Source organism: Sneathiella limimaris (assembly GCF_012932565.1).
GTDB classification, from domain to species: domain Bacteria; phylum Pseudomonadota; class Alphaproteobacteria; order Sneathiellales; family Sneathiellaceae; genus Sneathiella; species Sneathiella limimaris.
The window spans coordinates 2,760,839-2,818,509 of record NZ_JABBYJ010000001.1 but is presented as its reverse complement, the minus strand read 5'-3'; the positions used below and the strand labels follow the sequence as shown (position 1 = coordinate 2,818,509).

Here is a 57,671-nt window from a genome sequence, read left to right as displayed (position 1 = left end):
TATTGGAATTGTTCTAAATCAACGCTCGTATTCATATTTGCGGATATAATTGGGGACATAAGCTCTTCAATTATATGGGGATGAACAATGTTGAAAATCATCAAAGCAAAAATATCTCTCAAAAAAGTTCTGATGGCTTCTGTTACCGCGGGAAGTCTTCTCTTAGCATCTGTTTCGTTTACGCCTGCTTTCGCAGATGAGCATGGCAGCGGCAGTAAAGGTAGTGGCCACACCACAGATCACAGCGACTCTGATCATGGTTCGAAAGGTCAGCAAAAAGGCAAGAAAACTGAGGTCACAGGCCAAGGTAGTAAGGGTTTGGGTAAACTGTTCCGCGATATTTCCGGTGCAGAATCTGAAGACGAAGACTCAGACCGGCCTGACTGGGCAGGTGAAAAAGGCGGCAAGGCAGGTGCAGGTTCTAAACCTGGGACTGCAGGATCCAAGAAAGGGGACTTGTTCGGAGATCTCTGGATTATTCTTCGTGATGACAATGGCGTCCCAATTCTCACACCAGAAGGATTTGTTCAGCCTTTGGATGAAAATGGAAATCTGATCCCCTTGGATGAGGAAGGTCATCCAATCGATGAGTCCTTAACCGTTGAGGTGGAACTGGGCCGGCTTAATGTTGGCCGGGCACCGAGCAAGGTTCTGGACCGGCGTGCAGAGGAAGTTGTGACTTTGCTCAACTCTGCGACTGCGATTACAGTAGACTCCGCGGGACGGCTTGTCTTGACAGTGGATGGGGAAGATAAAACCATCGACTCACCGCTGGAAAACCTAGCAATTTATGTCGCCCTGATGACAGAGGGAAGCATTCCAGGAGTGTCTGATTTACCAGGTACAGAGTATGATTTTCTGGTAGATGGCGACTTCACAAAAGAAGATGTGGCTGCTGCAACATCTTTCCTTGCTGCTGCAACAGATAAGACCGGTGAATTTACCTCAGACGAAATCGCTTATATTAACGCTTTTCTGAGTATCAATCTGGAGACATCAGGCAGCCAGACATACTCCGTCGTAGATTATAGTGACTTTCAGTATGATCGTTCGTCCACCTACGCCACTGTGACAACAACTGTTCTGGTTGAACAAGCGGATGGGACTTGGGTTCCGACTGAAGTGAATATTTATGACGCAGTCTTTGGCGGTGAAAATGTAACGGTTGAAGGGACATTGGATGCCTTTACCCAAGCTGCTGATGATGCGCGGATGATCATAAATTATATCCATGAGTTTGAAGTGCCTGATGCGAGTGTCGCAAATAACTAGGATTAGCGATACATAAGTGACAATAAGGCCGCCTGTCTTGGGCGGCCTTTTTTTGGTTTGCAGGATGATGTTGAAGATCAACTCAGAGATTGGTTTTTCCTCTAACAGTGTCCGTGTTTTCAGATCAGCAGATCCGATATTTTTGTAAAACAGGGGTTTCTGAAACTTGTTAAGGGGTTGATTAGGGTCAATGAATGTGAGGAGAATGCAATATAGAGTGCCTTTAAAGATGAGGTTGGGAATAGGGAATAATTCTATGTTTAAGAAATTCGACAAGCATTCGAAATTGTTTAATCAGATGTCGGCCGCTGTTGATGTCGAATTGGATAGGCGTGTTACCCACAATCCGGCTGATGCATCTAAAATCAGGTCAGCTGTGTTGAAGTGTATGAAATGCACCCATGCAGATGAATGTGAAGACTGGATTAGTAATCACAGTGAAGGTGCGAAAGCTGCACCAAGTTATTGCCTCAACCGTAACTTTCTGGGTGCGCGCGAAAGTCAGTAGGCGGTCTGACTCAGGCGGGATTAGGTTTCAAAAAGCCAGTAAAGCTAGGCCGTCCATAGGGGTGGCCTTTTGTATTTCTGGCAATACCGTTCCCCGCGTCCAGAAAAAGGTGATATGGATAGATTCCGATAAGTAATTGGCGTCAATGCCTTCAAGCTCACATAGGAAAAGCCATCGCGAGTGGAGAGGCAGAGGGGTTTGTAAAAACGGTGCTCGATGCAAAAACAGGCGAGCTCTTGGGTGCACATATGATCGGGCCTGAAGTAACAGAAATGGTTCAAGGGTTTGGAATTGCGATGACCCTTGAAGCGACAGAAGCTGAATTTCTGGAAACTGTTTTCCCCCATCCCACTTTGTCTGAAGCAATGTCTGAGAGTGTCTTGGACGCAGTCGGACGGGTGCTCCACACATAAGAAAATGGTTTTCAATAGAAGAAAAATTAGAAAGGGGCACAAACTTTTTGTATTGGCTGGATAAAGTGCACTCCCTTTCTTTGTTTAGCCATAACTGTATCTGTGTGAGATAAGAGGGAAAAGGTTTTATTTGTTCAAGAACGCCCAAACACTGATTTCAGGATGTCAGTTGTTCTGGCCACCGGATTGTTTCTAATTGCGGCTTCTTCGACGGCAAGATAATGAAAGAGGCCTTCTAACGCGAGATGCGTTGCATGTTCCGTTAAATCGGATTGAACATCAGGAACAAGTGGGATTTTCTTATATTCTTTTATAAGAGAGTTGTAAGCTGCGATGGCGCCGACTTCTTCAAGGGATTGGTCAATGACGGGACGGACTGTCTCCATCAAATCGGCTGTTGAAACTTTTCGGAAATACTGGGTCGCAGCATCATCGGGTCCGTTGTAAATTTTTTGTGCGTCATCCAGGGTCATTTCACTGATGGCGTTTATAATCAACTCTTTGGCTTTTGGAGCCGCGGCCTCTGCTCCTTTATTCAACTTGGTTTCCACTTCATCGGCCATTGAGGATAAACCAAATTTGCGAAGATAGGTTTGTGCTTTTTGCATTTTTTCAGGCAGTGGAATGTGAATAGCAGGGTCATTTTCATAACCACCAGAAGCTCCTATCTGGTTAACAACGCGCCCTGTTCCAACCTTGAGCGCTTCTTTTAACCCCTTGGTTATCTCTGATATGCTCAACCCATTAGCTTGACTACTCGGCGTGTTTGTAGTCGGTGACGTCGCCTTATTTACGGTATCTTTTAAGCTTTTCAGAAAATCTGCTTTTGCTGGTGCGGTAGTTGCTGCAAAAGCAAAAGTGATGGCAATAATTCTGAAGAGATTAGATTTCATAACAACTTCCTTATGAGAGAGGGAACCAGTTGGCGGGTAATAACGCCTTGCCTTTCTCACATGGGCATAAATCCCATTTGAGTAGACATAAAAGTTGAGCTTAGGAACTATACCAAAAATGAAATTAGAAAACTCGACAAATAAAAAAAAGAATGACAGGGTTTGACGCCGTCTATTTTAAACCCTGTATCTTTAGGTAAAGGGTTTAAGCCAGGCAAAGATTTGAGCGCTAGATTGAGGATTTTTGCCATTGGGAAGCCTTGGCCTTGTAGTTTAATTCTAATCTCAGTCGAGAGAGCAAAATGCATCTTTTTCTTCCACCTGCCAATTTTTAGGAAAGGATGATTTCTGAGGAAATTAGCCGCCAGAGAAATCAGTATTGAAGGCCCTATTTATCTGCAATTTTACTAAAATAAAAACTGTTGCATATAAAACTATTTCTAATGTAAAAGGTGGTTCGTTTTTTGAGGGGGTGCTTTAGCTGTCGTCTTGTTTGACTCGATTTGTGAGCGGTCAAATTGAAGACTAGGTTTTGAATTTAACAGTGAAAGGCCACAAAACTAAATTGTGAAGTTTTGCGGTTAAGGTGCCGAATATGAAAGAAACTGCTGTCTATATCAAATCAGAATCCAGTGTTTTTGCATTTGATGACCTATGTATCGTGAAAGAACGCTGGAACAACGTGATTAATGCGGCTGAAAAGCAAAAGGTTCAGACAATCGTGGTTGATGGTCAAACAATGATAGAGTCAGCACGCATGTTGACCTATGGCCTGATCGGACTAATTGCCGAGGATTTAAGAGCGCACTCTTTATCTCTTCATTTAACAAATATTGAACAAGGATTGGCTCGGCTTATTCGATTTATTGTGGGTCACTATTTTGATGATCTATCCGTCACGATTAATGCCCGGGATAAATCTGATTTTCACCTAATTGAATATAAAACGCCTTTGGCCGCATGAGCCATAGGCGTCTATCTCACGGATAGATGCTTTGGGTTCAATAAATCATATTTAATACAAAATAATTTCCTAATATTTGATTCAATATTAGATTAATTGTATGCTTCAGACCTACAATTTCTGGATATTGAAAATGGGTCTGAATCGTCTGCTCATGCGAGCATTGCACAAGAAGCATTATCATTGGCTCATGATAATGATCCTTTCCGGCGGCATAATTTCTGGCCCAAATACAGCTTTCCCAGGCGAAAAAACTGATCAGGATAGACAGTTACAGGCGAATGAAAACAGAGTTCAGTCTCTACAGCGAGCCCAAAGCCAACTGAGACCAAATTTCGTGTTCCAAGAATCGCGGGATCGTTATGTGGATTACAGGGCTTTATCCGCGCAGGTTCGAGATCTCTCCGAAATGATCAAGCGAATGGAGCAGTCACAGTCAAATACGACCCTCTCAGTTCCCCCAGATGTTCCAATCTCCAATGGTATTTCAGGTCGAGTTGGAGGCAACCAAACCTTTCTCAAAGAGACGTATGGGCCTGATGGCCCTTCTGTGAAATCTGTCCGCCTTCTTGCTGAATATCAACTTCTGAAAAATGGAAACCAGCGCCTGAAAGTGGGCGAGATTTCGGATCAGGGTAAGTTTATTTCGCTGGATATTGTTACAGTCGACAACTCATTGGTTGAACGTTTCGCAATCGATAAACAAACCGGAAACTGGCAGATCGTTAGTAACCCTTAAACGGATTGATCTGACTTTATTCGCATTACAGAGGCAAGGATATGAAAATCAAGCGCAGCCATATTTTAAGTGTATTCTCAGTGTTCATGCTTTCTGCCTTTGCCGTGTTTTTCACACCGGACAGGTATCTGGCTTACGCGGAAGAGGATGTACCAATACTTACTGATAATGTCCCTGATGTTCTCGGACCTAAAAGAGTGGTCTCCGTTGGGAAGTTTGACGCTATCGGGGCGTTCCAACAACAGTATGGTGACTGGGATATCGGCGGTGGGATTTCTGCAATGATGACAACAGCACTGGTTGAGTCGAAACGCTTTATTGTCGTGGAACGTGCTAATATCAATCAGGTTTTGTCAGAACAACAGATGAAAGGACAAGGAGTTACCAATGCCAGTACCGGGCCAGATCTGGGCCAGGTCACGGGTGCAAACTTCCTGATTTACGGATCTGTTACAGAATTTGGAGCCGCTGATAGCGGTGGGGGAATGAGTTTCGGGCTATCAGGGGGGAGCTCGCTGACAAATGCGTTGGGGCTCGGCGTTTCTCGTCAAAGCACCAGTGGTAAGGTCGCGATGGACATACGACTTGTGAATGCTACGACCTCACAAGTTGAGGAAGTTTATACAGTATCCGAGCAGATCGACAATTCTGCGTGGGACTTTAGCGTCGGGTATAAAGACATTAATATTGGGACAAATAGCTTCCTTAAAACGCCTTTAGGTGAGGCGACACGCCGGTGCATAACGAAGGCGGTCCAACAAATCGCTGCGAAAGCTAATCAAGTTGCCTGGACTGGCCAAATCGTTGATTTCGATGCTGGTGAAGCCTTCATAAACGCTGGTGGAAATTCAGGTTTGAAGCAGAATGATAAGTTCACGATTGAGCGGATTACGAAAAAACTAACCGACCCGCAAACGGGTGAGGTTCTTATGCTGCGCAAAAAACAACTTGGTGTTGTGGTCCTGACAGAAGTTTTACCCAAAATATCCATCGGCACTTTCTCACCACTTGATGTTGACACTCCTCAACGGGGTGATCTGGTGGTTTCCATTCAGGAATAACGTTCCGTAAAGGGGACTTCTGTCTTTAAAGGGAAGATGGTTATGGTCCAGCGATTGAAAACTGGCAATCCTTCAAGCGGTTTTCGCATGATGATTGCCAGTGGAGTGTTTGGTCTTTCATTCTTAGCTTTTGGGATGCAAACAGGGCACGCCCAAAACAAGATATTGCTACCCACCACTAAATCCACTCAGAGCTCCACCGTTTACAGGGAGCCGACGCCACAATCGATGGGGGGAGAAAGTCAAAACACGTCAAGGCAAACTATCGTAGAAAATAAAATTGTGACAGAGGAAGGAACCTATTATCCGGAAGCTAATCTGTTTATCCCAGCTCCCAAGATCCGAATTATTGGAGGAACAAGGGACGATAAGCCAAAAGCGAAAACGGAAACTAGTACATCGAAATCAGAGACCTCAACCTCTAAAAAATCTACTGTTTCTAAGCCATCAACAACATCCACCAAAACCGAAGTCAAAACAGAAACTTCTTCGGTGAAATCAACACCCAAAGCGTCTAAAACTTCCACTGCTGAAACCGAAGAAACGGCTTCGAAGAAGTCCGAAGAAGACTATTCAGATCAGAATAAACAATATGAGTATTATGATGAGAAGCAATCGACCTCTCATCATTCTAAAGATTATCAGGATCAGATGGATGCCAAAAGGCAGGAGGAAGCAAGTCACAATCGTATTTCCTCTCAGAATAGAGCGAAAGCACTTTTAGATTCTGATCACCAGATGTCTTCCCACAACATGAACCAGAATGAAGAGGCTGCGGGCTCAATGATGAGTGATCAGCCTCGCCCTCAAATTGATTTTGCGAAAACAGATGCGTTGTCTGCGTCCATTGGTTCTTTCTTGAAGCAGGACACAAGCTCTGCTCCAGGGGGACAAAAACCCGAGGAAGATGAGCCGGTCTGTGCCGCACCAGAGATTGCAGATGAACTTCAGAAACAGCTCGATAAAGAGAAAAAAGAGCTTGAAGACGCCATTGAAGAAGCAGAGGAAAAACTTAAAGAGCGCCGGAAAAAACTGAAGTGGGAGACAGATGCAGATGAGAAAAATCCAAAAAGAAAGAAAATTAAAGAAGCCCAGGATCAAATAGACGAAAAAGAGAAAGATCTTCGTGAGCGAGGAGAGAAAATCCGCGAGCAGGTTGAACAGCAGGAAACGGAAAAGGCTGAAGTCGAGGATAAAATTGATAAAGCCCGTAGAGGTGAGCAGGAGGCGCGACGAGGTCCTCCTGCTGATCCCAACTGCAGAAGTGCTAAATGTCAAGGTTTCAGGGAGGATCAGGCTGATGCGCGTAAAGAAAAGCTGAACCTAGAAAAGAAACATGCCAAAGCTCAGCGTCAGCTGGAAAAAGATATCAGTGACTTCCAGAAGGACATGAACCAGCACAACAAAAATAAGGCGCAATTAGAAGCTGCTCTGGATCGTGGATATGGACTGACGAAAGAACAATGGGAAGGAAGGGTACTAGAGAAAAAAACCGCTGCTTTGGAGGAGATGAGAGACACCACCAGAGAGAGAAAAGAAAAATTATATCGCAAATATGCCGATAAAGAGGGCAATTTCAAGAACCCAGGAGTTCGCAGGGAATATGAACGGTTGGACAAAGAGTATGACGCCATTGTCGACGAGTACAAAAAATTCAACCAGCAATCAAAAGACTTTAACTATAACCTTGAAAAGCAGGGAATTCCGACTGCCGCTGAAAGTCTGGACTATATGCGGAATTCTGAAGCGGCCAAGAAAGAGTTGGCAGCTATTGATAGTTCTTTGGAAAATCTGGAAGCCGCCAAAAACAGAATACAGAACTTCCAAGGTCAACCGGATATGGAGGCTGCTCAAGAGCAGCTCGATGCTCAGAAAACGGCTGATGCGAAATTAGAAGCGATTGAGAAAGAAGCGTCAGAATATTTTAAAAACTATCCAAAGGAACCACCAAATCCCAAAAAGGAGCTTCAAAAAGCAGAATCCAGATTAAGGGGGTTACAGCGTGACAAGGATGCGACCTACCAAGACAAACAAACGGCCCAGCGGGAGGTTGAGCGACTAGAAAGAGAGCAGGCCAAGTATGAAAGCTGGCTTGATGATAAGTGGCGCGACTATAACGAAAAGTACAAAGACAAACTGAAGTCTGCCAGGGATGAAGCTCGTATCGCAGGAATAGGTGCTATTGGTGCCCATGCCCAGGATATGGTTAGCCAATATAATAGAGGTATTCCAGATGTCCTTGGACCAGATGGTAAAGTTGATCCAGTCAAGGTTACGCGGTATGCCGCAAAAATTGATCAACAGCTTCTGGATGTCGCGAAAGTAAATGCAGAAGTAGACGCCCTAAACCAGGTAAAGGGAAATCTTCTGCCTGGCGCGGATGGTCAGAAATCTCTGGCTGAGCAGGCAGGCATGAGTCCAAAGGCCATTAAAACACGTTTGGGCCAAATTGATGAGCGCTTAAAAACAGCAAGAGGGTATCAGGAGCAGTTACAGTCAGGTCTTGAAGGGTTTGGTTTTAAAAGTGAGATAAATCCTGAAGGCCAATGCAGTATTTCATCTGTGAATTCTGCCTTTGGGGCCGCATATGTCAAAGGCGCTCGGCAGGCGATTGAAAGGAAAAAGAATGCAGAGCTGAAAACAGCTTCCGCGTTTGGTACAGCAAGCCCTGCCGCAGGAGCAATCGCGAAAAATGCCAAGAATGTAGAGCAGGCGAAACAGGCCGAACAATATAAGATGTCTGGATCAGGTGGCGGTGGAAGCTGTGTTGGTAAAGGTGCACCTGTTGCGAGTTGTGCTGAAAGTGCGCATGAAGGGCGAAGGGCGGCACCTGCGAAAGAATTTATGCGTGTGGCTGCGGCAAGCTTCGGTGGGATAGGCGGGGCTGTTCTAGCAGAACTTGCTGACGAACGCCCTGAATTAGGTGGCTTATCCTATTTGGATGCATATGTCAGTGGAATAAATATCGATGAGCTGACAACACTTGTCAGTCAAAAGTCAAAGCTTGACCAGCGGATAGAGTCTCGAAACCAACTACTTGAAACTGCTGAGAGAGGAGGAGCTGAAGAAGAGCTCCTGATTAAGCAGCGTCTGGAATATATAGCAAAGAGAGATGCACTCGAGCTCAAGATTAAATCTCTAACCGATAGGGTTGCTGCAACAACTCGTCCTTCCGAAAATCAGCCAGCAGAAGCTTTGAAAGACGAGGATATCAAAGTTTCAACTGACGAGGTGATCAAGCGCTACAAAACAGCTATAGAAGATTTGAATGCTGGGATTTCTTCTGTTGAAGAGATGATGAGCGCAACGGCGGGTTCTAACATAATGGGTCTACTTCCTTCGTTAGAGGTGCAGCGAGAAGCGTTGTTCGCAGCTCGCTATGCACTTGAGGAAAAGCTGGCCGAATTGGAGCCTAAAAAGACAACTGAGACAGGACTGGGAGAAACCGCAGAACGTGCGCCAGAGGCTGGAAGTAACCGCGCAGAACTTATTGCCATCAGAAATGCCTTGGAAGAAAAAATCCTAGGACTTTCACAGACCAGTGAAGAGCTAGAGAAATCTGGAAGTATTCAACTTGCTAATGTTTTGAAAACGCAAGTAATAGCCTTGCAAGGCAGTCGTGACGCGGTAGAGGAACAACTTCGCAAACCTGAAAACAGCTTAAACCCACCCGTAGTGAGCTCAGAAAAGGCGTCTCTGACTTCCGCAGTTTACAAGCCTGAACTGGATACAGTTGTTGCAGAAGACAAGTTGATTGAAATCGTACAGGTGCTAACGAAGAATATTGAGGTGATCAGAACGACGGAAGAAGCGTTCAAAGAAGCTGGCCAGCCAGTTGTCGCAAGTGTTTTCACGAACCAACGCAAAGCCATGGAGGCTGCACGCAACCAAGTCCTCAGAGATATTAAAACTCCACCAGAAGGTCCTGCGAGAACGGAAACTGGTCGCCTGTTCCGTGCTTCAATAAAGCCTGGTGAAACAGTCCAAACGGAAAACGCACCAGATCTTATAGAGTTGCAGCGGACTGCGGCGTTGGTCGATTGGATTAACAAAGGATTGTTGCCCGCATTTGAGAAAAATGACGCAGCTAAGCGGATGCTACCCTCTGTGCTGAATGGGTTGATCAAACGGTTTGGGGCAACAAAAGCTGATGAGATCCTTGATGGAATTGCCGATCAAATGGAGGATGAAGGCATCCGACCGAGCGCGGCGCTGTTTCTAGATGAATTGCTTAGGCAAATCAATGACGAGACGCGTGCTCAAAATTCCTCTGAACAAAACCTTTTAGCTGATCGCGCACGGGCGCAGTATTTGCGGGAGATGCTGGCAAACAAGGATAAATCCTTATCCAAAGAAGAAATCGAAATCCTTCAATCCAGTCTGGATAAGTTGAAGCCAAAACTTGCTAGTCAGATGGAGAAAAGACTGGCGGGACTGGATAACAAACCGCTGGAAATTACAAAAGCGCTTGCAGAGCTGACAGAGATCCTGGCACTACCCTCCACTGAAGACGTCGATCTTCGCCCGACATTGGCGCAAATAAGCCGCCAACTGGAACGTCTCGAGAAAACAGGCCAGATTGTTTCCAAAGGAGAGGGGAAACAAGTAGCAGAGGCATTAAAAGCATCTTTAACTGCGCTTCAAAAATCCTTACCGGAAACACCACGAGCAAGAGCACATCTAACAGAGATTTCGAAATTATTGGTTCGGGTGAATGATGAATTGGCCAAGGCATATGCCAAGGAAGCCGCAGGACTTGGAAATGAAAAAGAAGCTGTTCGTCGTTACGCACTCAGCCGATTGGATCAATCTCGTCATCTCTTAAAGACTGGAGATTTTAAGGCTGCGCTGGACTTAATAAACGGTGTTGTTGGTCCCACTGCTGAAAGTGGGAAACAGGATGTCAGCATCGAACTAGCAAAAGCGATGGCGCTTGTTGATACCTTGAATACATTGGAAAATGTCTATGGCTTGCTTCCAGAGAAACAACGCCAAGAATTGGGTGACCTTAAGAAGCTGCTAGAGAAACGGGATAATGCAATCGCAATTATTCTAGAGAACTCAACGAACCCGAGACTTGTATCGGCGCTACTGCTTGGAAATGCAGAACGTCTGCGACAACAAGGTAAGTTCTCTGAAGCGTTGAGTGTTGTCGAAACCGCATTAGAGAAAAACCCAAGTGATGAAGTTCTCATCGCAACGAAACTTAAACTCAAAATCCTCTCCCTGGGCTCATCAGCAACAAAGGAGCAGGTTGCTGAAGAACTTGCCAGATTGCCTGAGGAGCAACGCTTAACAAGCAGTCTCGTCGCCCTCAACAACCTCACGGTAGATGGAGACGAAAATGCTGCTAAGGCATTGATAGAGGCTCTTAGAGAACTAAAAGGGGTCCCGAAAGAGTTGCAGCAGCGAGTAGAAATCCAGATTGATTATGCTGAGATTTCGATCCTTGCCTCCAAACTTGGAATGGGGGGTGACGACAAACTGCTGGAGCGTCGGCTAGGGGTACTGAAGGCCAAACTCAAAGAGTCAAAAACTCTTGATGAAACTTATAAACAGGCATTGCTCTCAAGCAGCGAAAAATTACTCCAGCAAATTCTTCAGGCTCGAAAATGGGAAGCTGCGTCTAAAAGCAATACTATTCCGTTACCTGATCTTTTAACTGCAGCTAGGGAGGCGATGTCTGCGGGTCGATATGATATTGCCGGCCCAGCAATGTCGCATCTGATGGATCGGCTCCTGAAAGAAGCTGGAAATGATAAAGTTTTGGCGGGCTTTGTCCAAACAGCCCGAATGCTGGATCATGTCCGCATGCGTCTCGCTGCTGGCGGGTTGACTTCCGAACAGTCTAAGGTCTTTGAAAAACTCTTGGAGACCCACGGCGGTGATATTGAGAAGAAACTCAAAACATATATGGCCGAACGGGTCCGCTCTGCGGGAAATTATGCCAAAACCGATGCGGAGAATGGAAAAGCTTTCACAAGGGCAAACGCTTTCCGACTGGAAATGCGGCAACTAGCACAATTACAAACACGATTGGAGCTTCTAACTACGCCGCCTTCTGAACGCCTGAATAAGCTCAATGAATTAAGGAGAGCAGCAGCAAAGCGTGTTTCTGATTATGAGCAATCCATACGCGATGATTTTGAAGGTCGCGGGACCCTATTGAGGGATAAAGCCTATGATAAGGCCATCTTACAAAGAGCTATTGCTGAATTGAACCAGCTTCGTGCTGCCCGGGATGGGGTCGAAGATTACTACTATGAAAATGCTGGTGTGTTCACGATGTCTGATGATCGTGGAGAGCTGCGATATGGAACTTTCCGGCCTAAAAATCATCGGGAGTATGCTCTCACTAACATGCACCGGCAGATTGCTGGGGTATATGCCTATGGAACTTCCGCTACAGAGATCTGGCGTCAACGTAAAGATTATTCGCGGACGGCCGGTCGCGGCTTGCGAGAGAAGTATATAGCCCACAATAAGAACGAGCCTCGGGAAAGGGAGTATGAGGCTGATAGAACCAAATATAAGGATTTTTGGCTGATCGATGCTTTGAACAAAGCTGAGCTCGATTACATGGATCAACGCCGGATGGAGCTCATCAATGAGGATCCCAATCGGTCAATTCCTGAAAAAGCAAAACTCTACGATTATTTCCTGACCGCTGAAGCTAAATATTTGGAAGCGCTGGTCGGGTCATCAAATCCGTTGCTGGAGATGTTCGAGCAGATCGCCCAAACAGGCCGGTTAATGCGGGGCGCGGCTTCAGAACTCAAGGGCCGGGTCATTATCAATGACAAAAACCAGTTGCTGAATGAATATCAATCAGCGTTTCTGGATAAAGACGCTCAACGTCTTTTCAGAGCGCTCGTTCCGCTAAGGGACGCATCTCTTGCGGGTGAATTTAAGGCCTTTGTCGATTATCTGCACAAAGACTGGTACGAGGTTGGTCCCGCCTGGTTTTATAATCGCTCGGTTGGTGAGGATGCCACTCAAACAGCGCTGGAGCAGATAACGGCGGAAACCCAGAAAGTTCAGATCGCGCTTATTCGGGCTGGTAATAATCTACCAGGGCAACTGAGTGAGACGGACCAACGGATCCTTGAACGCCACGGCTTTTTGAAAGATGGCAAATATACGATCCCGGAACAAATAAAGCTGGATCCTACTAAGGTGGCGAGTGAATTTGTAGCGCTGACGGAGACTGGCCGGCTGGCTACATTGGATCGGTTCCTGAATGTGAAGATGGGAGCGGAGTTATTTGCAACCGTAGCGCTTCCCGGTGGACTGGCGGCCAAATTTGGGCGGTCAGTGACGATGGAAATGCTAGCCTTGGGCGGTATTAGATCGCTGACTGGCAAGGCACTTGCTTATGGAACTGGGCTGGCCGCTGAAGCTGGCGCGTTTACTATTTTAAGCCGCGGGGCGAGGACCGCACTGGATCCGTCTATAGCCCTGCAGGAGCAGTTCTGGTCGCGGGATGCATTGGTAAAAGAATATGCCCATAACCTGCTCATTATCGGGGCGCTTAAAGGATTTGGAAAAGTCTCCCAAGAGGTCGCGCGTAGAGCTAAATCTTTTGGGAATACAGCAGCCAAAGTTAATAGCCTTGGGCGGGCGGCTTCCTATACAACATTGATGGCAGAAGCCGGCTTGCTAACGGGTTTGAACGGTCTTTTGGAAAGCAACAAGATTACACAAGACGATTATCTTGGGAATTTGCTGACCATTGTTCTTCTCAAGGGCACAAACAAGGTTCTTGAAGGTGGTGAAAAATCAGGAAGCACACGTTTGCAGGAAGCACGGATTAATAAGATCCTTTCCTACATGGGTAAACCACCAGTTCCAGGAACAACGCCAATCACTCGGGTTAGTCAGATCCGAGAGTCTATTATCCGCGAAGTGGAATACAGGGATTGGTTGCTGAATGTCGATAAACCGACCCGGTTGTTGCTGGAGCAGTTTAATGGCGATTGGGCTGCTGCCCGGAGCGCCTTTCAAAAGGGAGAAATCTCTGAAAGTCAGATGCGGAAACTGGTCCAATTGCGCAGACATATTGTAGATACGCTGGCCGCAGAGATAGTTTCAGAGGTGGGAGGTAAATTTGAGGCTTTTGGGTCAGAAAACCTGACCAGTGATTATGACATCAGTTTTGTAGGTCCCAACCGGGCGCTCGCCGTGTATCTGTTCAACGCCCGTTTCGCGAACCGCTGGGGTGTTGCATCGCGACTGGGAGGGCGAGAGACAGGTGTCGTTTTGGATACCAATGCTTACACCGAGACCATTCAAAGTCTGATTGAGGCTGGCATTGGGGACACAGTTTTTCAAGATGCATTTGCCCATCTGGCAAGACGGAAATATGGATCTGATGCGGAATGGAGTCAGCATCGGAAATGGGTTCTGGAAAATACGCCTCAGAAATCCCGTGAGGATGTCGCGCGTATGTTGGATTTCGTTGAGGCCGCAAATCTGGAATATAAAACCGCTATAGAACTTAAAATGGCGGAGCTGTCGCAAAACAAGGAAAATCCTGTTCGTGAGGCTGACCTTCGAATTACAGCAGAAAACCGACTTTATGAAGATGCTCTCTTGGAAATCAAGAGATTGCAGGACGCGTTTGAAAAAGCGAGTGGAGATAAAAAAGAAGCGCTCCGCCTTGATTTGAGAAATGCCCAATCCAAAGCCCTCTATTTTGCACAGGAAGCCTATCATACTCAGGCGGCGATTGAGCATGTTGTCATGTCCATCCAGGCCGCCAAACGAAAAATCACCGTCGAAAGTCTGACTGCTGATACTCCCCCAAAATTGGAGGTCAACCTAACCAAAGAGCAGGGGCGTCAGTCTTATCTTGAACAGATTGCGAACATGATGAAGGAGCTGTCTCACGGGGGGGACATCGTAAAGTTGGCGACCAAGGGGGCGAAGTATTTCATTCGGGCGCTGGATGCGGCTCAAATCGCGGGAGTTAAACTCGCTGAATATAAGGACCTGATTGAGCAAGTTGTTGCACTCGATGCCAACCGGGCTGATTTGGCCAAGGTTCGGGAGTTATTGGTCGAAAGTAAAATCAAAGCGATTGAGGAAGCCCGCGGATTTGAGCTTACAAAGGCAGAGCGGAAACAGCTGGCCGAAGAAGTTGCTCGGCAATTCCTGGAGGACATTCAAAACCTGTCTAATAAGCTAACGGCTGAACTTTATCAGGGTCAGGCGCTGGAAGTTGTTGATTTGATGGGTATTCGGCAAATCAATGTAAAAACCGAGCAGATGAATACCCGCGATATCATTCAGAATATCGACCGGCCAACGGAAGTTCTAATGGAGCGGTATGAAGGAAACTGGGATGCTGCCCGTAAGGACTATCAAAAGGGTATCTTGCCAGCAACTGAAATGCGCCTGCTGGTCAATTTGCGCCGGCGGATTGTAGACAGTTTGGCCGCCGAAATCATTCGGGAACTGGGCGGAGAAGTTCAGGCTTTTGGATCTGAAAATTTGACCAGTGATTATGATATCAGCTTTGTCGGGCCAAAAGCGCAGCTGGCGGTTATTTTATTTAATGCTCGTTTTGCTGCGGGTTGGGGAATGGCTTCCAAAATAGGCGGGCGGGAAACCGGCGTTGTTTTGGATACAAATGCCTATACAGAAACTGTCCAGAGCCTAGTTAAAGCAGGAAGCGGTGATATCGCCTTTCAGGATGCTTTTGCCCATTTGGCAGGCCGAAAATATATGGCTGACCAAGCCTGGAGCCAGCATAAAAAAATGATCTTGGAAAGTACGCCTGAGGCAAATCGTGCAGATGTCGAAAAAGTTTTGAATTGGGCGGAAAAAGCCAATGATAGCTATAAGTCAGCAATTGAGGCCAAGAAAGCTGAGCTTCGGGCAGATGAAAGTCTTAAGTTGCGGGAAAGTGATCTTCAGATAACAGCTGAAAATAGGCTTTATGAACAGGCGCTGCAGGAAATCTTTGAGCTTCGGGAGCAGTTTGAGAGCGCATCCGGTGAAGCCAAGGAGGGGCTACGTCTTAAACTTCGAAATGCTCAGTCAAAGGCGCTTTACTTTGCACAGGAAGCTTATCATACCCAAGGCGCAATCGAACATGTCGTCATGTCAATTCAGGCCGCAAAACGGAAAATTACTGCGGAAACATTGTTATCTGAAACTCCCCCCAAACTGAAAGTTGAACTGACCAAAGAGCAAGGCCGTCAATCCTATTTTGAGCAAGTCGCCAACATGATGAAGGAGATTTCTCATAGTGGGGATGCTGCCAAACTGGCCTCCAAAGGTGCAAAATATTTTGTCCGTGCACTCGACGCTGCTCAGATCGCAGGTTTGAAGCTGGGCGCCTTAAAAGAGGTGGTCGAACTGACTGTTGCCTTGAACGATAACCGTGCAGATTTGAATAAAGTCGGGGAGCTACTGGCGAAAGAAGCCTTGGAGGCAGCTGCCAGGGAAAAAGGCGGGGAGCTGAGCAAACAGGAAAGATCCGACATTATTGAAAAAGCAGGAAGGGACTATCTGGACGCAATTCAGGAAGCAGCTAACCAGCTGACGGGCGAACTTTATAAAGGGCAAAGCTTAGAGGTTGTCGATGTAGAAGGTGTTCGTAAGTTTGAGATAAACCTACCAGAACCCGCCAATGATAATGTCGCTGAAAAAGTTGTGAGTGAGGGGGCTTCGTCTCCTAAATCAGGGGAAGTTTCTTCTGAGGCTATCCCTAAACCTCGAGTTTTAGCTAATTCAGTGAGAGGTCAGCGAGAAATTGCATTTAGAGATGGGAAAGGGGGAAATCGGCTGATTGAGCTGGGTGAGTATGTGGCTTCTGGTGCCACGAGCCTTGTCTATCGATTAATGGGAAATGAGAATCTAGCGGTGCGGATTACAAAATCCGGTGACTGGGATGCAAGGCGATTGGATGAATATGGTCGAGAAGTTCTTGAAAGTCATGTGGACAATCGGTTTATCAGAATTGTTCGACGTGTCGCGACATACGATATTACGAGTACTTCTAATTCTTTCTTTGAATCCCGTAAGGTTCAAAGTCTTGAGGTCACCGAGTTTATGAAACAAGGAACGGCTGAAGCGATCATTGAAAGGCAGGGAGGTACACTGACTGAAGGGCAGCGCTATGCCTTGGATCAAGCCATTCGGGAGTTGAACCGTAAGGGTTTTGCCTGGCTTGATAACAAATATGACAACTACACCTTTGAAAGAGCGGTTGAAGGAAAAGATCTTTGGCGAGTAGTTGTTTTAGATCCAGGTGGGATTGTCCCAGTCGTTGGTGTAACCGGATACCAAAGATATGTGATTGCCCGTGCCCTACAATCAAAGGTCAATATTTTAACAGCAGATATGCGGGAAGTTTTGGAAAGCTATCCAGATGCAGGCAGAAAATTTGTTGCGGCTGAAATTCGGGGTTTGATTAAGAATGAGCACGCCAACGATGTGCGTGAAGATATCCTGGGTATTCCATTTAAGGAAGTTGCCTATAGTCCGGTTGGTGTCTTTACGATGCCACGGGTACAGGAAATGTTCGCTTTGGATAACGCAGCTGCAAACGACAATTATGAAGCCTTCGTGAAAAAAGAGCTGACTTCAGTCAATTAGATCCTAAATCTCTATAGTCTTTAGATATAATTTCTCCAACTCCATATCTTCGGTTTGCTGTTGGCATCCGTTAATCTTGAAGTCGTTACAGCAAATGATAAGCTATTGGCAAGTGGGCTCAATAACGCCATTTTTCAGCGCTAGCCTCCCACTCGTTATTTTTTGATCCAAATTGAGTTTTCAAATTGTCTCGGTGTTTTTTTCAATTTGTTTGTGTTCTTGGCTTGTTGATCCATGTGATGTTCATGGATTCAAAGCCATTGGCTGCGGCAGAAGCATCTAAAGAGTCGGATGTTGAGCTTGCATGGGATTATCAACTGCTCTTCGAGGGAGAAATTTCTGAAAACTTAAAGGATTTAATGGAGCAGTCCTCGAGACTGGTGCAGCTTCAAGATAAACCGCCTTCAAGTCTGGCTGGGTTAAAAAGGCGGGTCCAAGAAGATGAAGAGAATTTCCAAAAAGCGCTGCGGTCAGAAGGGTATTATGCCAGTATCATAGAGACCCGACTGGACCAGGCAGAAGATCCAACTCGCGTTTATTTCAAGGTAGAAGTCGGTCCTCAATATAAAATCGCAAATTTTCAAATTAAGTATCAAATTTTGCAAAGGTCGCCCCCCGCTCTCGATCTAACTAGGCTTGCGGCACAAAAAGGGTTGCCCGCCCGCTCAGAGACAATAGTTGCTGCTCAAAAACAAGCTATTGCGCAATTAGCAGAATTGGGTTTTCCCAATGCTAAAATTTTGAAGCAGGAAGCTGTTGTTGATTTTAAACGAAGTGAAATGGATGCGGTCCTGATCATTGAGCCGGGACCTTATATTCAACTGGGAAAACTGCAGTTGGAGGGATTGTCAGAAGTAAATGTTGAGCATATGCGTCGTTTATCTGGGTGGGTAGAGAATGTAACTTACCAAAAATCAACTCTGGAGCAGCTACGACGCGTATATCTGGATACCGGTTTATTCGAAGCAGTCCGCTATCAGATCCCCCCAAATATTACTCAAGATGCATCTGTTCCGGTTACATTCATTTTTAAAGAGCGGAAGCATCGCTCCATTGGGGTTGGAGTTGAATATTCCTCAAGTGAAGGTGCTGGTACAAACTTCTATTGGGAGCATCGAAATTTCTACGGACAGGGAGAGAAATTAAGGGCTGATCTTCAGGTCTCAGAAGTCACACAGGAATTGTCAGCACGGTTTTTGAAGCCAAATGTATATATGCGCCACCAGAGCCTTAAGGCTGAGGCTCATGTGAAACACGAAAACACAGATGCCTATACAGAGGACTCTGCCCGTGTTTATCTTGGTCTTGACCGGCGTTGGGGAAAATATTGGACTTTAGGCGGTGGATTGTTTTGGGAGTATTCCAGTGTAGAGGAAAACAATGATATCGATGATTTTGTTTATCTAGGTACACCTCTCACTGCAGCGTTTGATAATACGGACAATATCTTAGATCCATCCAAGGGCTATCGTTTTGGCGTAACAGTGACACCGCATCTAGGGTTAAATGCGGTTTCTTCAAACTTTCTAACAACCGAGCTGCATGGATCAACCTATTATTCGGTCCTGGACGAGAAGCGGTTAATTTTGGCGATGCGTGGAAAGATTGGAAGTTTGCTCGGTGATAGTACTGCTGATATTCCCGCGGTTAAGCGCTTCTATTCAGGAGGTGGTGGATCAGTGAGGGGATACGAGTTCCAGCTGGTTGGGCCTTTGGATGTGAACAATGATCCCAGCGGTGGTCGGTCCATTGTAGAGGTTGGGCTTGAGGCAAGGATCAAAATCACAGATACGATCGGGATAGTTCCCTTTATTGAAGGGGGGAATGTCTATGAAGACATGAACCCGGATTTGTCAGAAGACTTTCAATGGGCTGCCGGATTGGGTGGGCGTTATTATACCCCATTTGGGCCGCTTCGTTTTGATGTAGCGATTCCACTTAATCCAAGAACTGGTATTGATGACGATTTCCAGTTCTACATCAGTATTGGCCAGGCGTTCTAGAATGAGCAGGCGCGCCAAAAAACTTCTCGCCCTTATAAGTGTTTCGCCAGTTCTCCTTACAGGTTTGATTGTGTTTGGGGGCTACATTTTCTTGCAAACAGATACAGGGCGATCTTTCCTGGCTGAGCAGTTGGAAGTTGCTGTCAGTGAGCCAAATGGCCTTGGTTTGAAGATTGCTGGCCTGCAAGGAGATGTCTTTGACAGTTTTCAGATCGATGAGATTAGACTGAGTGATCCTACAGGCGACTGGCTCAATATTCGAAAGCTGAACATAACTTGGTCTCCCTTAAAATTGCTGACCGGTTTAGCTCAAATTGAAGACATAAGTGCCATCTCAGTCACTGCTTTTCGTCAACCTCAGTTGCCATCCACCCAAAGCGAGGAAAGTGAAGCAGGAAAGCTTTCACTTCCGTTCAAGGTATCGCTAAGCAGGTTTTATATCGATCAACTTGATGTCAAAGAGGATGTTCTGGGTCAGGATGGTTTGCTCCGTGTGAACCTCAGTCTGAATTCCAAAACAGAAACCAGTATTTACAGCGAGCTGGAAATTACACCATTGGACGGGCAAGGCGGCTTTATTGTTGGCGAAGTTGTCTATTCACTTGAAACGAACCGTTTGGCAGTAGCTGCAGATCTGGATGGCCCTGAGGACGGGTTGATCAGTAGAGCACTTGCATTACCGGGCAACCCAGCTCTTCAGGCGTCTATAATAGGTGACGGACCTTTGAATGATTGGCAAGGCCAGGTAACAGCTAATATTGATCAACTCTTGAGTGGTGATCTCTTGATTTTCAGTCAGGGTTACGAGGATCTGCTGTTTCAAGTCTCTGGAGGTGTCAGTTTTTCTAGTGCTTTCGTCACTGAAATTCCCTTGTTGGACAGTGAACGCATAGCTGTAACTGCTGATTTGCAGTTTTCCCCAGAAAGGAACGTTTTTTCTATTCAGCAAGCCATCGTTGAAAATAATCTGGCCCGAGTGGCAACACACGGAACTGTCGGTTTGGATAATCTGGATTTAGCTGTAACCCTGGAGGCTACGCTGAAGAAAACTGAGGCGCTGGATACGTTCCTCGAGCCTGCAAGATTGGGCGGGCTGTCAGCAAAGGTCAACTTGGATGGAGATCTAACCGACACTCGGCTTCAGGCAGTCATCGTCGCAAAGGATGGCGAAATTCGGGGACAAGAAGCAGGGTCTACCATTACAACCCCTTTGGTTACGGTGAACTCTGTTTCTCGTATGTCTTTGGCAGAATTAAACGAACTCCCAATTAAAGGTGGCGTTGAAATTTCTGGGTTACAAGGGTTACCAGAACTCGCCATGAAAGTTATCGGCTCAAGCCCATCCATTAATTTTGATGCAGTTTATGATCTTCAGAAAAATGTGGCTGCTTTGAGGGATTTGGTTCTGGTATCGGATCACCTTCAAGGTCAAATTCAGGGGAAGATTGAACTTGAGAAAGGACCTGCGCAGGCGAGAATTAATCTCGATTTAGATGATTTGCAGACAATTTTACCGGCGATAAAAGGCAGGGCAAAAATTACCTCAGAGCTTAGCTCTGATGATTATCGAAAATCTGCGAATGGGACGCTTACAACTAGTTTTAAAGAACTGGACTTTGGAGAGGCAAAGCTTCAAAAGCTCTTGGGAGCTGATATCGCATTGAAGTCTGACTTCTCTGTTAATGACGAAATTTTGTTAGTCGATGCCCAATTACCGCTTCAAATCGCGCAGATTAAGACCCATGCGGAACTTCCGATTGATTTTGAGACCATCTCGGCAAATTTAGAGGCGAGCGTCCCTAATCTTGAGCGTTTCTCCGATATTGCAAGCGTCTCCTTAAAAGGCAGATCCATTGTGAAAGTGGATGTATTGGGCGCGCTCTCAGATCCTGAACTGTATGGGCAAATTGAGATGCAGTCACTTGAATTGAATGACATCTCAGTGGGAGAAGCGACTGCCAGGATAAGCGCGGTGAATTTAGCATCAAATCCAACTGGCAATGTGAAGGTAGCATTACCATCTCATCCCATTAAATTGAAACTTGGCGCCGATTATCAGTTAGTTGATGGGTCATTTTTCAATATTGCAGGGCTTGAGGTTACTCAACCCGGCAATTCAGTAACCGGTGATTTGCAAATACCTTTGGATGGAAATCCGATTGTTGGAGACCTGGTTGGTATCATTACTAAATTCGACAGTCTTTCATTGGTCTCGGATATTCCGCTGTCTGGCCAGATAAATCTAAAATCAGAGCTGAGAGACAAAGATGGAGAGCAGACCTTAACGCTGGATCTAAAGGGGTCTGATTTTTCAGTAGGTGACGATTTACCGACTATGCAATCCGTAAACTTGGGTGCAGAGTTTGATCGCCTTTTCTCAACGCCCGCCTTTGATGTTCGTCTCACCGCAGATAACATTTCAAAATCTGGATTTGCAGTTAGCAGAGCAGAAGTCAGCTCGATTGGGAAACTTGACCATGCGACATTCGAAGTGACTGTTGAAAGTGGAATGGACATACCATTTGAAGCTAAGGGTAAAGGTCAATTCTCCGTTGCGCCGGATAATATGACTTTCAGTTTGGGTGAGTTTCTAGGGTTAGTCGTGGATAAAAAGGTTCAACTTCTCACTCCTTTAAACGCTTCGAAAAGAGATGCGGATATTCGTGTCGATCCATTTGAAATGACGCTTGGGACCGGTCGAATTAAGGGTGAAGCTGATATTTCGGAAGATGCAGTGACAGCATCGCTAGCAGTGACAACTGTGCCTTTAGATATTCAGAATGTTTTTAATCCAGATTTTCCGATGATCGGGGAGTTGAACGCCCAAGCTGAATTGTTTGTAACAGCTAGCGAAGCTAGCGGTAAATTACAGTCAGATATTGTTGGCCTTCAGTTTATAGGACCTGATTTTGAAGACATTCCGCCACTCAAGAGTAACCTAAACGCAAGCCTGATGGCAGGCAAAGTTGAGTTTAATGGGAAGGTTACTGGCCTCACTGCAACTGAAATAACAGCATCTGGGCAACTGCCTGTTGGTGTTGAACTCGCTCCCTTGAATGTTCAGATTGCAAATGATGAAAACATCAAAATGGCACTGAATATCAACAGTGATTTGGATAAATTATGGCCTTTACTTGGACTTGACCGGCATTTGCTGAGGGGGCAATTGCGAGCGAATGGAGATGTTTCCGGAACCCTTGATGCACCTAAAATTGTAGGTGCACTTCAGCTCACTAATGGGCGTTATGAGGAAATTGAATTTGGGACAATTATTGAGAATTTGAACCTGAAGGCGAGCGTTCAAGAGAATGATCAGCTTGCCTTCACAGTGAATGGTGAAGACGGAGCCCAAGGAACCCTTGATGTAACCGGTTTGATAAGTCTTGTGGATCTGAAAAATCCTGAAATAAAACTCACAACCACACTTCGCGAGATGGCGGTGCTGCGCCGAGATAATCTTGCTGTAACCACTGATGCAGACTTAACTGTTGAAGGCGGAACGGAGGAGCTTCTTGTTTCGGGAGATATATCAACGAAAAGAGTGGAAGTTGATATTGGCGGCGCTATTGCACCAAGTGTGATAGATCTTCCTGTCAAAGAGGTAAATTTTCCTAAGGGAAGATCCACATCCAATAATGAAGAAACAACAGAAACTGCTCAGAATATCGCTTTGTCAATCGGTGTAGAGTTACCGGGAAGTGTTTTTATCAGAGGCCGCGGACTAGATAGTGAATGGGAAGGCAATTTTAAAATAGAGGGGCAGGCTGATGCACCGATCATCACAGGTGAGCTTCGCCCGGTAAGAGGGCAGTTTGTGTTTTCTGGAAAACAATTTGAGCTTCAAAAAGGAGCAGTTTCTCTTCGAGGGAAAACGGATGTGGATCCAGAACTATCACTTTCAGCAAAGTATGAAAGCAAAAACGTTACGGCGATTGTTTCTATAGAAGGTACAGCGTCTAACCCTAAAATTAGTTTCTCATCTCCAGATGGGTTGCCAGAGGATGAAGTATTGGCCAGGGTCCTATTTGGAAAATCGGCAGCAAAGCTCTCGGCTTTTGAGGCTGTTCAGTTGGCGCAGGCCGTCGCTGAAGTTTCTGGATCTTTCAGTGGAGTAGGGGGCGTTATGAGTTTTGCACGAGATACCCTTGGAGTGGATGTGCTGAGTGCCGGCGTAAATGAAGAAACTGGCAATGCTGAAATATCGGCTGGAAAGTATGTAACAGAAAACATTTATGTGGGGGTAGCTCAAGGCGCGACTGCCGGAAGTACGGCAGCTAAAGTCGAGATTGAGCTGACCCCCAACATAACGGTTGAAAGCGAAACGGACCAGACGAACAACAGTAGTGTTGGTGTCTTCTGGAATTGGGACTATTGAGGTGTAATGGTCAATAAAACCTTACAAATATCAAGCTACGTATCGTCGCCAGGTTTTTAACTCACTGATGTTCTTGGCCCCAGCAGCTCCCTGTGCCTCACAGATAAAACCTTTAACTTCGCTGTTATCGCTTAATGATATGGTTCCAAGTCCAAGGGGGGCAGGAATGCTCTCCAGGAAACTTCCGATCTCGGTTTTCGGAACGGCCCAGACTTCAAGCTCAATCTCACTGCCTTGTCCTGCTTCTGTTTTTACCAGTCCAGGCCGATGAGGAGGGCCGCCTGCAAGTGCGAAAAATTCATAATCACTTGCGGTTTTGGCAGTGCGAACAAAACGTCCTCCTCTGGCTATCAGGTCTTTGTTGAGTGGAAGACCAGACATATGCGCGCCACAAACGGCTATCTCAATCTCTGCGTTTGAAACTGGATTAGGATTTGTGGTAGGGGCGGGCACTTTCCAGTCAGTTGCACCCATCATAGGTTGGGTCCGTTTCTGTATCTCGATACCAATTGCCGCTATTTCTGCATCTTTTCCAGCACCTGCTAGCAGAGTTAGGCTGCCTGGACGACCATCGGTTCTGAAGCTAGTTGGCACAGCGAGTGCACACATATCCATCAGATTGACAAAGTTGGTGTAGGTTCCGAAATTTGAATTTGGCGTAACCGGATCAACATTTAGATCTTCAACGGAGTAAAAAGTTGGAATGGTCGGAACACACATCATGTCAATATCTTCCAACAAGGGCTCGGCCAGCCGTTTAAGATCTTCAAGCTTGTAAATGCCTCGAAATACATCTGCAGATGAAAAATTCTCTGCGGCTGAAATAATCTTTCGAGTAACTGGAAAAATAGCCTCCGGGTCAGTTTTCAGCATCTCTTCGATCGTTGTGTATCGTTCAGCAACCCAAGCGCCCTCGTAAAGCATATGGGCGACATTGTAGAACGGGGTGAAGTCGATTTCGATGATTTCAGCGCCCAAAGATTTTAGTGTTTCAAGCCCTTCGCGATAGGAAGCTTCCTGGACTTTATCGCCAAAAAACTCAATTGTCGCTGCGTCAGGAATACCGACCCGGAACTTTGGCGGTAGGCTTGAAAGTGATTTGGCGGCTACTTGTTTGGAATAACTATCAGCAGTATCGAAAACGCATCCTACTTGGAAAACTTTGTACGCATCTTCAACCGTCAAGGCGAAGACGGAAACTGTGTCTAAAGTCCGACAAGCTGGCACAACACCAGAAGCGGAGAAGGCCCCCAATGTGGGTTTTAATCCAACGATGTTATTGAGCGCTGCGGGCACGCGGCCGGAGCCCGCTGTATCCGTACCGAGAGAAAAGCAGGCAAAACCATGGGCAACGGACACAGCGGAACCCGAGGAAGAGCCGCCAGGTACAATTTCAGGATCCACAGCATTTTTTGGCGGCTGATAGGGTGAGCGAACACCAACCAGGCCCGTGGCAAACTGATCGAGATTGGTTTTCCCGATGAGTAATGCACCAGCTTCAATAAGGCATCTAACGATAAAAGCATCTTCTTCGGCTTCATATAGATACGCAGGACAAGCTGCTGTTGTTGGTTTGCCCTTAGCGTCGATATTATCCTTAATGACGAAGGGGATGCCCCATAAAGGCTTGCTTTGATCGAAATCTCCTAAAGCCTTAGCTGCTTCGAGTACTTCTTCTTTTTCCAAAAGATAAATAAAGATGCCAGGATCATCGACTGCTTCAATTCGTTGATAGACCAAATCCACAATCTCAGTCGCTTTCATGCCATCTTGATAAGCACCATGAATTGCGGGAATAGTAAAAGGGAGGTTTTGCATCGACGTTCCTTTGGTAATTACGCGGCAGTCTGGCCAGACGGTGGTTTTGGCGCAGTCGACAAAAGCGTGCGGGTATATTCGGAAGAAGGATTACTCATGACTAATTCTGTGGGGCCTTGCTCAACGATTTCACCATCGCGCATTACAATGACATGGTCGCTGAGTAACCGGACAACCTGAAGGTCATGACTGACAAACAGAAAACTCATTCCGAGTTTAGCCCTCAAGTCTGCGAGAAGATTAAGGACGACGGCTTGAATTGAGACGTCCAAGGCGGCTGTTGGTTCATCCAGGATCAGAAATTTTGGATTAACGGATATTGCTCTGGCAATACCAACACGGGCTTTCTGACCACCAGACAGTTGATGTGGAAACCGGTCTAATAGATGAACAGGCAATCCAACCAGCAAAGCGAGTTCCTCAACTTTGGCATTCAGCGAAGACCCTTTCATTTTCATCAGGCGTCTGAGAGGGTCAGCAATTGATTGGCGGGCCGTGTAGCGCGGGTTCAGGCTGTCTGTAGCATCCTGAAAAACCATCTGGATATCGGTTCGGCGGGGATCTTTGGCAAAATCTTTTGCAGAAACATCTGTAAGATCAGTTCCCATAAATAAGATTTCACCTGACGTGCTATCCAAAAGCCTGACCAGCATGGAAGATGTCGTTGATTTGCCGCATCCCGACTCGCCGACAAGGCCAACGGTCTGTCCTTCAAAGATTGTGAAGGAAATCCCTTTTACCGCGTCAACCGGGCCTGACTTACTTTGAAAGGTTTTGCGAAGATTTTTGACTTCCAGCAAAGGTGTTTCACTAATTTTTCTGGGAGGCAGTGGATCCGCATCTCCGTCTGGCATTAGATCCCGAATAGAGGTGCCTTTAGATGGGGTGGCTTTTACGAGTTTCTGGGTATAGGGATGAGTCGGGTTTGTGAAGATTTTCTGGGGTGTGCCCTGTTCGACGATTTCCCCATTCTTCATGACGGAAATATCATCACAATATTCCGTCGCCAGACCAAGATCATGGGTGATCAAAATGGCACTCATCTGCCTCTCCCGGATCAACTCTAATACGAGATCCATAACGGCTTTCTGAGTGGTGATATCTAGGCCTGTTGTCGGCTCGTCTGCGATTAGAAGTCTGGGGTTACAGGCGAGGGCGATAGCGATGACAACGCGCTGGCACATGCCTCCCGATAACTCAAAAGGATAAGCGTCATAGCGTTCTTCAGCATTTCGAATTTTAACGGCTTTTAAGGCCTCAATTGCTTTTTGCTTGGCTGTGTATCGTGTGGCCTGAGCATGTTGGCGGAGAACGTCCTCAATTTGATGGCCGATTTTTCGAATTGGATTAAGGGCGGCCCTCGGGTTTTGGAAAATCATTGAAATTTCCCGGCCCCTGATTTCCCCCATCTCTTGCTCGGTCGCGCGCCGAAGATCGATGCCGCTATAAGTAATTTCACCATTCTTGATGGTGCCGCCTGTATCCAGAATTCGCATGAGTGCGTATGAGGTTACCGATTTACCGGAACCAGACTCGCCTACAATCCCAAGGATTTTACCTTTCGCAACTTCTAGATTGACACCTCGTACAGCGTCGACTGCACCGCGCCGGGTATTGAAGGATACGTTCAGATCTTTGATTTGAAGCATCGTTACGTCCTTTGCCGTGGGTCAACAATATCGCGAAGCCCATCCCCGAGAAGATTAAAGGTGAAGACGGCCAGCATTAACCAAAGACCAGGAAAAACTGCGAGCCACCATTCTCCGGAGACAATGAAATTTGCACCTTCGGCCACCATAATTCCCCATTCTGGGGTTGGAGGACGCACTCCCAATCCAATAAAGCTGAGCCCTGCAGCATTTAGAATTGCCCAGCCGAGATTGAGTGAAATCTGGACCATCATTGGGGGCAGGGTGTTGGGGTAGATATGAAAAGCAAGCACACGTAGATCTGAATTGCCGGATAACTTAGCGGCTTGAACAAATCCAGCGTTGCGTCTGATGTTGACCTCAGCCCGAACAAGGCGAGCGTAAAAAGGAATGTTGATAATCGCTGTGGCGTAAACAATGTTTTCTACCGTGTTGCCAAGTGCCGCAACAATTCCCATCGCTAGTACGAAGATTGGGAAGGCCATGATGGTGTCTAGCGTTCGGCTTAACAGGATATCAAGTTTTCCGCCCCAGTATCCGGCAGCACATCCAAGGATTGATCCGAATATGAAGGATAAGGTTACGGCGGAAACAGCAATAAACAAGTCTAGTCGCGTTGCCGTAATGACGCGGCTAAAGACGTCCCGGCCAAGTGGGTCAGTTCCAAACCAATGATCCAGACTTGGCGGTTCTAGAACACGGTCTGAATTTGATGCCAACGGATCATAGGGGGCGATATGTTCTCCAAGGATTGCTGATAAAACAAAAAATGCCAGCATCATGAAGGCAATCAATGTGACTGGATTTTCCTTCAAAACATACAGAGTGTGAGAGAGGGCACCAGATTTTTGGGCTTCAGTTGAGCTTGTATTTTCTGTGGTCACTGTCATTTTGATTCAAATCCGATACGCGGATCGATCAAACTGTATGTCAAATCAATCACTAAGTTGAGTGTGACGAAAAGCAGTGCCATTGATAGAACGAAACCTTGTACAGCGGCGTAATCGGAGACCACTAGGGCCTCTACCGCGTATGAGCCAATTCCGGGCCAGGCGAAAACTTTTTCAACGAGGACGTTTGCCCCTAAAGAGAAGGAGAAAACCATGCCGAGAGTTGTGACAATCGGCAAAAGCGCGTTTCGAAAGGCATATCCGTAGGTTACGCGTGTGTTGTTCAATCCGGCGGCTTTTGCTGTTCGAATGAAGTCTGAGGACAATGCGCTTAACATGGCTGCGCGGGTCATTCTGGCGATGGGAGCCAGGGTGAACAGAGCTAGTGTTACGGCAGGCAGAATGATTTGTTTAAAGGCCGCGAACCAGGTTTCCCAATCCCCTGCTATAGCTGCATCAATGAGGTAGAAACCGGTGATGCTGTCAGGTTCAATATAGGCAAAATCCAACCTGCCGAGTGGGGACGGTGCGATTTCCAGCAGATAATAGAAAATATAAACCAATACAATTCCGGTAAAAAATGTTGGCAGGGACACACCAGCTGTCACAAGAACCCGGCAAAGTTGGTCAACGAATGATCCAGGTTTTTTGGCGGCTAGTACCCCCAGTGGGATCGCAATCGCGCAAGAGAGTATCAAGGCAGTCAAAGTTAATTCAAGAGACGCAGGTAGCCTGTTGGCAAGGTCAGTAATCACAGGCTGTCCACTGGAAACCGACTGGCCGAAATCTCCCTGCACCAAATCCAGAACATATCGAAGGAACTGTTGGGGCAGGGGTTTATCTAAGCCCATGGCTTCTCTGACTTCAGCAATGGAAGCCTCGTCTGCGGCGGCACCGGCAAAATAGACGGCAGGGTCTCCCGGGAGAGCCCGGGTTAGAATGAAACTGATCACCACAACACCGATTACAACCGGGATCGCTTGAACCAATCTCATCACTATCGCGCGCAAACGAGGCGACATGGCTTTAAACTCCCTTCAGTGGACGGATATCCAGCTGACGGTGGAACCAGAACTCATAATCCGTCGCTCCATTTGCTGCGACATTTAGGGCTGGCTGCCAAAGTGGGATACGAGGGAGATCTTCGAACGCAATTTCAAACATCCGCATGATGTTTGGCGCATATTTCGGATCATCCATGGGCATATGCAATGTATCATCAACCAATTTTTCAATTTCAGGGTTTAAGTAATTGGAAGAATTAAACAAATGTCCCTTTTTGTACGCCCAGAAGAAATAGTAATCTGGTGTGTTGAGCCAACCACCAAAGTTTTCCAGATGCAGCGGAAGTTTCTTTTCAACCAGTGCAGCTGTTCTCCAGTTTGCTCCAGGGATCTTCTCAATCTCTGTTGAAATTCCGATTTTAGCGAGATTTTCCTGAATAAGCAGAGCTGTGGGTTCCATCCAATCTGCAAGTCCAAGACTTATCGAAAATGGTACAGAGAAACCGCTGGCAAACCCGGATTTGGCCATCAGTTCCTTCGCCTTATCTAAATCGGTGTAATATGGTGATTTGCGCGGCCATTCGATGGAGTCAATTGTCTCTGGTCCACCCCAAAGCTTGGCGCCACGTCCGTAGGCAGCTGTTTGGAAAATTTCTTCATAAGGAATGGAGTAGGCAACTGCTTTGCGGACATTTGGATCCTGGAAGGGTTCAAATGTGTAGTTAAGTCCGACGCAATGCATGCAATTTTCAATTGGCGTAGAATAGACGTCAACTTTATCAGCCAGTTCTTTTGCATCTTTGTTTGGAATGTTAAAAGACAGTTGAACATTGCCTTTTTCAATAAGTGCCCGGCGGGTCGCGGGGCTTGGGACTTCCCGAACGATCACGCGTTTGGCGGCAGGCAAGGGGCCACCAACCCAATCATCATTCCGTTCATAAACCAGTTGCTCACCTGGCATCCATTTAGCCACTTTAAAAGCACCAGAGCCGGCTGGGGTTTTATGCAGGTAATCGGTTGCCCATGGATCTTTTTCTGTGGCATTTGCCTTGGCCACTTTTGAATTTATGATAAACGGTACAGGAACTGCTAGATCAGGGATGGTGAGTTTTGAGGGCCTTTCAAGCTTGATAACGAAAGTTTCATCATCCACTGCTTCAAACTGCTCAGGTTTGACCAAACCGCCAGCTTTCATTTGAACGCTTGGGAAACCGCCAACAGAAACGGCTCGGTCAAAGGACCATTTTACGTCTTCTGCTGTCACTTTGCTGCCGTCCCAAAATTTGGCATCTTTTTTTAGCTTGAAGGTTAGTGTCAGGCCGTCTTCAGAAACTGTCCAACTTTCAGCTAACTCTGGTTCAATCTTAGAATAGTCATAGGAAAGTCCTCCGCCTGGAGCCTCTTTGGTTCCGAAGGAGACCAACCTGTCGTAACAGTTGACCGCAACTTGATAACTGGCTCGGTTAGTTCCTTTTCGGTGAAGGTCGAGACTGTTAATCGTCTGCCCCGTTACCGCTACAATTACGTCTTTGCCAGCTGCCTGAGCTGGTAGAGATTTGAGAAATGGTAACGTGGAAGCACCCAGTACCCCACCAGACATTTTTAGGAAGTTTCGTCTCGAAGTCGCTAGAGTCATTTGATTTCCTTTCAGCGCACAGAAAACAGGAATGGGGAATTTGCGGCACTGCACAAAAGCGTGCCTCTATACCTGTTGCAAATCAAATGCTATAAATTCACAAAAGCGGTGCATTTTATGCATCAGTCCAAAAAGGTGTATGAAAATGAAGCACTTGCAAACATTCTTTCTGATTGAAGCGGTCAACAGGGCTGGGTCTATTCGAAAAGCTGCTGAGGATATGAACATTACAGCTTCAGCACTGAACAGAAGGATTCAGAGATTTGAAGCCGAGTTTGGCTCCCAAATCTTTGAGCGTTTGCCACGAGGGGTCCGCTTAAACCCTGCGGGTGAGTTAGTCATTCAACATATTCGAAGTCAGGTCTCGGAATTGGAGCGCGTCCAAAACCAAGTCGCTGATCTTTCTGGTGAGAGGAGGGGGCATATTTCCATAGCGTGTTCGCAGGCCATGCTTCCCTATTTCTTGCCTGCTGAAATCGCCAGATATCGGGAGGAGCATCCGGGTGTCAGTTTTTCTGTAAATGTAAGGGACCGAGCACAGGCAGAGCAGGATCTGAGCACATTTGCCAGTGATTTGGCGTTAGTGTTCGAACCGGTTCATCTGGTCGACTTTGAGATTTTATGTTCAATACCGCAACCGGTGACAGTTTTGATGGCACCAGATCATCCACTTGCAGAAAAGAAGGAGCTCCGTCTCAGGGATTGCCTGGACTATGCGCATATTTTACCGTCTCATCATATCGGCGTCCGCCACTTGATTGAAACATCTGCTCATAGACTTTCTCGAACGACAGCACCCATCGTGGAAACCGATTCCTTTGAATTTATTCGCCACTATGTTTTGCAGGAAAAATGTATTGGATTTCAAATTCCAATTGGCTTGCAGGTCAATCCATCCCGTCCGATGGTTTTAAAAGAAATATCGAGTAAAGACATTCCCATTGGGCATTTGTTCCTTGGTCAGCTAAAGGGGCGAACCTTGCCCGTGGCACCTTCGCGATTTGCGCTTCGTTTAGCTGCTATCTTGGAAGAGCGATACAATAAAAATTTGTGAGCTGCAGAGGATCGTAGACTGTCAAAAGCCGCGCATTGATAGTTAAGGCTTTTTACCTTCAAAACTCCACTTCTTCCAGATATTCAGGAACAGAAACTTTCCAGCCAAGTTCGGCTTCAATCCGTTCTTTTAGTGTCCGAGCTGCAGATGCCTCGCCATGGGTGATGAAGGTTTCTTGCGGTGGTTCTCTGAAACCTTTGAGCCACTCCATAATTTCTTGCCAGTCGCTATGTGCCGAGAGGTTATCCAAAATTTGGATTTCGGCGTTGACTGCATAGTCGTAACCGTGGATGCGGATTGTTTTTTCGCCCTGCAGAATTCGTTGGCCTCGGGTGCCTTCGGCCTGAAAGCCAGTGAATAGAATTGTGTTATTCGGGTTTTCGATGAAATGCTTTAGATGATGCAAAACACGCCCACCGGTTGCCATACCGCTGGCAGAGACAATAATTGAGGGCATGTTATTGTTTTTACTGTAGATCTCTTTCGACTGATCGACCGTTTTTGTGTAAATCACATTATGGCACATTGTGTTGCAAGTTTGCCGGGACAGTCGATGTTCTGAAGAGTGGCGATGCAACAGCTCTGTTGCACTGATCGCCATGGGGCTGTCTAAATAAACTGGCATATGGGGAATTCGGTCAGCTTCTTTCAGTTGATGGATTAAGAAAAGAAGACTTTGAGCACGCCCTACAGCAAAGGCTGGAATTATTAAAGTACCCCCGCGTTTTATGGTTCTTAATATCACATCTTCCAACTGATCGAGAGGGGCAGTCGTTTCGTGTAATCTGTCTCCGTAAGTGGATTCCAGTAACAGTATATCCGTTTGCTGAATTTGCGCAGGGGGGCGCATGACCGGATCTTCCGGGCGACCCAAATCACCAGAAAAAGTAATGGTTTTCTGGCTGTTTTTCACGGTAACGCAAGCGGCTCCCAAAATATGTCCCGCGTGGGTCAACTGGAACACGAGCTCTCCGCTGAGGGAATGGAAATCACCAAAAGAAACAGGCCGTAAATGCGTTAGGGCAACTTCCGCATCTTTGATTGTGTAGAGGGGAAGGGCCGGGTGATGTTTTGAATACCCATAGCGATTGGCCCGGTTTGCGTCTTCTTCCTGAAGATGTGCGCTATCTGGCAGAAGGATACGGCACAGATCAGCAGTAGCCTCTGAACAATAAACTGGGCCTGAAAAGCCCTCCCGAACGAGAAGTGGTAAATAGCCACTATGATCGATATGTGCGTGGGTCAGGATAACAGCATCAATTGAGGAGGGGTCGAGCGGTAATCTCGCCCAATTCCTCAGTCGCAGCTCTTTTAAACCTTGAAACAGACCACAATCTACCAGAACCCTGGCATCTGATGTTTCGAGTAGATATTTTGATCCGGTGACGGTGCCGGTCGCACCAAGGAAAGAAAGCTTCATGACTTACCAGCTTTTAGATAAGGGGTTTCTACCATCATATTAATCAGTATATGAGATCACAAGTAGCGGTTTCTTATTTCAGAGTGTCAAAAATTGGCTCAATAGCAGCCCAAGACTTGTCAGTAATCCACATATTGGAACCCAGATTGGGACAATGAATGCTTTGGTTTCTGGGAGTTCTGCTCTGAGTTTGACGAAAATAAGAGCCAGATTTACGAGACAGAACACAGAAAGTACAACTGAGGAAGTGGTCTCTGCCAGTTTGACGATCGGGAAAAATAATGCGAGGGCTAAAACGATCAGAGTGACTAAGACAGTCGCGTTTAAAGGGGTACGGGTTTTTGCATTAATGTTACCAAGAAATTCAGGGAGGTTACCTTGAATGCTGAGGCCGTAAATTACTCTGGACGCCATAATGATTTGAACCAGAACGCCGTTCAAAGTGGCGAAAATTGCGATCAGGACAAATACTGACGTAAGTAATGGCGATGCACCTTCGAAAACCAGCTGAAGAGGAGCAGATGATTGTACGAGCTGGTCCATCGGGACCGAGAGAACAACCGTGGTGACAACGCAAAAATAGATCAAAGTTGATAAGATCAGCGTGAGGAATATGCCTCTTGGGAGATTTTTTTCTGGGTTCTTGACCTCTTCGGCTACATTGGCCATGTCTTCAAAGCCAACGAAGGCAAAGAAGGCGAGTAAGCCGGCTGATAATATTCCCCCCCATTCTTCGACGTTAAATTCGGGCAGGATATTTGGTATGTCTGTGAGCAAATCAGGTTTGTTCGCAACACCGTATCCAATAACCAGAGCCAATCCACTTAGTTCGATCAAAGTCAGAATGGAAGCCAGCGTTACTGACTCGACAATTCCCCATATTGCAATTAACCCAATGATGGAGATTACGATTGTGACAAGAGTAGTTTCATTTAACGGAATAAAGGTTTGTAGATAGCCGACGGCACCAATGGAGACTGCGGCTGAGGAAACAATGCCTGAGAGGACAACCAATAACCCAACAATCAATGAGAGAAAATTTGATCTAAAGCCCCTACGGACATATTCAGCCTCGCCCGCTGAAACTGGAAAACGGGTAGAGAGCTCCGAGTAAGAAAATCCTGTGAAAGCGACAACGCAGGCCGCCAACAAGAAAGCAATTGGCGCATGAATACCGGCTTTGCTGGCAGTCGCACCGACCAACACATAAATGCCTGCACCCACTGTAACTCCGAGACCATAAAGAGTAAGAAGGCTCAAAGAAAGCTGCCGGTTTAAAGTTGGTTTTTCTTCTAAGTCAGTTGCCATTTTCCATGTCAGTCTTGTGAAAGGGCTCTTCATCACGGAAGATTATTATATTTCGACTTTCACATTATGACAGGATTTGACTGTCTTGAAATTGTTTTTGCGCAAGGCTAAATATTAGCGCTACAGGGGTATCCGCGAACAATGCAGAAGATATTTTCGATGTTTTGGGCGTAATAGGTCCTGGACTAAAAAATCGAATATGATTTGTAAGAATTTAGATTTTGAAGCGTTGCAAGTATTGATGTTCATCGGCTACTCCTTTCTGAAGCGTTGAGAAAGGGATGGCCAAGGGGATTTTTGGCCATCCCATCAGCCTCAACTCGCGATCTGCTGATCGTCGATAGCAGGGAAATCGATTTCAGTTTCAGCGACACTGTTGAGGTAGTTTGTCCAGGTGTTGAGGGCGACATGCTGGACAATTTCAATGATTTGTGCGTCATCATATCCGGCATCGCGAATGGCCCGGAGATCGTCAGATGAGACGCGTCCTTTTTCGTTTGTGACTTTGACGGCGAAACGAACAGCGGCATCAGCTTTTGCATCGTTTGAGTGACCATTTCGGTTAGCAAGTATTTCAGCGTCATCCAACTTAGCTAGGTTTTTGCCAAGGTATGTATGCGCTGACAGGCAGTAACCACATCCGTTAATCTGAGAAACAGCGAGCGCAACTCTCTCTCTTGTTGCGGCTGGTAAAGCTCCTTTTCCCAGAGCGCCGAAAATACCAAGATAACCCTCGAGTGCAGCTGGGCTCACACTGGCGAGGCGGAACAAATTTGGGACACTGCCAAGCATCTGTTTCACATTTTGTAACAAAGGTTGAGACGCGACTGGAGCTTCTTCGATAGTTGCTGGGATTGTGATACGGGACATTCTTTAATTCCTTTCATTCTGTTGACGAACTACATTTAGGTGTTTTTGTTTTTTGAGAGAATGGTATATTTATGGAATGGTCGTTTCCAAAAAATGGAAAGAGTTATGCCGGATCGATTTGAAACCATGTCCATTCTGATCTCTGTGATTGATGCAGGGAGCCTGACAGCGGGGGCAAAGGCCTTAAGAATGCCAATTGCAACGGTTAGCCGTAGAATTTCAGATTTGGAGCAACAGTTAGGAACTGAATTATTGCTGCGATCTCCAAGGGGGCTAACCCTTACTGATACAGGGGTTGCTTATGCAGCGGCTTGCCGAAAAATCATTGACGAGGTGAATGAGGCAGAGAGAGCCGCATCCGGTGAATTTACATCTCCGAAGGGTAAATTGACCATGACAGCACCCATTGTTTTTGGTCGATTGCACGTTTTGCCAGCTATCAATAGTTTCTTGATGGCCTACCCGGAAGTATCTGTTGATTTGGAGCAGACTGACCGGCCTGTAAACCTCCTGGAAGAGCATCTTGACTTAGCTGTTCGAATTGGACCACTGGCAGATAGCCCCCTAAAGGCGAGGAGACTGGGTGAGATCCGCCAGGTCGTTGTAGCCAGTCCAGACTACCTGGAGAATAAGGGGCGGCCGCTAAAGCCCACGGACCTTTGTGATTTTGATTGCATCTCTTTTCGGAGCCTTGTGGGTGTATCCTATTGGGACTTTTTTGATGAGCCTAAAAAAATGACGGTTCCAGTCCCAACCCGTTTGGCGGTCAATACGGCTGAGGCAGCCGTGTTGGCGGCTGAAGAGGGAGTTGGGGTAACCCGTGTTCTTTGTTATCAAGTTGCGGATGCGCTTCGGGCGGGACGGCTACAGTTAATCTTGGAGGACTATGAATTGCCGCCTTGGCCAGTTCACATGCTTTATGAGGATAGATCTTTAATTCCTCAAAAAATAAGAGCTTTTTTGGATTTTGCTGCTCCTAGAATTTCCAAGGAATTAGCATTGGCCTTAGTATAAGTAATCAGGAATTAGAAGATAGCAGAGCGTGCATTCCTGCGGCGCAAAACTTCACAAGATCATCAAGTGAGGCCTCACTGGATTGTCCGCCGAGACTTTCAATTCGCCATGTAGAGTTAAAAAATGCCAGCAATGCAGCAACAGAATATACCTGACCTGTCGCGGCTTTGTGCAACTCAGCCTCTGGATAGAGTTTTAGGATTTCCTCTAGGAAAACATGAGTTGTGGGATCGAAGCAGTCGGCAGCAAGCTGTTGCCATCTGGGATCTGCCGATACATGAGCGACAAGTCGACCATAATTGAACCAGCTTTCTCCTTCATCAGATACAAGTTTGACATATGCTCTGAAAAAACAGTCCAGGATCAAAGAGAGGGTCAAGGAACCCTGTTCACGCAAAGTTTCAAGATCCCTCAAACGAATAGTGGCAAGTTGATCCGCCCGGCGCTTTACAGTTTGCGTGAATAGGTCTTCTTTACTTCCCCCATGATGACGGACGAGGCCGACAGGTACGTCTGCCAGCTTTGCGATATCTCTTAAGGAAGCTCCCTCAAAGCCTTGTTTGGAAAATGAAATTTCCGCAGCGTTGAAAATCCTCTCCTTGGTGAGAAGTGATTTTTTTGACGGGGCGCGTTTTCTGGTGGCGGGCACAGACTTATGGCTTTCGAAAAAATGAGTTGCCTTATTTTGTACAATTGTACAATCTAAATAGCAATAGGGAGGACATAATGAATAATCCGATAAAACGGTATGCCTTGATAGGGGCAGGACCGATGGGTCTTGCGATGGCCAAAGTCCTAAAGGAGTTGGATATTCCTTTTCAGGGCTTTGAGATGCATTCTGACGTTGGGGGTCTTTGGGATATCGATGGTCCCAAGTCCACGATGTATGAAACTGCCCATCTAATTTCGTCAAAAAAGATGACGGAATTTACGGATTTCCCCATGGAGGAGAGTGTTGCTGAATACCCCTCTCACAAGGAAATGAAGAGTTATTTTCGGGCATTTGCAGATCACTATAAGCTGAGGGAAAACTATCGTTTCAATGCTGAAGTGTTGAACGTAGTGCCAGTTGGAAAATCTGGAGAAGGCTGGACTTTTACCTGGAAAGACAATGAGGGGGCTCATTCAGATGTGTTTGCGGGTGTTTTGATCGCTAACGGAACCCTTTCTGAACCTAATATGCCCTCTTTCCCTGGCGAATTTAGCGGTGAATTAATTCATTCCAGCAAGTATCGTTACCCAGAGCAGTTTAAGGGTAAAAAAGTCCTTGTTGTTGGTGCTGGAAATTCCGGTTGTGATATCGCGGTGGATGCAATCCATCATGCGTCTAGTTGTGACCTTTCTTTACGCCGCGGATATTACTTTGTGCCCAAATACGTATTTGGCAAACCGGCAGATACTCTTGGGGGAATGATAAAGCTTCCTATGTGGTTGAAGCGAAAAGTGGATGGGATGATCCTCAAATGGTTTGTTGGAAATCCTCAGAAATATGGATTCCCAAAGCCTGATTATAAACTATATGAAAGTCACCCCATTGTTAATTCTTTGGTCCTTTATCATGCGGGCCATGGAGATATCAGAATTCGCCCGGATGTAGAAGTAATGTCGGGAAAGTCGGTCACTTTTAAAGATGGGTCCCAGGCCGAATACGACATGATCCTGGCTGCGACAGGTTACAAACTTCATTACCCGTTTATAGATCAAGAACTTCTGAATTGGACAGGCGACGCCCCCCATTTATTTCTGAACGCGTTCCATCCCAGCCGGGATGATCTGTTTGTCTTAGGAATGGTAGAGGCTAGTGGCCTTGGCTGGCAAGGCCGCCATGAGCAGGCAGAAATGGTTGGCAGATACATCAAGGGGCTGGAGGCCGGAAGTGCTACTGCTATGGAGTTGCAAGCCACTAAATCCAGAAATTTTGAACGTGCAACAGGGGGAGTGGATTACCTGAAACTACCGCGCATGGCTTATTACGTGGATAAAGCAACTTATCGGAAATCGGTTAATGACTGGATTGGTCGCTTGAAAGGTAATCAGGCATGACTGGTATTGATGATGTGACATTGAATTTCAGTCCGGGGTCCATGTGGATCTTAAATGCTGTCCTGGCGATCGTAATGTTTTCAATTGCTCTGGATTTAGCGCCCTCAGATTTTCATCGCTTGAGAAAAGCGCCGAAGGCATTATTGGTTGGTTTCTTCTCTCAGTTTATTGTTTTGCCAGTGCTAACTTTTCTAATGGTGCTAGCGATTGAGCCCCGTCCGTCGATAGCGCTTGGCTTAATGTTGGTTGCCGCTTGTCCTGGTGGAAATATATCCAACTTCATTACCCATAGAGCGGGGGGTAACGCAGCCCTTTCTGTTTCCATGACAGGCATTGCAACAGTGGCGGCTATTTTGATCACGCCATTTAACATTGCCTTTTGGGGAAGCTTGTATCCGCCGACCCACGCGATTTTGCAGCAGACCTCAATTGATCCAGTCCAAATTGCTATAACGGTTGGATTGATGCTTGTTTTGCCGTTAATCCTAGGGGTCCAGTGCAATCACCGGTACCCATCAGTCGCAGCAAAAATTCGAAGACCGCTTCAGTGGGTCGCAATGATCATTTTCATCGCCTTTGTCATCCTGGCGCTTGCTGCGAACTGGTCCTATTTCCTGGCTTACGCTGGGGCCGTGGCAGGGTTGGTAATCTTGCATAATTCTCTGGCTTTGATCGGTGGATGGATTACAGCAACAGCATTTCGTCTGTCTCCTTTTGATCGCAGGGCAATCACGATCGAGACTGGAATTCAGAACTCAGCATTAGGTCTTGTACTTATATTTGCCTTTTTTAATGGGTTGGGGGGAATGGCTGTTGTAGCTGCCTTTTGGGGTATTTGGCATGCGATTTCAGGTCTTGGTCTTGCTTTTTTGTTCGCCCGGACAGAGGCACCGCGATGACTGATAAGTGTCGAATATTGGTAACCGGTGCAGGCGGTTTAGTCGGTAAGGCTTTTTTGAAACTGGCATCCGAACAGTCAAATTTCGAAGTTCTGGCGACAGATATTGGGCCAATAAAAGGTTTGCCGGATAACATCCGATATGAATCTATGGATGTGACATCAGAGGATCCAGATCGTCTGGTATCTCAGTTCAAACCCCATGTCGTAGTCCATTTGGCATCGATCGTAACTCCACCTAAAGGCACTGGTAGAGATTTTGCCTATAAAGTGGATGTCATAGGGACGAAGAACGTTCTTCAGGCTGCCATCCAATATGGGGTGAAGCGAATAGTTGTTACGTCTTCGGGGGCGGCTTATGGGTATTACGCGGACAATCCAGTGCCACTGACAGAAGATTGCCAGGTGAGGGGGAATGAGGAATTCCCTTATTCGCATCATAAGCGGTTGGTTGAAGAAATGCTGGCAACAGCGCGGGATAAATCCCCAGCATTGGAGCAGGTTGTTTTCAGAGTGGGAACGGTGCTTGGGGAGCGAACGGATAATCAGATCACAGCACTTTTCCAGAAACCTAAGCTTCTCGGGTTAAAAGGGTTTGAGAGCCCATTTGTATTCATCTGGACTGAGGATCTCGCGCGCATTTTGTTCAGGGCTGTCAAGGAGGGGCCTGCAGGTATTTACAATGTTGCCGGTGATGGCGCGATGGGCATAAGTGATCTTGCCATTGCCATGCAAAAAAAGATTACCTGGATACCTTCTTGGGTGGTTAAGGCAGGGTTGGCTATCGCAAAGCCTTTAGGGTTATCGCAATACGGGCCTGAACAGGTTCGCTTCCTGCAATATCGGCCAGTTCTCGATAATAAAAAGCTGAAGGAAGTGTTTGGGTACATACCCGAAAAAACAAGCGCTCAGGTGTTTGCGTTATGGCAGAAGAGTATGAACTTATGAAAAAGGCTCTCATCACTGGGGGAGCTGGCGGTCTTGGCCAGGCCTTAACCAAACAGCTTCAAGCGTTTGGCTGGCATGTCATCATTCTTGATGTGTCTTCACAGGGTCTGAAAAGTACTGAGCAGTTGGAAGTGCACCTTTGCGATCTTACGGATAAAGAAGCGAGATCTAAAGTTGTTCAGCAGGTCCTGTCTCAACATCCGAAACTTGATCTGGTCATCTATAACGCGGGAGTTACTCAAATTGGCTCATTTGATCAGATAGATATGGAAAGTCATCGGAAGCTCTTTGAAATTAATTACTTCTCAGCAGTGGCCCTGGCCATTCAACTTGCACCCGCGATCAGGGCTGCAAAAGGATGCCATTTGGCGATTTCTTCAGTGGCTGGATTTGCGCCTCTCTACCATCGAACCTCCTATTCAGCTTCAAAACATGCATTAGAAGGTTTTTTTAAGTCATTGAGATCAGAAGAAAAACTGCATGGTGTCGATGTATTGATTGCTGCTCCCTCATTCGTTGCGACTAACATCTCGAAGGGTCGTGAAGGCAGCACAGGGTTTCAACGCCCGGGCTCTGCAAGTGACGCGAAGGATGCGATGGGTCCAGAGGAGGCAGCTCAGGAAATTCTGAAGGGTTACGAAAAAAAGCGATCCATGATCCCCGTTGGCCGTATCGCCAAGTTGGCTTGGCGTCTAAATCGTTTCTTCCCAGATTTCTATCAGTCCTTGATGGAGAAGCAGATTTCAGGAAAAGATTAACTTTTGATGTCAGCAAAGTTCATAAAGAATTCCAGACTTAAGGAAACTTATGAGGAGCGTAGGTGTTTTGCATACTGCTAGAATTCTTTTTTATGTTTGCCGTTGTATAAATATTTCGATAATGAATTTGTGATAGTTATTTAAAGTATAAGTTGTTCACGTTTTTGGTGCCGCAGTCTTGACCGATCAAGATAAAGAAAATTTGAATTTTCTGAACTCCATTCCTCATGGGGTCTTTGTTTTCGACGACAAACTGAATTTGGCTGGCTATAACGACGCGGCGCTTGAGATACTCGACTTTCCTTCAGACTTGGCCATGATTGGCACTCCCCTTGAATCACATATCAGGTTCAATGCGAAACGAGGCATATATGGAGAAGGGGATGTAGATGAGTTGGTTTGGGAGCGAATGAACCTCATTCTACAGCGTCAGCCATTTGATTTCGAGTTTCCAAGATCCGATGGGCGAGTTGTAAAGCGTTTTGGTAAATTTGATGACCGTGGATGGTTGACGATTACGTTTACAGATGTAGGGGAACGTGCCAAAGCTGAAACGGAAATGAAGCGGCTCAATGAACTCCTGGAACAGCAGAACTTTATCCAGGATCAAGAGATACAAAAAGTTCGTCAGGAACTTGAAAGCCGCAGTCGTATACTTCAGCTCATCATCGATAATATTAGTGACGGCGTTTCATTGATAAGCCGTGACAAAGAGCTGATGCTTGCGAATGATCGGCTGTTTGAACTGTTGGAAATGCCTGTTGAAATGAATAGGCCTGGCTTGCCTGTTCAAGAGATTTATCTTCTTGAGGCCGAGAAGACTAAAAGTGAGGGGCAGACACTTCAAGAGGAAGCGGAGCGATTGGAAGAGTTTGCCTTTGGCTCAGACAGTTCTGAGATAGAGCGAGTTCTTCATGAAGATAAAATCATCAAATTGTCACGCAAAATGGTCAAGGAGGGGCTTGTCACAACCATCTCGGACGTCACAAGTCTGAAGAAAGCTCAGAAGCAGCTTGAAGATGCCAATAAGGCATTGAGTGAAAAGATAGATGCACAAGGGATTGAGTTGGACGAGCAGCGAAGGCTCGCAGATCAGCTCTTAAGTGCAATTGATACTTCTGATACCAGTATTCTGTTGTTTGACACGAACGACTGTCTTCTCTTCGCTAACAAGCGATATGAAGTGCTTAACCCAGAAGGCGCGAAACTTCTCTACAAGGGCATTCCGTATCGTGAGTTTATGCAGAAAATGCTGGCCAAGGGAATTTATCCTAAAGTAGGCGACACAATAGAGGACTATATAAACGCCCGTATAGAGAAATTAGAGAGGGAAGGGTCTGCAAATCTTGTTGAGAAAAACAGGTTTGGAAGATGGTTGCAGATCCATGAGCATAGATTACCGGACGGCTCAATGCTCTCGATGGCAAACGATATCACAGAACTCAAGCAAGCAGAAATTGAGTTGGAGGAGAATGAAGAGCGTTTCAGGGACTTTGCTGAGGACGGAGCTGACTGGTTTTGGGAGATGAATGAAGACCTCAAATTCTCGTTTGTTACCGGCAAGGTCGCAGAAATTATTGGTATCACTCCAGAAGATATGTTGGGCAAGACACGCCATGAGGTGGTCGGTCTGACTGAAGAAACGGCTAAAAGTAATTGGAATGATTATCTGGATGATGTGCCGGACGAAATCTCTTTTACCAGCCCGACATTGCGTGTAGTTCGCCCGGACGGAGAAGTTCGTTATATCGTGACGACAGGTAAACCAATTTATCACAAGGATGGGTCGTTCAAAGGGTATCGTGGTGTCGGTCGGGATGTAACAGATCTAACCCGGGCCGAAGAAGCGTTGAGGCGGTCTCAAAAAATGGATGCTGTTGGTCAGCTAACTGGGGGGATCGCCCATGATTTCAACAATATCTTGGGTATTGTTTATGGAAACCTTGAATTGCTGTCTGAGCAATTGCCAGAGGACTCGCCTTTAAAAGCATTTGCGGAAAATGCGCTAAAAGGAGCTAGTCGGGCGTCCGAACTGACGCATAAATTGCTCGGGTTCTCCAACCATCATCATGGGAGTATCTCAAGGGTATGCCTCAATGATTTGATCGAAGAGACAAACACGTTGATGTCAAAATCACTCACAGCAAGTATTGAGATTGAGACTGATTTGGCCAGCGATCTGTGGGATGTTGCGATAAACAAGGGAGATTTCGAAGACTCGCTTCTTAATCTGGCGTTAAATGCGAAAGATGCAATGCCGAATGGGGGGCGCTTGGTCATTGAAACCAAGAATGCCACTTTGGATGAAAAGCATCTTCAAGGATACTCAGATGTTGTGCCGGGTAAGTATGTAATGCTCTCCTTCAGTGATGATGGAGTAGGTATGAGCAGGGAAGTACGTGAGCGCGTGTTTGAGCCGTTTTTTACCACAAAAGATGTGGGTAAGGGGACTGGCCTTGGCCTCAGCATGGTTTTCGGATTTGTGAAGCGGTCTGGTGGTTTCATCAACCTATATTCAGAACCCGGAAGTGGGACCACGTTTAAAATTTACCTTCCGACTGCCAAAGGCACCACCTCTAATGACGTAAGAGAAATTGAAATTAATAGCCTCCCAGTTGGGAACGGTGAGAAAATCCTTGTCGTCGATGATGAGGCTGATCTCCTGGAGATATCAGCAAAGGCGCTGAAGCGACTTGGATATCAGGTTTTGATTGCTGACAGCGCAAGCAAGGCTATCGAAATTGTTCAGTCAGATGAGGATATTGATCTGTTTTTTACAGACGTAATCTTGCCAGGCGGGATAGACGGTTATCGGTTAAAGGATGAGGTTTTAAAACTTCGGCCGAATATCAAAACTCTGCTAACCAGTGGTTTTACTGGCAAGCAGAGTTTCAAAGACGGAAATCTGGATAAGGGTGAAGAGCGGTTGGCGCGGAACGAATTCGTTCTGCAAAAACCGTTCACGCGGCATGAGCTTGCGACAATAGTAAAAGACGTTTTATTGTCTTGAACATAGGCGAAAATGCTGCTGTCAGGCTATTTGGATAGCCCACAGATGTTAGGCTCAGCTAGTTTGAAAGTGGCTCCAGACAGTCCAGGCACCAATTGCAATAAACCCGATACCCGCAATCAGTTTAAGCGGGATCATTGTCAAATATTTTTCTGCGGCAGTTCCCAAAACCACAGCGATTGCTGTAGAGGCAACCAATGCAAGAGCGGCGGCCATAAAAACCAGATAAGGAGACTGCTGCTTGTCTGCAGCGAACAGAACAGTTGCCAACTGAGTCTTATCCCCCAACTCAGCAAGAAAAACAGTTACGAAAATAATTAGCAGTTGTTGCATCAGACCTTGAGTTTGGGAAGTTGGCAAATTCAATGACGGACTGACCAGCCAACTTCCCGTGAAGTGGTCAGTACTCGCCATTGGTCTTGCCAAACCGAAGTTTTCCGGTCACCTGCACCATGGCCTTGGCCAAGTCTGTTGATACAGGTTCTGATGTGTCTCAGAAGGCTACTCCCCAACGGAATGTCCGTGTTTAGTCATCTGATCTTGCGATGTCAAGAAACTCTCCATTGTCAGTTTTTATAGCTCAGTCTAAAGTTTCATAAAAAGTAGATTTTGGGGAGTTGGACTAATGACAGAAAAAGTCGCGATAGTAACGGGCGCAGCTCGTGGGATTGGCCTTGCCACAACCAAGACATTCTTAAATGAGGGATGGCGAGTGGTTATGGTGGACAGGGACGGGGAAGAGCTTGAAGTCGCCTCAAGAGATCTCAAAAACACATTAGCAGTTGCCGCAGATGTTTCCATTGAGAGTGAGGTGGAGCATGTGTTTAAGGAAACTATAGATCGTTTTGGGCAAGTGGATGCGCTCGTCAATAACGCCGGAGTGGCAGACTTCGGGCCCATTGAAGAAACCGACTTTAAACGTTGGCGCCGAGTTATGGAAACGAACCTGGATGGTGTTTTTCTGATGTCACAGGCAGCAACTCCTTATCTGAAAAGCTCAAAAGGGGCGATCGTGAATATTGCTTCTATATCTGGCTTGCGCGCTTCAACTTTGAGGGTTGCTTATGGAACGTCAAAGGCCGCTGTGATCCATTTGACGAAGCAACAGGCGGCAGAGTTGGGTGAATATAACATTAGGGCCAATTGTGTCTGCCCGGGACCTGTCCGCACTAAATTGGCGATGGCGGTCCATACGCAGGACATTATTGATGCATATCACGATGCAATTCCGCTTAATCGGTACGGTTCAGAGCAAGAGATTGCTGAAGTTATTTGTTTCCTCTGTTCCGAAAAAGCCTCCTACGTAACGGGTCAGATTGTAGCGGCTGATGGCGGTTTTGAGGCAACGGGCGTGGGTTTGCCAGCGTTACGGAAATAAAGGCATATTGAATAGCTCCGATAAAAAATAACAAGAAAGGAAAGTAGATGAGCGATGTACTGGTTGAAAAAGAGGGAAATCTGTTAAAGCTGACATTAAACAGACCTGCACAAATGAATGCACTCTCTGATGAGATGAAACAGGTGGTGCTTGATGAGGTTATGGATGTCATCACCAATAAATCCGCGCGAGCGATATTGCTGAGCGGGGCCGGGAAGGGGTTTTGTGCTGGTGCTGACCTTCAAGGAGATAGTCTTGCCAGCCGGCGGGAAAAAATTGAAGGTTACATGATGGCTGGCGTCAATAAGATGGTGCAAGCTCTTCATGAGGTTCCTGTCCCTGTGATCGTTGCACTCAATGGACCCGCTGCTGGTGCAGGCTGTGGTCTTGCCTTAGCCGGAGATCTCATTATCGCCAGCCAATCAGCAAAGCTGGTGACAGCCTTCTCCCGCATTGGGGCTGTTCTCGACGGGGGAATGTCGTGGGCGCTAACCCATAAAGTTGGCCCTGCCCGGGCAATGGGAATGGCCATGTTTGGGGGAAAAGCAATAACTGCGCAGCAAGCCTTGGAATGGGGGTTGGTTTGGGAGGTTGTCGAAGATGATAAATTACAGGAGCGGTCGCTAGAATTGGCAAGAACACTTGCAGACGGGCCGACGGTTGCCCTTGGGTTGATTAAGCGTCAAATTGCTTATGCGCAGAACAATTCAATTGCCGACGTCGTTCGGTTTGAGGCAGCCTGTCAAGCCGAAGCATTTCGAAGCGAGGATTTTCCCGAGGGTGTCACTGCGTTCCAGCAGAAAAGGAAGCCAAACTTCCTTGGTAAGTAGGTCGCCACAAATAGTTGTTTGCCCGTAGTTTAGATTTTTCTGCTAAACTGTCGAACAGTACAGTAAGGTTGTCAGGTTCTTTTGGTCTATGAGCATGGGGCGGGGCAGTGGGCTTAACATGTTTATAGCTCAGGGACGAAAACGCTGGCTCTGAAGATGTGTCCTTGGGCGTGTTTGTTGGAAATTTTTTTTATTAAGATTGATTTCCAAGCGAGTTCTCCAAGTGTATCTCAATAGAAAATTACAGCTGTAAGCGCCAGAAAACAGCTAATTTGTGAAGTTTTTCTGGGAGAGCTAATTTTTTTCGGAATTTTTTTGAACCGAATTGGAACTGGGTGCGACCAAAGGGTATCACAACATGATTTGAGGATGATCAAAATGAAAATGTTTAACGTTACTACACTTGTTTCCGCCGCTGTTCTTTCTGTTGTTGCCTTTAATGCAATGGCTGCTGGTTCCAGCGGTCCAAAGCCACGCTGTCCACTTGGACAAATTGCAGTTCTGGAGCAGGGCTCCTGGCACTGTGAAGAAGCAAAACTGAAAGCCAAAGAAACCACTCAGCGCAATACTTCAGCAGCACCAGCAGCAACACTGCAGAAAGCCAAAATCAAATTGCCAGACTATGCGGTTCTGGGTGCAGCACGGAAAATGGGCACAACAGATACCTTTGTTGTTCAGGTGAAAAACATGGGAACAGCGGGTGCCCCACAAGGTGTGTTGTTCGGCCAGCATTACCTGAAAAACAACCAGTCCTGGGGTGCAGATGCCATCATTCCGCCATTGGCACCAGGTCAGGCCAAAGCAATTACGATCACTATTCCGCCAACCAACTATGAGCGCGGTGATCGGATGGTCTTCGCAGCTGACTATTTCAAGCAGCTTGTTGAAAGCAATGAGAACAACAACAAATACGCAATGACTTACAAATAAGACCCTGAACTGACTGATCTCTCCCACCTGTCAGGTCTTCTTAGAAAAGCCCGGTTTCAACACCGGGCTTTTTTTGGTCGCAAGCTTCATGTCTGAGAAACAGCTTTAATCCAGTCGATGAAGGCAAGCCTGTTTTTTGTCCGATTCTGTTTCAAATCGGTTTTTGAAAGCTCAATGTTTCTGTAAGAAGTAATAAACTGCATTTGTGAATTGTAAAAAGCAAGCTCCCATAATGTGCACCAATCTATTCAATTGGCGCCTCGGGAAAAAGCCGTTTTGGTTTTATGAGATTTACTCTCCTAGTTGGATAGGCGTATGCGCCAGAGCCTATTTTCCTCAGTTTGAATGCAGTAATAAAACTGGCCTTAAGTTGCTGAATTTTCACCTAAGTTACTCCTCAAGGAAAAGGGTGGGTAACTAACGTTGGTGAGTTGGCTGGAAGTCAACCTCGCTTCAAGACGCATGCCGAACATTTGGGTTCGAATATATAACGTTTACAGGATTTGTGGTGGCTGGTTAAGTCTGTTTGTGCATGTGCGAAATAAATAATATTAAAAACAAACAGTATTGACTGTTTTTTAATGAGATTGTAATCCAACTGTCATCTAACAGCAAAACTGGGAGGTTTTTATGGGAAACCACGCTAATGGAAAACGACAGTTGATTAAAAGGTTGGTACTGGGGAGTGCATTGGCAGGATTTGTACAAGTTTCTGCACTTGGGGGCTTGCTTTCACAAGCAAGTGCTGCAGAAAGTTGGGATCTTGCCAATGCCTACGGTGCAACATCAATTCACGCAGAAGGTGATATGGTGTTCGCAAAAGCTCTGGAGGAGTTTAGTAAAGGTCAGATTAAGGTGACTGTGCACCCGGGTGGTGCGTTGGGATATAAATCATCAGATCATTTTGATGCAGTCGGCGATGGTGCCGTTGAAATTGCAGATACGCCAGCTGGCTTCATGGGGGGGATCGACGCGTTTACGTTGCTTTCTTCAATTCCGTTCTTGGTGAAGACGGTTGAAGAGGCACGTATTTTAAAAGATATCGCTTTTGAAGAGTATGAAAAATTCTTCGAACAGAACGGTCAAAAGTTACTTTACGCATCACCCTGGCCGGCATCAGGTATTTGGTCCAAAGAACCCGTGCGAGAAGTTGCAAACCTCAAAGATTTGAAAATTCGCACTTATGATCCAGGTGGGACAAATACTTTCAAAGAAATTGGAGCCGCACCTATTCAGCTTGCTTGGGCAGATGTGGTTCCACAATTGGCAACAGGTGGCATTTCCTCAGTCTTGACCTCTGCGGAAGGTGGCGTGAGCCAGAAGTTTGTAGAGCACACGCCTTACTTTACGGAAATCAATTATGCCCTGCCACTTAACTTTGTTCACATGAACAAGGATGTGTTCGACAAATTGACTCCAGAACTTCAGGACGCTGTTGAAAAGGCAGCAGAGGCCGCATCAACACGCAATTGGCAGGAAGTCGTCAGCCGCACAAAGTTGAACTACGACAAGGTTGAAAAAGATGGGGGCACTTTGATCCTCACGGGTACGGACGGCCTGTTGAATGGGCTTTCTGATGCTGGCAGGACGGCCTTGAATGATTGGCTCAAGAAAACCGGACCTCGCGGTGAAGCCATCATTAATGAGTATCGCAAAAGAACAGGTAAATAGATCCTTCTCCTGTTCCATTTCCGATGAGGAGGCGTTCAATAGGCGCCTCCTTTCCTAGAAAAACAAGAAGATAGGGAGCGTCATGCCAGATAGGATTATTAATCGCCTAAGCCGGTTCGCAGCAGTTTTGGCCTGCATAATCTTGGTCCTTATGGTTGCCATGATCATGCTCGAAATTTTGCTAAGAAGTGCGTTTAACACCTCTACTTATGTTCTGGATGAATTTGTAGGATATGGTGTTGCCGCCATGACATTTCTGTCTTTTGCAGCAACTCTGAAGGACGGCGTATTTATCCGGGTTGAAATGATCCTTTGCAGGCTTGGGCCAGGGTTGAGACATGGCGTGGAGATTATCTCTTGTCTGTTGTCTGCTGGTGTTTTTTCTCTTCTTACTTTCTATTTTGGACGTCTTCTGATCCGCAATTTTGAACGCGGTGTCGTCAGTAATTCAATTGCTGAAGTTCCTTTATGGATTCCGCAAAGTTTTGTTGTTGCCGGTCTCGCGCTTCTTGTCCTGCAGTTCCTGTCAATGACCACCATACTTTTGCGAGGAAAGGACCTTCGTCATCATCCAGAGATGGAGGCAAGTTATGACTGAGCTCGGTGTTGGCCTTACCGTTTTGTGTTTGATTTTTCTGTTTCTGGGAAGCGGTGTCTGGGTTTTTATCGGTTTGATTTTGGTGTCCTTTACCACCCAATTTTTTATTCTGGATTTTCCAATCAGCAGAATTGGATCGATTGCGTCGAAGATTATGCTGAGAAGTGCCAGCTCATGGGAATTAGCCGCGATCCCAATGTTTATTTGGATGGGAGATATCATCTTTCGAACGGATATTTCTCAACGACTATTCAAGGGCCTGGCCCCTTTGGTGGCGCGCGTGCCAGGGCGTCTTCTTCATGTCAATATTGTTGGCTGTACCTTGTTTGCGGCTGTGAGTGGATCAAGTACGGCAACGACCGCGACTGTCGGCAAGATCTCTCTCGAGGAGCTCTCCAAACGCCAGTATGATCCTTTGCTCTCTGTAGGATCTCTAGCTGGGGCTGGTAGTTTGGGGCTCCTCATCCCACCCTCCATTGTCATGATCGTTTATGGCATCTTGGCTGAAGTCTCAATTGTTTCTCTTTTCGCTGCTGGAGTCTTTCCTGGGCTGATGGTCGCAGCACTGTATTCTTTATACATAGCGCTTCGCGCCGAGTTGGACCCAAAAATCAAAACGACACTGGCCGTGGAAGACAAACAGCCAATTGGCCTCAAAGATTTTTTCAATTTATTGCCTATCTTTATTCTGATTTTCGTGGTGCTTGGTTCGATCTATTCAGGTCTGGCAACCCCATCAGAAGCGGCTGCAATTGGGGTCGTTACAGCTATCCTGATTGTGACATTCACGGGGCAGCTATCTTTTGCGTTGATTGCAGACTCACTGATTAACTCAGTCAAGATGTCTGCAATGGTTGTGTCCCTGGTCATTGCAGCTGCCCTTTTATCCACAACCATGGGCTACCTGCATCTTCCACAATCAATTGCGAATATGATTGGTGGGCTTGATTTATCGCCTTATGGGCTGATCCTCATGCTGGCCTTGTTTTATATAATGCTAGGATTGTTCCTAGAAGGAATATCCATCACGGTTATGAGTTTACCGATTACTCTGCCGCTCATAGTGCAGGCCGGGTTCGACCCGATGTGGTTCGGTATTTTCCTCATTTTGATGGTTGAGCTGGCAACAATTACGCCACCGGTCGGATTTAACCTCTTTGTATTGCAGGGGCTAACAAATATGCCCATCAGCCGGGTGGCTCGGGCATCAGCACCATTCTTTTTATTGCTATGTCTCGGGGTCGTGATCCTCACAATTTTTCCACAAATAGCGCTTTGGCTGCCAACCTTTTTAAAAGGAGCCGGGTAATGCAAGATCCCATTACAAAACTCATCCGAATAGTTGCCGAGGAGTCTGATCAGGAAAAAGTCTATTCCTGTGCAGAAGATGTTCTCCAAAGCCAAATAGGTCACCGCCTGTTTACTGTTCTTCTATACGAGCCATCCTATAAACTCGTCTCTCGCTGTTATAGCAGTGATCCAGAACATTTTCCTGTCGGTGGAAATAAGATCTTAGGCGAAACGCTATGGGGACGAGAAGTCCTGAAGGGCGGTAAAACTCTGATGTCCCGAAACCGAGAAGAGTTAAAGATGGTCTACCCTGATTACAGCCTCTTATTCAGCCTTGGACTGGGCTCGGCCGTCAATATACCGGTGAAAAGCGGAGGCAGGACACTCGGTATGCTCAATCTCTTGCATGACGAATACTTCTACACACGAGAAAAACTAAAGGATGCGGATTTGATCGCGGGATTACTCGCGGGGACATTTAGCCAGGTGTCAGAGGCTATGTACGCCTGATCCGCTGAGGAGACAGATTTTATGACGAGTAAAACACTGACATTGATGAATGCCAATATTCTGGATGTACGCCAGGGCGCTCTTATCGGCCTACACAATATTTATATTGAAGATGGCATTATCCGTCAGATTACAACAGGTGAGCCGCATTTGGCGGAGCAGGTTTTCGATCTTGAAGGCAAAACTCTGATGCCGGGTCTTTGCGATGCCCATGTTCATGTTGTCGCCTCAACAGCCAGCTTTCCTGACCTGCAGACTTGGTCACCCTCCTATGTCGCTGCACGCGCGGGGCAAATCCTATCTGGCATGATTAGCCGTGGGTTTACTACCGTTAGAGACTGTGGGGGTGCCGATTATGGGTTGGTGAAATCGGTTGAGGAAGGATATCTCATTGGGCCGCGGGTCCTTTTCTGTGGGCATGCCATTTCACAGACTGGTGGACATGGAGATATGCGAGGACCGGGTGAGGATTGGGAGGCTTGCACCTGTTGCTCTGGTCTTGGGCGTGTTGTTGATGGTGTCCCAGAAGTCCGGAAAGGGTGCCGGGATGAAATCCGCAAGGGTGCGCATTTTATCAAGGTAATGGCGTCTGGAGGGGTCTCTTCCCCTACAGATCGGATTGGGAATACACAGTTTTCCATGGATGAATTGACTGCTGCTGTCGAAGAGGCGGAGGCTGCGGAAACATATGTGGCCGCTCATGTGTATACAGCCCGGGCCGCAAGGCGAGCCCTGGAATGTGGGGTGCGCTCGATTGAACATGGCAATCTGATCGATGAAGAATGCATGGACATCATGATCGAAAAGGGTGCTTTTCTGGTGCCAACCATGTCCACACATGAAGTTTTGAAAGAAGAAGGGATCCAAAATGGCCTTTCGGTTTCTATGCATGAAAAGGTTGATGCTGTTGTGGAAGCTGGATACCGAACCCATTCTCGTGCAGCCGAAAAGGGGGTCAAGATGGTATTCGGAACAGACCTTTTGGGCGCTATGCACAAGCATCAGCTAAATGAATTCAGGATCCGGAGCCAGTTTCAAAAACCTGCCGATCTGATCCGTTCTGCAACTCTAACGGCAGCCGAGCTTTTTCAAATGGAAGGCAAGATCGGTGAGATTTCTGAAGGGGCTTTCGCTGACTTAATTGCCGTGGATGGAGATCCGTTGAGAGATATTGGGGTTTTGCAGGATCCGGACCGGTATCTGAAGCTTGTACTTAAGGAGGGCCATGTGTTTCGCAACGGATTGTAAGGACTTTAAACTTGAAGTGTCGAAGGGGCGGCACTCATCATCAAAGAGGAGGTTATGATGAAAAGGTTATTGGGAGGGCTCGTTTCGGTCTTGATGTCGAGTGCGCTCGGAATGCGGATTGCGAGTGCCAATGAGATTAAGGCAAATATCTTTTTCCCTGCGCAACACCCACTGGCGAAACATGGCTATGTAGAGTGGGCAGAATCCTTGAAGGAGTTATCCGGTGGTCAGCTATCTGCCAAGGTCTTTACCGGTACTGTCCTTTTGCCGCCAAGGTCTGGCATGTCAGGCGTTCGAGATGGTATTGTCACAGTTGGTTATCATGCGGCAACATACACACCAGCGGAGTTACCGGTGACAAACGCAATCCAGGAGATGGGCTTCAATTATAGTGACCCTCTGGTGATGATCGCAGCCGCGACAGATTTCAATACAAGTAATCCGGATGCATTGAAACAATGGCACAATGCTGGTGTCGTCTTTACCGGTGGGTACAGCACACCATCCTATAATCTTATGTGTCGAAATCCTGTTCAGTCACTTGCTGATTTGAAGGGAAAACGCCTGCGTACAGCTGGCGCTGCCATGTCCAGATGGGTTGAGAAAATTGGTGCCGTGCCCGTGAACGTACCCTCAAGCGAAATGTATCAAGGGGTAGAGAAGGGAACACTGGATTGTGCAGTTAATGTTGCAAATGATTTGAAGTCACGCAGTCTCTGGGATGTGGCCAAGCATACGACCATGGCACCGCTAGGCCTATATTGGTCTGGACCGATGTGGGCGTTTAATGCCTCTTACTGGCAGGAAATATCACCTGAAGCCCGTGCTTTGTATTTTAAGGCTAATGCGCGTGCAATGGCGCGGCTTTACGTTGGGTACAAGGATGCTGTGGATGAGGCTTTAAGCGAAGCTGCGGATCATGGGGTGAAAGTTTATGAAGCACCACAAGATATCCTGAATTCAATTAGGGATTTTGCCAAAGCAAACCTCTCTGAAGTTTATAAAAAGGGAGAGGAAAAATACGGTCTTAAAAACTCAGAGGAAATCCTAACCTCTTTTGATGCCACTGTTAAAAAGTGGGAGGCCTTGTTCGCATCAGCAGATCGGAAAGATGCGATAGCGATTGAAAAAATTATTTACGATAATCTGTTTGCCAAGCTCGATCCGGCAACTTTTGGCGTAAATTAAACCGGTTAGGGGAAAACTCCCGGAGAACCGGATTTGGTTTTCCCTTAGCTTTCATGTTAATGACACTCTTGACCCAGTATAACTTCTGACAAGAAGGTCACGATGAACAGTATAGACAAGCCAAACAAACAGGCCGTCCGGTCTTTAAAAATGCAAGAAAGGGTTTTGAATGCGACCCTGGACTGCATCTATGAGGATGGGATGCAGCGTGCATCGACAACAGAGATTGTCAAACGCGCAGGCGTTTCTCGGGGGGCGATGCTCCATCATTTCCCGTCAAAGGAAGTCCTGATTGCGGCGGCGGTTGAAAAATTGCTGGATGATGAAATCGACATCATCCGCAGTGAGGCGGATGCCTATGCCCGTAAGGAAAAAACGATTGATGATTTCGTTGATTTTCTTTGGGAACGGTTTTCTGGCAGATTGTTCATGGTGACCATGGATTTCTTATCCAGTGCACGAACTGACGATAGCCTTCGTCAAGCTGTCATTCCGGTAAGTTTGAACTTCCATGCCTCCTTAAATGAGATATGGAAACAGTTTTTTCATTATGAAAAATCCTCACCAGACAAGGTTCAGATTCTTCTGAATACCACATTATGCCTGATGCGGGGAATGGCTGTTCAGACTGTTATCCGGGATGATGATGCTTACTACACCAGTATTCGGGCTGCCTGGAAAGCAATTCTGCATGACTTGTTGGATGAGGAGGCTGCGGTCTAATGGCTTATCCAAAGAATGAAAATAGAAGAGCTAACTGACCTTCCTTTAGAGAAGATATGTCGCAATCTGACCCTCTTTATGATGGGGCTTTGCTGCCTGTTCCTAGTGCTGATGATGCTGCATGTCGGCGCTGATGTTCTGTTGAAATTAGCTTTCAACAGCCCAATAGTTGGGACATTGGAGACTGTATCCTACTACTACATGGTGAGCCTTGTATTTTTGGCATTGCCATTTGTAGAATTTAAAGGAGAGCATGTCGCGGTCGATCTTTTCTTCCAAAAATTTCCAAGAAGACTGAAGCAAATTGTCTATATTTTCGGGACGATCTTGGCGGCGCTTTACTATGGGCTGTTTTCCTATGTCACCTTTTTGGATGCGCTGATTGCAACGAGCCAAAAAGAAACCGTCATGGCCAATTTTCTTTTTTATGTTTGGCCAAGCCGTTGGGCCTTACCAATCGGGAGTGCGGTTCTTGTCCTAATGCTTCTGTTGGCCGCAATTAGAGCAGGGGTGCAAAGTGCTTTGCCTGAAGATAATCACCAGGTGGAGAGCACAATATGAGCAGCGGTGCTATCGGCATTATGGGTGTGGTGGTAACGCTTCTGCTTATGGGCCTTAGGGTGCCGATTGCTGTTGCGCTTGGGGGTGTTTCCATTGTTGGCATAATTTGGATGCTAAACCTGCAAGCGGGTCTCGGGATTATTTCAAGTGTCCCTTTTAACTTCATCGGAAACTGGGCGCTGACTGCCGTTCCTATGTTTCTTTTGATGGGCTATGTGTGTACCACCACAGGAATGACAAATGGGCTTTTTCGCGCGATGCGGATCTTCTTGGCGCGATTACCGGGTGGTCTTGCCGTAACAGGTGTGGCAGCGAGCGCGCTTTTCGCCTCCGCGTCTGGTTCAAGTGTTGCTACGGCCTCAGCCATGGCTCGGATTGCCGTACCTGAAATGTTGGCTCATCGTTATGACAAGGGACTTTCAAGCGGTGTAATCGCAGCCTCCGGAACGTTAGGATCTTTAATTCCGCCAAGTATTCTTATGGTGCTTTACGGGATTTACGCCGAAGTTTCCATTGGAGCTCTATTCCTTGCGGGATTTTTGCCAGGTGTTGTTTCGGCGCTTCTCTATATGGGGATGATTGTTCTTCGCTGCTGGCGAAACCCAGAGCTTGGCGGTGGGGTTGAAAGCTTGCGTGAAAAATTCACCTGGGATGAAAAGCTGGGTGCTTTGAGAGAAGTTTGGCCGTTGCCCGTTTTAATTTTTGCAGTTCTGGGAGGCATATTTACCGGGCTTTTTTCGCCAACTGAGGCCGGGGCTGTTGGTGCGATACTTGCTATCTTAATTGCAATCGTCAGAAAACAGCTTACGGTTGAAAGTTTTAAGGAAGCGGTTGTTTTTGCTGTTGTAGGTTCTTGCAGTATTTTTGCAATCTTGATTGGGTCTTTGTTTTTCACGCGTTTCCTGGTTTTGAGTGGTCTGCCTACGGATCTTGCAGATTTTGTGTTATCGCTGACCGATGGGAATGCTTATCTAATCATTCTAGGGGTGGCGGTAATTTATGTGGTGTTGGGAATGTTCGTCGAGTCCATTGGGCTTATGCTCCTGACCTTGCCCATCATTTTACCCCTGGTTGGCGGAGCCGACATGAACCTGATTTGGTTTGGAATCATTGTTATTAAGTTATTGGAAATTGGGCTTGTTACGCCGCCGATAGGATTGAACGTTTATGTAATCAAAGGGGCGCTCGGGTCATCTGTTTCCTTGCAGGAAATATTTAAGGGTGTGTCCTGGTTCATACTGATGGACATAGCAGCATTGCTTCTAATTGTGTTTTTGCCAGAGCTCTCTCTTTTTCTGCCTGAACTCATGTGGGATTAGGGTTACTCCCGCCACTTGCCCGTCAGCCTTTCATGGTTGGCGGGTTTTTTTGAGAAATAATACACCTTAAAGTTGAAATTATACTAATCAACACACATATCAACTACCTAATAAATTCTAGTTAAGGTAGTATATATGTTTATTGAACACATTCATCAGTCGCAGGAAAAGGTAGGCCAATTACCGGTTCGATATGACCAATTTGGATTTGAACGGTTTGAAAATGAATATGGAGGTAATTCTTACTTTGAGCTACTTAAGCAAGTGGCGCGTAAGCTCATTACTTCTAAAATAGAGGCTACTGACCAAATGGCCGCGTATCATTGTAATTTTGATGAGATTATGAGTGGGCTTAGCAAAATTCACCCCTTTTTGGAGGTTGGCGGAGCCATTAGGACACAGGTTCCATTACCCAGAAATATGGAGGAATTTCACATCCTTGTTGATGTCGTTCTTCATTCTAATGCCTACAAAAATCAATTAAATCGGTTTGAGGGTGACGGGTTCTGTTCATTCAAGCCAGTGAATAGTCCAACTGTAAACCTAGGGCATGGGATCAACATGCTAATGTGGAATGATCCCGGCAATGCTAATCAGGAATTTAATAGCGATTATAGCCAGTCTCTCTTCATTTTAATCACCAGTGTCATTTATCAAAAGGCCGATATAGATGCTTATGGGAAAAGAGGTAGATACGGGGCTGAAACGGTCCGTCGTCTTATTGATGGATTTGCTTATCAGATCGATAGACAACACAATACCAACGAGTTGATTGCAGCACTTGTGTATGAGGAAGAAACAGGGTTTCCATTCGGTGTTTATGTCGGAACTTATTTTCCACCCAGCTTTAGTTTTTTGGATGAAAATGGTGCGACGCATAGCCGATCTGTGGGTGCTTATTCATTTCAGCTAAATTATACGTTTTTGGTTCGTCCTGCCTCGATTAAAATTCCTGAGGGCTTCAAATTGACCACCTTAATGATAGCAGGCCTTCTTTTAGAAGCGAAGCGGGTCTTCAATTGTAAGATAGAGAAATGCTATCTTACAATTCATACTGATAAATCTGCTGCGGCCAAATCTACGGCAAAACATTTGTTGGTATCTGAAGGCGAAAAAGACAATTATCGTGCGATCGCTAGAAAAGTCTGGTCAACAGTTATCAATCGACCATTGACTAAATTCAGGGCAGGGTTTGAACCCGATGATTTTCCGTCCATGTTTTTCGCGGACCCGTCGACTGTTGAGGTGAATGATCCAGCAGAAGAGGTGCCGG

At 46.4% G+C, this 57,671-nt stretch carries 39 protein-coding genes, 1 pseudogene and 1 riboswitch (1 of these 41 cut by a window edge); of the genes and pseudogenes, 29 read left to right on the top strand and 11 right to left on the bottom strand.

The window, feature by feature from the left end:
* Nucleotides 1-87: 87 nt before the first annotated feature.
* The 3 genes and pseudogenes from HH301_RS13585 to HH301_RS13575 form a co-directional block, all read left to right on the top strand.
* The gene (locus tag HH301_RS13585; protein WP_169569429.1) at nucleotides 88-1,272 is read left to right on the top strand and encodes a hypothetical protein; all 1,185 of its coding nucleotides are present in this window, start codon (nucleotides 88-90) and stop codon (nucleotides 1,270-1,272) included.
* A 256-nt stretch (nucleotides 1,273-1,528) separates the two neighbouring features.
* Nucleotides 1,529-1,780: a DUF6455 family protein gene (locus tag HH301_RS13580; protein ID WP_169569428.1), complete on the top strand. Its 252-nt coding sequence runs from the start codon at nucleotides 1,529-1,531 to the stop codon at nucleotides 1,778-1,780.
* 164 nt (nucleotides 1,781-1,944) lie between these two features.
* Nucleotides 1,945-2,193: pseudogene (locus tag HH301_RS13575) on the top strand (dihydrolipoyl dehydrogenase); the annotation flags it as partial.
* A gap of 134 nt (nucleotides 2,194-2,327) precedes the next feature.
* On the opposite strand, the gene HH301_RS13570 reads toward HH301_RS13575, so the two are convergent.
* Nucleotides 2,328-3,086: a DUF4197 domain-containing protein gene (locus tag HH301_RS13570; RefSeq protein WP_169569427.1), complete on the bottom strand. Its 759-nt coding sequence runs from the start codon at nucleotides 3,084-3,086 to the stop codon at nucleotides 2,328-2,330.
* A 595-nt stretch (nucleotides 3,087-3,681) separates the two neighbouring features.
* Between HH301_RS13570 and HH301_RS13565 the strand changes: the two genes are divergently transcribed.
* The 6 genes from HH301_RS13565 to HH301_RS13540 all read left to right on the top strand — a co-directional run bounded on the left by HH301_RS13565 (nucleotide 3,682) and on the right by HH301_RS13540 (nucleotide 23,832).
* Nucleotides 3,682-4,050 (top strand): hypothetical protein, encoded by a 369-nt coding sequence (locus tag HH301_RS13565; RefSeq protein ID WP_169569426.1) that lies wholly within the window; start codon nucleotides 3,682-3,684, stop codon nucleotides 4,048-4,050.
* A gap of 133 nt (nucleotides 4,051-4,183) precedes the next feature.
* Entirely contained in the window at nucleotides 4,184-4,789 is a 606-nt protein-coding gene (locus HH301_RS13560; RefSeq protein WP_169569425.1) for a hypothetical protein, read from the top strand.
* Between the two features lie 41 nt (nucleotides 4,790-4,830).
* Entirely contained in the window at nucleotides 4,831-5,850 is a 1,020-nt protein-coding gene (locus HH301_RS13555; protein WP_169569424.1) for a CsgG/HfaB family protein, read from the top strand.
* Nucleotides 5,851-5,892: 42 nt separating this feature from the next.
* Nucleotides 5,893-17,454, top strand: coding sequence for a hypothetical protein (locus HH301_RS13550; protein WP_169569423.1), 11,562 nt, complete (start codon nucleotides 5,893-5,895; stop codon nucleotides 17,452-17,454).
* A gap of 245 nt (nucleotides 17,455-17,699) precedes the next feature.
* A complete protein-coding gene (locus tag HH301_RS13545; RefSeq protein ID WP_169569422.1) occupies nucleotides 17,700-19,457 on the top strand; it encodes an autotransporter assembly complex protein TamA in 1,758 nt (585 codons plus the stop codon).
* Between the two features lies 1 nt (nucleotide 19,458).
* A complete protein-coding gene (locus HH301_RS13540; protein ID WP_169569421.1) occupies nucleotides 19,459-23,832 on the top strand; it encodes a translocation/assembly module TamB domain-containing protein in 4,374 nt (1,457 codons plus the stop codon).
* A gap of 30 nt (nucleotides 23,833-23,862) precedes the next feature.
* On the opposite strand, the gene atzF is transcribed toward HH301_RS13540, so the two are convergent.
* From atzF to HH301_RS13515, 5 genes are read right to left on the bottom strand one after another with little or no spacing between them, the layout of a single operon-like run.
* The gene (gene atzF, locus HH301_RS13535) at nucleotides 23,863-25,650 is read right to left on the bottom strand and encodes an allophanate hydrolase (RefSeq protein WP_169569420.1); all 1,788 of its coding nucleotides are present in this window, start codon (nucleotides 25,648-25,650) and stop codon (nucleotides 23,863-23,865) included.
* Between the two features lie 17 nt (nucleotides 25,651-25,667).
* Nucleotides 25,668-27,299 (bottom strand): dipeptide ABC transporter ATP-binding protein, encoded by a 1,632-nt coding sequence (locus HH301_RS13530; protein ID WP_169569419.1) that lies wholly within the window; start codon nucleotides 27,297-27,299, stop codon nucleotides 25,668-25,670.
* A gap of 2 nt (nucleotides 27,300-27,301) precedes the next feature.
* Nucleotides 27,302-28,189 carry an ABC transporter permease gene (locus HH301_RS13525; protein WP_169569418.1) on the bottom strand — a complete coding sequence of 296 codons (888 nt, stop codon included), beginning with the start codon at nucleotides 28,187-28,189 and terminating at the stop codon, nucleotides 27,302-27,304.
* The gene (locus tag HH301_RS13520) at nucleotides 28,186-29,211 is read right to left on the bottom strand and encodes an ABC transporter permease (RefSeq protein WP_169569417.1); all 1,026 of its coding nucleotides are present in this window, start codon (nucleotides 29,209-29,211) and stop codon (nucleotides 28,186-28,188) included. The genes HH301_RS13525 and HH301_RS13520 overlap by 4 nt, the downstream gene beginning before the upstream one ends.
* Before the next feature lie 4 nt (nucleotides 29,212-29,215).
* Nucleotides 29,216-30,829 carry an ABC transporter substrate-binding protein gene (locus tag HH301_RS13515; RefSeq protein WP_169569416.1) on the bottom strand — a complete coding sequence of 538 codons (1,614 nt, stop codon included), beginning with the start codon at nucleotides 30,827-30,829 and terminating at the stop codon, nucleotides 29,216-29,218.
* A 145-nt stretch (nucleotides 30,830-30,974) separates the two neighbouring features.
* On the opposite strand from HH301_RS13515, the gene HH301_RS13510 reads away from it, so the two are divergent.
* Nucleotides 30,975-31,883 carry a LysR family transcriptional regulator gene (locus HH301_RS13510; protein WP_169569415.1) on the top strand — a complete coding sequence of 303 codons (909 nt, stop codon included), beginning with the start codon at nucleotides 30,975-30,977 and terminating at the stop codon, nucleotides 31,881-31,883.
* 58 nt (nucleotides 31,884-31,941) lie between these two features.
* Here HH301_RS13510 and HH301_RS13505 read toward each other — a convergent pair whose 3' ends face one another.
* The 3 genes from HH301_RS13505 to HH301_RS13495 form a co-directional block, all read right to left on the bottom strand.
* The gene (locus HH301_RS13505) at nucleotides 31,942-33,303 is read right to left on the bottom strand and encodes an MBL fold metallo-hydrolase RNA specificity domain-containing protein (protein ID WP_169569414.1); all 1,362 of its coding nucleotides are present in this window, start codon (nucleotides 33,301-33,303) and stop codon (nucleotides 31,942-31,944) included.
* A gap of 78 nt (nucleotides 33,304-33,381) precedes the next feature.
* Complete coding sequence (locus tag HH301_RS13500) at nucleotides 33,382-34,611, bottom strand: APC family permease (protein WP_169569413.1); 1,230 nt, start codon at nucleotides 34,609-34,611, stop codon at nucleotides 33,382-33,384.
* Nucleotides 34,612-34,926: 315 nt separating this feature from the next.
* Complete coding sequence (locus HH301_RS13495) at nucleotides 34,927-35,481, bottom strand: carboxymuconolactone decarboxylase family protein (RefSeq protein WP_169569412.1); 555 nt, start codon at nucleotides 35,479-35,481, stop codon at nucleotides 34,927-34,929.
* A gap of 105 nt (nucleotides 35,482-35,586) precedes the next feature.
* Between HH301_RS13495 and HH301_RS13490 the strand changes: the two genes are divergently transcribed.
* Nucleotides 35,587-36,495, top strand: coding sequence for a LysR family transcriptional regulator (locus tag HH301_RS13490; protein ID WP_169569411.1), 909 nt, complete (start codon nucleotides 35,587-35,589; stop codon nucleotides 36,493-36,495).
* Nucleotides 36,496-36,499: 4 nt separating this feature from the next.
* On the opposite strand, the gene HH301_RS13485 is transcribed toward HH301_RS13490, so the two are convergent.
* Entirely contained in the window at nucleotides 36,500-37,144 is a 645-nt protein-coding gene (locus HH301_RS13485) for a TetR family transcriptional regulator (protein ID WP_169569410.1), read from the bottom strand.
* Nucleotides 37,145-37,221: 77 nt separating this feature from the next.
* On the opposite strand from HH301_RS13485, the gene HH301_RS13480 reads away from it, so the two are divergent.
* The 5 genes from HH301_RS13480 to HH301_RS13460 all read left to right on the top strand — a co-directional run bounded on the left by HH301_RS13480 (nucleotide 37,222) and on the right by HH301_RS13460 (nucleotide 44,152).
* Nucleotides 37,222-38,538, top strand: a complete 1,317-nt coding sequence (locus tag HH301_RS13480) for a flavin-containing monooxygenase (RefSeq protein WP_169569409.1) — start codon at nucleotides 37,222-37,224, stop codon at nucleotides 38,536-38,538.
* A complete protein-coding gene (locus HH301_RS13475; RefSeq protein ID WP_169569408.1) occupies nucleotides 38,535-39,437 on the top strand; it encodes a bile acid:sodium symporter family protein in 903 nt (300 codons plus the stop codon). Before HH301_RS13480 ends, HH301_RS13475 begins: the two co-directional genes overlap by 4 nt.
* Nucleotides 39,434-40,384: an SDR family oxidoreductase gene (locus tag HH301_RS13470; protein ID WP_169569407.1), complete on the top strand. Its 951-nt coding sequence runs from the start codon at nucleotides 39,434-39,436 to the stop codon at nucleotides 40,382-40,384. Before HH301_RS13475 ends, HH301_RS13470 begins: the two co-directional genes overlap by 4 nt.
* On the top strand, nucleotides 40,360-41,142 hold the full coding sequence (locus HH301_RS13465) for an SDR family NAD(P)-dependent oxidoreductase (RefSeq protein ID WP_206378308.1): 783 nt from the start codon (nucleotides 40,360-40,362) through the stop codon (nucleotides 41,140-41,142). Before HH301_RS13470 ends, HH301_RS13465 begins: the two co-directional genes overlap by 25 nt.
* A 178-nt stretch (nucleotides 41,143-41,320) precedes the next feature.
* Complete coding sequence (locus HH301_RS13460; RefSeq protein ID WP_169569406.1) at nucleotides 41,321-44,152, top strand: PAS-domain containing protein; 2,832 nt, start codon at nucleotides 41,321-41,323, stop codon at nucleotides 44,150-44,152.
* A 54-nt stretch (nucleotides 44,153-44,206) separates the two neighbouring features.
* On the opposite strand, the gene HH301_RS13455 is transcribed toward HH301_RS13460, so the two are convergent.
* The gene (locus tag HH301_RS13455; protein ID WP_206378307.1) at nucleotides 44,207-44,566 is read right to left on the bottom strand and encodes a TMEM165/GDT1 family protein; all 360 of its coding nucleotides are present in this window, start codon (nucleotides 44,564-44,566) and stop codon (nucleotides 44,207-44,209) included.
* A 10-nt stretch (nucleotides 44,567-44,576) separates the two neighbouring features.
* Nucleotides 44,577-44,679: riboswitch (yybP-ykoY riboswitch) on the bottom strand.
* A gap of 98 nt (nucleotides 44,680-44,777) precedes the next feature.
* Here HH301_RS13455 and HH301_RS13450 point away from each other — a divergent pair.
* The 13 genes from HH301_RS13450 to HH301_RS13390 all read left to right on the top strand — a co-directional run.
* Nucleotides 44,778-45,530 carry an SDR family NAD(P)-dependent oxidoreductase gene (locus HH301_RS13450; RefSeq protein WP_169569405.1) on the top strand — a complete coding sequence of 251 codons (753 nt, stop codon included), beginning with the start codon at nucleotides 44,778-44,780 and terminating at the stop codon, nucleotides 45,528-45,530.
* 47 nt (nucleotides 45,531-45,577) lie between these two features.
* Entirely contained in the window at nucleotides 45,578-46,360 is a 783-nt protein-coding gene (locus tag HH301_RS13445) for an enoyl-CoA hydratase/isomerase family protein (RefSeq protein WP_169569404.1), read from the top strand.
* 378 nt (nucleotides 46,361-46,738) lie between these two features.
* On the top strand, nucleotides 46,739-47,290 hold the full coding sequence (locus tag HH301_RS13440; protein WP_169569403.1) for a CARDB domain-containing protein: 552 nt from the start codon (nucleotides 46,739-46,741) through the stop codon (nucleotides 47,288-47,290).
* Between the two features lie 630 nt (nucleotides 47,291-47,920).
* Nucleotides 47,921-48,961: a TRAP transporter substrate-binding protein gene (locus tag HH301_RS13435; RefSeq protein ID WP_169569402.1), complete on the top strand. Its 1,041-nt coding sequence runs from the start codon at nucleotides 47,921-47,923 to the stop codon at nucleotides 48,959-48,961.
* A gap of 82 nt (nucleotides 48,962-49,043) precedes the next feature.
* Complete coding sequence (locus HH301_RS13430) at nucleotides 49,044-49,559, top strand: TRAP transporter small permease subunit (RefSeq protein WP_169569401.1); 516 nt, start codon at nucleotides 49,044-49,046, stop codon at nucleotides 49,557-49,559.
* The gene (locus HH301_RS13425; RefSeq protein ID WP_169569400.1) at nucleotides 49,552-50,868 is read left to right on the top strand and encodes a TRAP transporter large permease; all 1,317 of its coding nucleotides are present in this window, start codon (nucleotides 49,552-49,554) and stop codon (nucleotides 50,866-50,868) included. Before HH301_RS13430 ends, HH301_RS13425 begins: the two co-directional genes overlap by 8 nt.
* Complete coding sequence (locus HH301_RS13420) at nucleotides 50,868-51,359, top strand: GAF domain-containing protein (RefSeq protein ID WP_169569399.1); 492 nt, start codon at nucleotides 50,868-50,870, stop codon at nucleotides 51,357-51,359. The genes HH301_RS13425 and HH301_RS13420 overlap by 1 nt, the downstream gene beginning before the upstream one ends.
* 21 nt (nucleotides 51,360-51,380) lie before the next feature.
* The gene (locus tag HH301_RS13415; RefSeq protein ID WP_169569398.1) at nucleotides 51,381-52,607 is read left to right on the top strand and encodes a metal-dependent hydrolase family protein; all 1,227 of its coding nucleotides are present in this window, start codon (nucleotides 51,381-51,383) and stop codon (nucleotides 52,605-52,607) included.
* A 54-nt stretch (nucleotides 52,608-52,661) separates the two neighbouring features.
* A complete protein-coding gene (locus tag HH301_RS13410; RefSeq protein WP_206378306.1) occupies nucleotides 52,662-53,795 on the top strand; it encodes a C4-dicarboxylate TRAP transporter substrate-binding protein in 1,134 nt (377 codons plus the stop codon).
* Between the two features lie 102 nt (nucleotides 53,796-53,897).
* Nucleotides 53,898-54,518 carry a TetR/AcrR family transcriptional regulator gene (locus HH301_RS13405; protein WP_169569396.1) on the top strand — a complete coding sequence of 207 codons (621 nt, stop codon included), beginning with the start codon at nucleotides 53,898-53,900 and terminating at the stop codon, nucleotides 54,516-54,518.
* Nucleotides 54,519-54,533: 15 nt separating this feature from the next.
* Nucleotides 54,534-55,079, top strand: coding sequence for a TRAP transporter small permease subunit (locus HH301_RS13400; protein WP_169569395.1), 546 nt, complete (start codon nucleotides 54,534-54,536; stop codon nucleotides 55,077-55,079).
* The gene (locus HH301_RS13395) at nucleotides 55,076-56,398 is read left to right on the top strand and encodes a TRAP transporter large permease (RefSeq protein ID WP_169569394.1); all 1,323 of its coding nucleotides are present in this window, start codon (nucleotides 55,076-55,078) and stop codon (nucleotides 56,396-56,398) included. The genes HH301_RS13400 and HH301_RS13395 overlap by 4 nt, the downstream gene beginning before the upstream one ends.
* A 135-nt stretch (nucleotides 56,399-56,533) precedes the next feature.
* Nucleotides 56,534-57,671: the 5' portion of a hypothetical protein gene (locus HH301_RS13390; RefSeq protein WP_169569393.1), read on the top strand. It continues 569 nt past the right edge of the window; the window shows 1,138 of its 1,707 coding nt (coding positions 1-1,138); the start codon lies at nucleotides 56,534-56,536; its stop codon lies off the right edge, out of view.

What these genes read in the sequence shown, in the direction of transcription:
- HH301_RS13545 (WP_169569422.1), top strand. Translation starts at nt 17,700, where the DNA reads ATGGATTCAAAGCCATTGGCTGCGGCAGAAGCATCTAAAGAGTCGGAT.
- HH301_RS13505 (WP_169569414.1), bottom strand. Translation starts at nt 33,303, where the DNA reads ATGAAGCTTTCTTTCCTTGGTGCGACCGGCACCGTCACCGGATCAAAA.
- HH301_RS13510 (WP_169569415.1), top strand. Translation starts at nt 30,975, where the DNA reads ATGAAGCACTTGCAAACATTCTTTCTGATTGAAGCGGTCAACAGGGCT.
- HH301_RS13400 (WP_169569395.1), top strand. Translation starts at nt 54,534, where the DNA reads ATGAAAATAGAAGAGCTAACTGACCTTCCTTTAGAGAAGATATGTCGC.
- HH301_RS13570 (WP_169569427.1), bottom strand. Translation starts at nt 3,086, where the DNA reads ATGAAATCTAATCTCTTCAGAATTATTGCCATCACTTTTGCTTTTGCA.
- HH301_RS13585 (WP_169569429.1), top strand. Translation starts at nt 88, where the DNA reads ATGTTGAAAATCATCAAAGCAAAAATATCTCTCAAAAAAGTTCTGATG.
- HH301_RS13480 (WP_169569409.1), top strand. Translation starts at nt 37,222, where the DNA reads ATGAATAATCCGATAAAACGGTATGCCTTGATAGGGGCAGGACCGATG.
- HH301_RS13435 (WP_169569402.1), top strand. Translation starts at nt 47,921, where the DNA reads ATGGGAAACCACGCTAATGGAAAACGACAGTTGATTAAAAGGTTGGTA.
- HH301_RS13450 (WP_169569405.1), top strand. Translation starts at nt 44,778, where the DNA reads ATGACAGAAAAAGTCGCGATAGTAACGGGCGCAGCTCGTGGGATTGGC.
- HH301_RS13520 (WP_169569417.1), bottom strand. Translation starts at nt 29,211, where the DNA reads ATGTCGCCTCGTTTGCGCGCGATAGTGATGAGATTGGTTCAAGCGATC.
- HH301_RS13455 (WP_206378307.1), bottom strand. Translation starts at nt 44,566, where the DNA reads ATGGCGAGTACTGACCACTTCACGGGAAGTTGGCTGGTCAGTCCGTCA.
- HH301_RS13415 (WP_169569398.1), top strand. Translation starts at nt 51,381, where the DNA reads ATGACGAGTAAAACACTGACATTGATGAATGCCAATATTCTGGATGTA.
- HH301_RS13445 (WP_169569404.1), top strand. Translation starts at nt 45,578, where the DNA reads ATGAGCGATGTACTGGTTGAAAAAGAGGGAAATCTGTTAAAGCTGACA.
- HH301_RS13550 (WP_169569423.1), top strand. Translation starts at nt 5,893, where the DNA reads ATGGTCCAGCGATTGAAAACTGGCAATCCTTCAAGCGGTTTTCGCATG.
- HH301_RS13440 (WP_169569403.1), top strand. Translation starts at nt 46,739, where the DNA reads ATGAAAATGTTTAACGTTACTACACTTGTTTCCGCCGCTGTTCTTTCT.
- HH301_RS13410 (WP_206378306.1), top strand. Translation starts at nt 52,662, where the DNA reads ATGATGAAAAGGTTATTGGGAGGGCTCGTTTCGGTCTTGATGTCGAGT.
- HH301_RS13565 (WP_169569426.1), top strand. Translation starts at nt 3,682, where the DNA reads ATGAAAGAAACTGCTGTCTATATCAAATCAGAATCCAGTGTTTTTGCA.
- HH301_RS13555 (WP_169569424.1), top strand. Translation starts at nt 4,831, where the DNA reads ATGAAAATCAAGCGCAGCCATATTTTAAGTGTATTCTCAGTGTTCATG.
- HH301_RS13490 (WP_169569411.1), top strand. Translation starts at nt 35,587, where the DNA reads ATGCCGGATCGATTTGAAACCATGTCCATTCTGATCTCTGTGATTGAT.
- atzF (WP_169569420.1), bottom strand. Translation starts at nt 25,650, where the DNA reads ATGCAAAACCTCCCTTTTACTATTCCCGCAATTCATGGTGCTTATCAA.
- HH301_RS13495 (WP_169569412.1), bottom strand. Translation starts at nt 35,481, where the DNA reads ATGTCCCGTATCACAATCCCAGCAACTATCGAAGAAGCTCCAGTCGCG.
- HH301_RS13470 (WP_169569407.1), top strand. Translation starts at nt 39,434, where the DNA reads ATGACTGATAAGTGTCGAATATTGGTAACCGGTGCAGGCGGTTTAGTC.
- HH301_RS13420 (WP_169569399.1), top strand. Translation starts at nt 50,868, where the DNA reads ATGCAAGATCCCATTACAAAACTCATCCGAATAGTTGCCGAGGAGTCT.
- HH301_RS13405 (WP_169569396.1), top strand. Translation starts at nt 53,898, where the DNA reads ATGAACAGTATAGACAAGCCAAACAAACAGGCCGTCCGGTCTTTAAAA.
- HH301_RS13515 (WP_169569416.1), bottom strand. Translation starts at nt 30,829, where the DNA reads ATGACTCTAGCGACTTCGAGACGAAACTTCCTAAAAATGTCTGGTGGG.
- HH301_RS13530 (WP_169569419.1), bottom strand. Translation starts at nt 27,299, where the DNA reads ATGCTTCAAATCAAAGATCTGAACGTATCCTTCAATACCCGGCGCGGT.
- HH301_RS13425 (WP_169569400.1), top strand. Translation starts at nt 49,552, where the DNA reads ATGACTGAGCTCGGTGTTGGCCTTACCGTTTTGTGTTTGATTTTTCTG.
- HH301_RS13500 (WP_169569413.1), bottom strand. Translation starts at nt 34,611, where the DNA reads ATGGCAACTGACTTAGAAGAAAAACCAACTTTAAACCGGCAGCTTTCT.
- HH301_RS13580 (WP_169569428.1), top strand. Translation starts at nt 1,529, where the DNA reads ATGTTTAAGAAATTCGACAAGCATTCGAAATTGTTTAATCAGATGTCG.
- HH301_RS13525 (WP_169569418.1), bottom strand. Translation starts at nt 28,189, where the DNA reads ATGACAGTGACCACAGAAAATACAAGCTCAACTGAAGCCCAAAAATCT.
- HH301_RS13430 (WP_169569401.1), top strand. Translation starts at nt 49,044, where the DNA reads ATGCCAGATAGGATTATTAATCGCCTAAGCCGGTTCGCAGCAGTTTTG.
- HH301_RS13560 (WP_169569425.1), top strand. Translation starts at nt 4,184, where the DNA reads ATGGGTCTGAATCGTCTGCTCATGCGAGCATTGCACAAGAAGCATTAT.
- HH301_RS13395 (WP_169569394.1), top strand. Translation starts at nt 55,076, where the DNA reads ATGAGCAGCGGTGCTATCGGCATTATGGGTGTGGTGGTAACGCTTCTG.
- HH301_RS13540 (WP_169569421.1), top strand. Translation starts at nt 19,459, where the DNA reads ATGAGCAGGCGCGCCAAAAAACTTCTCGCCCTTATAAGTGTTTCGCCA.
- HH301_RS13465 (WP_206378308.1), top strand. Translation starts at nt 40,360, where the DNA reads ATGGCAGAAGAGTATGAACTTATGAAAAAGGCTCTCATCACTGGGGGA.
- HH301_RS13475 (WP_169569408.1), top strand. Translation starts at nt 38,535, where the DNA reads ATGACTGGTATTGATGATGTGACATTGAATTTCAGTCCGGGGTCCATG.